The sequence below is a fragment of the Stenotrophomonas sp. CCNWLW57 genome, assembly GCF_037203925.1.
GTDB classification, from domain to species: Bacteria; Pseudomonadota; Gammaproteobacteria; order Xanthomonadales; family Xanthomonadaceae; genus Stenotrophomonas; species Stenotrophomonas rhizophila_A.
In genome coordinates, this window is record NZ_JBBCBJ010000009.1 from 56,708 (window position 1) to 112,291 (window position 55,584).

At 63.4% G+C, this 55,584-nt stretch carries 54 protein-coding genes (2 of these 54 only partly in view); 29 read left to right on the forward strand and 25 right to left on the reverse strand.

Going from position 1 to position 55,584, the window contains the following annotated elements; genetic code table 11:
- Positions 1-2,432, forward strand: partial view of a bifunctional [glutamate--ammonia ligase]-adenylyl-L-tyrosine phosphorylase/[glutamate--ammonia-ligase] adenylyltransferase gene (glnE, locus tag V9K91_RS18330; protein WP_336443498.1) — the 3' portion only. Its footprint begins 403 nt before the window's first position; 2,432 of the gene's 2,835 nt are visible here — the last part of the coding sequence; its start codon lies off the left edge, out of view; the stop codon is at positions 2,430-2,432.
- A 319-nt stretch (positions 2,433-2,751) separates the two neighbouring features.
- Here the strand turns inward: glnE and V9K91_RS18335 are convergent, their stop codons facing one another.
- Positions 2,752-3,306, reverse strand: coding sequence for a queuosine precursor transporter (locus tag V9K91_RS18335; protein WP_068848817.1), 555 nt, complete (start codon positions 3,304-3,306; stop codon positions 2,752-2,754).
- A 281-nt stretch (positions 3,307-3,587) separates the two neighbouring features.
- Between V9K91_RS18335 and V9K91_RS18340 the strand changes: the two genes are divergently transcribed.
- Together V9K91_RS18340 and V9K91_RS18345 are read left to right on the forward strand one after the other, a co-directional pair.
- The gene (locus tag V9K91_RS18340; RefSeq protein ID WP_093532997.1) at positions 3,588-4,499 is read left to right on the forward strand and encodes a hypothetical protein; all 912 of its coding nucleotides are present in this window, start codon (positions 3,588-3,590) and stop codon (positions 4,497-4,499) included.
- Positions 4,492-5,346, forward strand: a complete 855-nt coding sequence (locus V9K91_RS18345; RefSeq protein ID WP_093532998.1) for a nucleotidyl transferase AbiEii/AbiGii toxin family protein — start codon at positions 4,492-4,494, stop codon at positions 5,344-5,346. The genes V9K91_RS18340 and V9K91_RS18345 overlap by 8 nt, the downstream gene beginning before the upstream one ends.
- 13 nt (positions 5,347-5,359) lie before the next feature.
- Here V9K91_RS18345 and V9K91_RS18350 read toward each other — a convergent pair whose 3' ends face one another.
- The 3 genes from V9K91_RS18350 to V9K91_RS18360 all read right to left on the reverse strand — a co-directional run bounded on the left by V9K91_RS18350 (position 5,360) and on the right by V9K91_RS18360 (position 8,479).
- Positions 5,360-5,884, reverse strand: coding sequence for a hypothetical protein (locus V9K91_RS18350; protein WP_336443499.1), 525 nt, complete (start codon positions 5,882-5,884; stop codon positions 5,360-5,362).
- A 29-nt stretch (positions 5,885-5,913) separates the two neighbouring features.
- Positions 5,914-6,804, reverse strand: a complete 891-nt coding sequence (locus V9K91_RS18355) for a DUF2145 domain-containing protein (RefSeq protein ID WP_336443500.1) — start codon at positions 6,802-6,804, stop codon at positions 5,914-5,916.
- A 703-nt stretch (positions 6,805-7,507) separates the two neighbouring features.
- On the reverse strand, positions 7,508-8,479 hold the full coding sequence (locus tag V9K91_RS18360; protein WP_336443501.1) for a mitochondrial fission ELM1 family protein: 972 nt from the start codon (positions 8,477-8,479) through the stop codon (positions 7,508-7,510).
- A 142-nt stretch (positions 8,480-8,621) separates the two neighbouring features.
- On the opposite strand from V9K91_RS18360, the gene V9K91_RS18365 reads away from it, so the two are divergent.
- Entirely contained in the window at positions 8,622-9,212 is a 591-nt protein-coding gene (locus tag V9K91_RS18365; RefSeq protein WP_068848832.1) for a malonic semialdehyde reductase, read from the forward strand.
- Positions 9,213-9,298: 86 nt separating this feature from the next.
- Positions 9,299-10,006, forward strand: coding sequence for a YceI family protein (locus V9K91_RS18370; protein WP_336443502.1), 708 nt, complete (start codon positions 9,299-9,301; stop codon positions 10,004-10,006).
- A 259-nt stretch (positions 10,007-10,265) separates the two neighbouring features.
- Here the strand turns inward: V9K91_RS18370 and V9K91_RS18375 are convergent, their stop codons facing one another.
- From V9K91_RS18375 to V9K91_RS18385, 3 genes are all read right to left on the reverse strand, one after another.
- Complete coding sequence (locus V9K91_RS18375; RefSeq protein WP_068848834.1) at positions 10,266-10,682, reverse strand: hypothetical protein; 417 nt, start codon at positions 10,680-10,682, stop codon at positions 10,266-10,268.
- A gap of 187 nt (positions 10,683-10,869) precedes the next feature.
- The gene (locus tag V9K91_RS18380; protein ID WP_336443503.1) at positions 10,870-11,664 is read right to left on the reverse strand and encodes a siderophore-interacting protein; all 795 of its coding nucleotides are present in this window, start codon (positions 11,662-11,664) and stop codon (positions 10,870-10,872) included.
- 92 nt (positions 11,665-11,756) lie between these two features.
- Complete coding sequence (locus V9K91_RS18385; RefSeq protein ID WP_336443504.1) at positions 11,757-12,260, reverse strand: PadR family transcriptional regulator; 504 nt, start codon at positions 12,258-12,260, stop codon at positions 11,757-11,759.
- Between the two features lie 435 nt (positions 12,261-12,695).
- On the opposite strand from V9K91_RS18385, the gene aceE reads away from it, so the two are divergent.
- From aceE to V9K91_RS18405, 4 genes are all read left to right on the forward strand, one after another.
- Positions 12,696-15,383, forward strand: a complete 2,688-nt coding sequence (gene aceE, locus V9K91_RS18390) for a pyruvate dehydrogenase (acetyl-transferring), homodimeric type (RefSeq protein WP_095364437.1) — start codon at positions 12,696-12,698, stop codon at positions 15,381-15,383.
- Between the two features lie 92 nt (positions 15,384-15,475).
- Entirely contained in the window at positions 15,476-16,747 is a 1,272-nt protein-coding gene (locus V9K91_RS18395) for an ATP-binding protein (protein ID WP_336443505.1), read from the forward strand.
- Entirely contained in the window at positions 16,744-17,214 is a 471-nt protein-coding gene (locus V9K91_RS18400; RefSeq protein ID WP_336443506.1) for a hypothetical protein, read from the forward strand. Before V9K91_RS18395 ends, V9K91_RS18400 begins: the two co-directional genes overlap by 4 nt.
- Positions 17,215-17,757: 543 nt before the next feature.
- Positions 17,758-18,111 (forward strand): SymE family type I addiction module toxin, encoded by a 354-nt coding sequence (locus tag V9K91_RS18405; protein WP_336443507.1) that lies wholly within the window; start codon positions 17,758-17,760, stop codon positions 18,109-18,111.
- A 542-nt stretch (positions 18,112-18,653) separates the two neighbouring features.
- Here the strand turns inward: V9K91_RS18405 and V9K91_RS18410 are convergent.
- From V9K91_RS18410 to V9K91_RS18450, 9 genes are all read right to left on the reverse strand, one after another.
- Complete coding sequence (locus V9K91_RS18410) at positions 18,654-19,751, reverse strand: DUF3578 domain-containing protein (protein WP_336443508.1); 1,098 nt, start codon at positions 19,749-19,751, stop codon at positions 18,654-18,656.
- A gap of 99 nt (positions 19,752-19,850) precedes the next feature.
- Entirely contained in the window at positions 19,851-21,113 is a 1,263-nt protein-coding gene (locus V9K91_RS18415; RefSeq protein ID WP_336443509.1) for an HNH endonuclease, read from the reverse strand.
- A gap of 269 nt (positions 21,114-21,382) precedes the next feature.
- On the reverse strand, positions 21,383-22,696 hold the full coding sequence (locus tag V9K91_RS18420; RefSeq protein ID WP_336443510.1) for an XVIPCD domain-containing protein: 1,314 nt from the start codon (positions 22,694-22,696) through the stop codon (positions 21,383-21,385).
- A 27-nt stretch (positions 22,697-22,723) separates the two neighbouring features.
- Positions 22,724-23,479 carry a hypothetical protein gene (locus V9K91_RS18425; RefSeq protein ID WP_336443511.1) on the reverse strand — a complete coding sequence of 252 codons (756 nt, stop codon included), beginning with the start codon at positions 23,477-23,479 and terminating at the stop codon, positions 22,724-22,726.
- A 404-nt stretch (positions 23,480-23,883) separates the two neighbouring features.
- Complete coding sequence (locus V9K91_RS18430) at positions 23,884-24,639, reverse strand: hypothetical protein (protein ID WP_336443512.1); 756 nt, start codon at positions 24,637-24,639, stop codon at positions 23,884-23,886.
- 189 nt (positions 24,640-24,828) lie between these two features.
- Positions 24,829-25,653 carry an NYN domain-containing protein gene (locus tag V9K91_RS18435; protein WP_336443513.1) on the reverse strand — a complete coding sequence of 275 codons (825 nt, stop codon included), beginning with the start codon at positions 25,651-25,653 and terminating at the stop codon, positions 24,829-24,831.
- A gap of 103 nt (positions 25,654-25,756) precedes the next feature.
- On the reverse strand, positions 25,757-27,076 hold the full coding sequence (locus V9K91_RS18440) for an XVIPCD domain-containing protein (protein ID WP_336443514.1): 1,320 nt from the start codon (positions 27,074-27,076) through the stop codon (positions 25,757-25,759).
- Between the two features lie 24 nt (positions 27,077-27,100).
- Positions 27,101-27,964: a hypothetical protein gene (locus V9K91_RS18445; protein ID WP_336443515.1), complete on the reverse strand. Its 864-nt coding sequence runs from the start codon at positions 27,962-27,964 to the stop codon at positions 27,101-27,103.
- 35 nt (positions 27,965-27,999) lie between these two features.
- Positions 28,000-28,845 (reverse strand): hypothetical protein, encoded by an 846-nt coding sequence (locus tag V9K91_RS18450; protein WP_336443516.1) that lies wholly within the window; start codon positions 28,843-28,845, stop codon positions 28,000-28,002.
- A 167-nt stretch (positions 28,846-29,012) separates the two neighbouring features.
- Here V9K91_RS18450 and V9K91_RS18455 point away from each other — a divergent pair, with 167 nt between their 5' ends.
- From V9K91_RS18455 to V9K91_RS18490, 8 genes are all read left to right on the forward strand, one after another.
- Positions 29,013-29,864, forward strand: coding sequence for a hypothetical protein (locus V9K91_RS18455; RefSeq protein WP_336443517.1), 852 nt, complete (start codon positions 29,013-29,015; stop codon positions 29,862-29,864).
- A gap of 179 nt (positions 29,865-30,043) precedes the next feature.
- A complete protein-coding gene (locus V9K91_RS18460; protein ID WP_336443518.1) occupies positions 30,044-30,436 on the forward strand; it encodes a hypothetical protein in 393 nt (130 codons plus the stop codon).
- A 182-nt stretch (positions 30,437-30,618) separates the two neighbouring features.
- The gene (locus tag V9K91_RS18465; protein ID WP_249833670.1) at positions 30,619-30,945 is read left to right on the forward strand and encodes a hypothetical protein; all 327 of its coding nucleotides are present in this window, start codon (positions 30,619-30,621) and stop codon (positions 30,943-30,945) included.
- A gap of 286 nt (positions 30,946-31,231) precedes the next feature.
- Positions 31,232-31,441: a hypothetical protein gene (locus V9K91_RS18470; RefSeq protein ID WP_249833671.1), complete on the forward strand. Its 210-nt coding sequence runs from the start codon at positions 31,232-31,234 to the stop codon at positions 31,439-31,441.
- A gap of 96 nt (positions 31,442-31,537) precedes the next feature.
- Positions 31,538-32,041: a hypothetical protein gene (locus V9K91_RS18475; RefSeq protein ID WP_336443519.1), complete on the forward strand. Its 504-nt coding sequence runs from the start codon at positions 31,538-31,540 to the stop codon at positions 32,039-32,041.
- 197 nt (positions 32,042-32,238) lie between these two features.
- A complete protein-coding gene (locus V9K91_RS18480) occupies positions 32,239-32,664 on the forward strand; it encodes a hypothetical protein (RefSeq protein ID WP_249833673.1) in 426 nt (141 codons plus the stop codon).
- Between the two features lie 683 nt (positions 32,665-33,347).
- Positions 33,348-33,848: a hypothetical protein gene (locus tag V9K91_RS18485; RefSeq protein WP_093533017.1), complete on the forward strand. Its 501-nt coding sequence runs from the start codon at positions 33,348-33,350 to the stop codon at positions 33,846-33,848.
- A 10-nt stretch (positions 33,849-33,858) separates the two neighbouring features.
- Positions 33,859-37,704, forward strand: a complete 3,846-nt coding sequence (locus V9K91_RS18490; protein WP_336443520.1) for an XVIPCD domain-containing protein — start codon at positions 33,859-33,861, stop codon at positions 37,702-37,704.
- Between the two features lie 6 nt (positions 37,705-37,710).
- On the opposite strand, the gene V9K91_RS18495 is transcribed toward V9K91_RS18490, so the two are convergent.
- A complete protein-coding gene (locus V9K91_RS18495) occupies positions 37,711-37,926 on the reverse strand; it encodes a hypothetical protein (protein ID WP_083214053.1) in 216 nt (71 codons plus the stop codon).
- Between the two features lie 198 nt (positions 37,927-38,124).
- Between V9K91_RS18495 and V9K91_RS18500 the strand changes: the two genes are divergently transcribed.
- Complete coding sequence (locus V9K91_RS18500) at positions 38,125-39,267, forward strand: YncE family protein (protein WP_249833675.1); 1,143 nt, start codon at positions 38,125-38,127, stop codon at positions 39,265-39,267.
- A gap of 145 nt (positions 39,268-39,412) precedes the next feature.
- Complete coding sequence (locus tag V9K91_RS18505) at positions 39,413-40,072, forward strand: hypothetical protein (protein WP_336443521.1); 660 nt, start codon at positions 39,413-39,415, stop codon at positions 40,070-40,072.
- Between the two features lie 103 nt (positions 40,073-40,175).
- Here V9K91_RS18505 and V9K91_RS18510 read toward each other — a convergent pair whose 3' ends face one another.
- Entirely contained in the window at positions 40,176-41,165 is a 990-nt protein-coding gene (locus V9K91_RS18510) for an MDR family oxidoreductase (protein ID WP_336443522.1), read from the reverse strand.
- Between the two features lie 108 nt (positions 41,166-41,273).
- Between V9K91_RS18510 and V9K91_RS18515 the strand changes: the two genes are divergently transcribed.
- From V9K91_RS18515 to V9K91_RS18540, 6 genes are all read left to right on the forward strand, one after another.
- On the forward strand, positions 41,274-41,618 hold the full coding sequence (locus V9K91_RS18515) for a helix-turn-helix domain-containing protein (RefSeq protein WP_068848894.1): 345 nt from the start codon (positions 41,274-41,276) through the stop codon (positions 41,616-41,618).
- A 132-nt stretch (positions 41,619-41,750) separates the two neighbouring features.
- Positions 41,751-42,404, forward strand: coding sequence for a hypothetical protein (locus V9K91_RS18520; RefSeq protein ID WP_336443523.1), 654 nt, complete (start codon positions 41,751-41,753; stop codon positions 42,402-42,404).
- Between the two features lie 3 nt (positions 42,405-42,407).
- Positions 42,408-43,367: an XVIPCD domain-containing protein gene (locus V9K91_RS18525; protein WP_336443524.1), complete on the forward strand. Its 960-nt coding sequence runs from the start codon at positions 42,408-42,410 to the stop codon at positions 43,365-43,367.
- 380 nt (positions 43,368-43,747) lie between these two features.
- Positions 43,748-44,575, forward strand: coding sequence for an alpha/beta hydrolase (locus V9K91_RS18530; protein ID WP_336443525.1), 828 nt, complete (start codon positions 43,748-43,750; stop codon positions 44,573-44,575).
- 139 nt (positions 44,576-44,714) lie between these two features.
- Positions 44,715-45,527: an alpha/beta hydrolase gene (locus V9K91_RS18535; protein ID WP_336443526.1), complete on the forward strand. Its 813-nt coding sequence runs from the start codon at positions 44,715-44,717 to the stop codon at positions 45,525-45,527.
- Positions 45,528-45,553: 26 nt separating this feature from the next.
- The gene (locus V9K91_RS18540; RefSeq protein WP_336443527.1) at positions 45,554-45,727 is read left to right on the forward strand and encodes a hypothetical protein; all 174 of its coding nucleotides are present in this window, start codon (positions 45,554-45,556) and stop codon (positions 45,725-45,727) included.
- A 150-nt stretch (positions 45,728-45,877) separates the two neighbouring features.
- On the opposite strand, the gene V9K91_RS18545 is transcribed toward V9K91_RS18540, so the two are convergent.
- From V9K91_RS18545 to V9K91_RS18555, 3 genes are all read right to left on the reverse strand, one after another.
- Entirely contained in the window at positions 45,878-46,810 is a 933-nt protein-coding gene (locus V9K91_RS18545) for a GAF domain-containing protein (RefSeq protein ID WP_336443528.1), read from the reverse strand.
- Between the two features lie 117 nt (positions 46,811-46,927).
- Positions 46,928-47,770 (reverse strand): MnmC family methyltransferase, encoded by an 843-nt coding sequence (locus tag V9K91_RS18550; RefSeq protein ID WP_336443529.1) that lies wholly within the window; start codon positions 47,768-47,770, stop codon positions 46,928-46,930.
- Between the two features lie 86 nt (positions 47,771-47,856).
- Positions 47,857-48,210: a hypothetical protein gene (locus V9K91_RS18555; protein ID WP_095364570.1), complete on the reverse strand. Its 354-nt coding sequence runs from the start codon at positions 48,208-48,210 to the stop codon at positions 47,857-47,859.
- 151 nt (positions 48,211-48,361) lie between these two features.
- Here V9K91_RS18555 and V9K91_RS18560 point away from each other — a divergent pair, with 151 nt between their 5' ends.
- Together V9K91_RS18560 and V9K91_RS18565 are read left to right on the forward strand one after the other, a co-directional pair.
- On the forward strand, positions 48,362-49,177 hold the full coding sequence (locus V9K91_RS18560) for a hypothetical protein (protein WP_249833682.1): 816 nt from the start codon (positions 48,362-48,364) through the stop codon (positions 49,175-49,177).
- An 81-nt stretch (positions 49,178-49,258) separates the two neighbouring features.
- On the forward strand, positions 49,259-49,744 hold the full coding sequence (locus V9K91_RS18565; protein ID WP_095364568.1) for a transposase: 486 nt from the start codon (positions 49,259-49,261) through the stop codon (positions 49,742-49,744).
- 306 nt (positions 49,745-50,050) lie between these two features.
- On the opposite strand, the gene V9K91_RS18570 is transcribed toward V9K91_RS18565, so the two are convergent.
- Complete coding sequence (locus V9K91_RS18570; RefSeq protein WP_249833683.1) at positions 50,051-50,476, reverse strand: hypothetical protein; 426 nt, start codon at positions 50,474-50,476, stop codon at positions 50,051-50,053.
- A 111-nt stretch (positions 50,477-50,587) separates the two neighbouring features.
- Here V9K91_RS18570 and V9K91_RS18575 point away from each other — a divergent pair, with 111 nt between their 5' ends.
- Positions 50,588-50,923, forward strand: a complete 336-nt coding sequence (locus tag V9K91_RS18575) for a hypothetical protein (RefSeq protein WP_249833684.1) — start codon at positions 50,588-50,590, stop codon at positions 50,921-50,923.
- 31 nt (positions 50,924-50,954) lie between these two features.
- On the opposite strand, the gene V9K91_RS18580 is transcribed toward V9K91_RS18575, so the two are convergent.
- From V9K91_RS18580 to V9K91_RS18590, 3 genes are all read right to left on the reverse strand, one after another.
- A complete protein-coding gene (locus V9K91_RS18580; RefSeq protein ID WP_336443530.1) occupies positions 50,955-51,326 on the reverse strand; it encodes a MerC family mercury resistance protein in 372 nt (123 codons plus the stop codon).
- Between the two features lie 136 nt (positions 51,327-51,462).
- Positions 51,463-53,073: an ABC-F family ATP-binding cassette domain-containing protein gene (locus V9K91_RS18585; protein ID WP_249833686.1), complete on the reverse strand. Its 1,611-nt coding sequence runs from the start codon at positions 53,071-53,073 to the stop codon at positions 51,463-51,465.
- A gap of 166 nt (positions 53,074-53,239) precedes the next feature.
- A complete protein-coding gene (locus tag V9K91_RS18590; RefSeq protein ID WP_068848914.1) occupies positions 53,240-54,841 on the reverse strand; it encodes an EAL domain-containing protein in 1,602 nt (533 codons plus the stop codon).
- Between the two features lie 293 nt (positions 54,842-55,134).
- On the opposite strand from V9K91_RS18590, the gene V9K91_RS18595 reads away from it, so the two are divergent.
- Positions 55,135-55,584, forward strand: partial view of a lytic transglycosylase domain-containing protein gene (locus tag V9K91_RS18595; RefSeq protein WP_068848916.1) — the 5' portion only. It continues 324 nt past the right edge of the window; only the first 450 of its 774 coding nucleotides appear in the window; its start codon is at positions 55,135-55,137; its stop codon lies off the right edge, out of view.

Sequence of the window (55,584 nt, forward strand, 5' to 3'; positions counted from 1 at the left end):
CGCTGGAACAGGAATTCGCCACCCGCCACGGCGTGGTCCGCGCCGCCGATGGCAGCACCCAGCAGCTGGTGGTGTTCGGCCTGGGCAAGCTGGGCGGCGGCGAGCTCAATTTCAGTTCTGACGTGGACCTTGTCTACGCCTACCCGCAGGGCGGCGAATCCGACGGCCCGCGCCCGCTCGCCGCCGAGGAATACTTCGCCCGGCTCGGCCAGCGCCTGGCGCGCCTGCTCGACGAAACCACCGTGGACGGCTTCAGCCACCGCGTCGACCTGCGCCTGCGCCCGTTCGGTAGCGCAGGCCGCGTGGCGCTGTCTTTCACTGGCATGGACCAGTACTTCCAGCGCGAAGGCCGCGATTGGGAACGCTACGCCTGGCTCAAGGCGCGCGCCGTGGCGGGCGACATCGCCGCCGGTGAAGCCTGGCTGCAGACCCTGCGCCCGTTCGTCTACCGCCGCTACCTCGACTTCACCGCGCTCGATGGCCTGCGCGAAATGAAGGCGGCCATCACCGCCGAAGTCTCGCGCCGCGACATGTTCGACGACATCAAGCGCGGCCCCGGCGGCATCCGCGAAATCGAATTCCTGTCCCAGGCGCTGCAGCTCATCCGCGGCGGCCGCGAAGCCAGCCTGCGCGAGCGCCGCCTGCTGCATGCGCTGCCCGCCCTGGTCGCCTGCGGGCAGATGGCGCCGGAGGATGGCGCAGACCTGCTGCACGCCTACGGCTTCCTGCGCCGCCTGGAAAACCGCCTGCAGATGCTGCGCGACGCCCAGACCCACGCGCTGCCCACCGACCCCATCGACCGCCTGCGCATCGCCTGTGGCCTGGGCTACGCCGACTGGGACGCGCTGCTGGCCGCACTCGATGTGCAGCGCGACCGGGTCAGCACCGAGTTCGCCGCGCTGCTCGCCCCGCGCGCCGGCCAGGCCGCCCCCGATGCGCTGGCCAATTACTGGCGCGGCCTGCCCGACAGCGGCGATGCCGAGGTGCTGGCCAACGCCGGCTTCCACGACCCCAACGGCGCCGACCAGTCGCTGCGCGACTTCGCCCAATCACTCGGCGTGAAGTCGCTCAGCGACAACGCGCGCGCACGCCTCGACCGCGTACTGCCCGCGCTGCTGCACGCCGCCACCCGCTCGCCGCAGCCCGACGCCGCGCTCAAGCGCGTGCTGGGCCTGCTGCAGGCCATCCTGCGCCGCACCAGCTACCTCGCACTGCTCGACGAACAGCCCAGCGCACTGGCCAGGCTGGTGGACGTGCTCGCCCGCAGCGCGCTGCTGGCCGAGCGCATCGCCGCCTACCCGTTGTTGCTGGACGAACTGCTGGATGTACGCGTCTCCGGCCCGATGCCCGATGCCGCCGCCATGCAGGCCGAGTGCGATGCCGCGCTGGCCGTGGACGACCCCGAGGCCGCGCTGCGCCTGCTCAATGAAACCCGGCTCGCGCTGAGCTTCCGCATGGCCCTGGCCACGCTGGATGGCCGCCAGCGCGCCGTGGACAGTACCCGCCAGCTCGCCCAGCTCGCGCAGGCGGTGGTGGTCACCGCGTTGGCGATGGCCGATGCGGACATGCGCCGCGCGCACGGTGAAGTGCCGGGCGGCCGGTTCGCGATCATCGGCTACGGCAGCCTGGGCGGGTTGGAACTGGGCTTCGGCTCGGACCTGGACCTGGTGTTCCTGCACGACCACCCGGCCGACCAGGACAGCAGCAACGGCGCCCGCCCGCTCGACCCGGGCCGCTGGTACGCACGCCTGGCGCAGAAGGTGATGGCGCTGCTGGGCGCGGTCACCGCTGCCGGCCGCCTGTACGACATCGACGTGCGCCTGCGCCCGGATGGTGGCAAGGGCTCGCTGGTGTCCTCGCTGGCCAGCTACACCGAATACCAGCGCGAGCGTGCCTGGACCTGGGAACACCAGGCGCTGGTACGCGCGCGCGGCATTGCCGGTGACGCCAGCCTTCTGGCCGATTTCGAACGGATCCGTGCCACCACGCTGGCGCGCCCGCGCGAGCGCGAGGTGCTGTACGCCGACGTGGTGAAAATGCGCGGCCGCATGCGCACCGAACTGGACCGCAGCGATGCCGCGCGCTGGGATCTCAAGCAGGGCGCCGGTGGCATCGTGGACCTGGAGTTCCTGCTGCAGACCGGCGTGCTGGACAGTGCCGGCACGCACCCACAGGTGCTGGAGCCGCGCGACACCCCCAGCCTGATCGACCAGCTGGCCGGCATTGCCTGGCTGCCCGGCGGCACGCGCGAGGCGCTGCACGAAGCGCACGCCGCGCTGTTGGACGTAGGGTTGGCCTGCACCCTGGACAGAAGGCCGCGCCTGGCGGTCCTGACCCCCGCGTTGGAAGAAGCCCAACGCGTAATCACCGCCACCTGCGAAGCAGCAGAGCTACCCTTCGCCGATACCGGCGCAACGTCCGGTAACGCATGACCCCGTGCAAAAACAAATGCCGTCCCCGCCAATGTTCACGCCACAACCGAACGCGGGCAACGTAACGGCGGTCGATAGGGATGCGACCCTACCGCCGAATCGCGGGCAATTCGGCACGGGATACGTGCACTATCGCGGGCAATGCGGCATGGCCGGCTATCGGGATACATGCACTGGTAGGGTCGGTTCCCAAACGACTGCACGTATCGGTGCAACGTTCGGTAACGCATGACCCCGGGATAAAACAAATGCCGTCCCCGCCGATGTTCATGCCCAACCGTACGCGGGCAACCTAACGGCGGTCGATTGGGATGCGACCCTACGCCGTGCGCGGCGCCATCTTCCACAGCAACGCGCGGAACGGCGCCAGCAGGAACACACCAATCGCCAGCTTCACCGCCAGGTCGCCCGCGGCCCAGCTCACCCACGGCAGGCTCGAACCGGCGAACGCGATGCTCCAGAAAATCGTCGTATCCAACGTCGCACTGCACGTGGTCGCCACCATCGGTGCGCGCCACCAGTGTCCCCGGCGCAGCCGGTCGAACACGGTGATATCCAGCAGCTGCGCGGCAATGAACGCCAGACACGAGGCCACCGCAATGCGCGGGGTCGCAATCCAGATCGACAACAGCACCGCCAGCGCAAACCCTGCCCACGCCACCCGCCGTGCCGCCGCCGGGCCAAACCGGCGGTTGATCAGGTTGCTCACCAGGAACGCCACCGGGTAGCTGAAAGCGCCCCAGGTCAGCCAATCGTTGATCGGGTACTGCACCAGCACGTTCGAACCCAGCACCACCGCGCCCATGGCCAACACCGCCAGCAGCAGCGAGCGAAGGGTCAACGGGGCAAACACGATGGCAGGGCGGGCGGTCATGGCGGAGCAGCTGGAGGGGAGGGGGCGCATTATCGAGGCACTCTCCCGGCGTCGCCAGTTTCCCGGCCTTCGGTCGGCGCCTTGGCTGACGTACCATAAGCGTCCTAAGGACGCTTATGGTACGTCAGCGATAGTGTCCAGATGTTAACAATCGAGGAAACTGACCCTGGCTTTCACGGGTGTGACTTGAGGCTCAGCAACCATCGTGGTATACAATCAACGTCCTTAGGACGTTGATTGTATACCACGCCAACTGACGCCCAAGGAGGGTCCGCGTAGTCATGTCCTACCTCCCCGCCATCGCCTGGCGCGACGCCCTCGATCTCAAGATCCGCCAAGAGTTCACCCTGCCAGTCATCAGCAATCATGGGCTGGCGGTCATCCTGACTCAGCTGCTCGCGAAAGATGAATACGAGGGCAGGGCTATCCGCCCGCCGCGCACTGGCCTGAATCGAGACGCTTTCCTCTCAGGCCGCAAAGCTCTATTGGAGCGCGGAGCCCTTCTCCTGCCCGAACGGGGCCTGCCCCAATCCCTGATGCGAGTGCCCGGTCGGAAGGACGCCTCTCCAGGGGAAGTGATGTGCGCCATCGATCCATTCGGCCACATCGCGTTCCTGAGTGCGATGGAGTTCCACGGCCTCACCAACCGGCTGCCCAAACTCCTCTACTTCGTCACCTTCGACACGGCGTCGTGGCGAACGCTTGCCAAACAGAGAATGGAGCACGAGCTCGGCGGGCAGCTGGCCGCGTTTCAGGAGGCAGACCTGCCCCCGCTGCAGTACTCGGTCATCAAGCGCCTCAACGGCGTGGTCATCGAAACCCTGCGTACCAAGGAAGCTGGGCATTGGCGGTATGCCATGGACGGGGCGATTCGCGTCACGGGCATCGGCCGCACGTTCCTCGACATGATCAAGCGCCCAGACCTCTGCGGTGGCATCCGCCATGTCATTGAAGTGTTCGAAGAACATGCACGGATGTACCTCACGCCCATCCTTGCCGAGTTCAACACACACGGCGGAAAAATCGACCGCGTACGTGCTGGTTACATCCTCAATGAACGATGTGGGATAGAACGTCCAGAAATCGATGCGTGGGTTGCCGATACTGCACGCGGTGGCTCGCGGAAGCTCGACGCGCAGGCCGAATACGCATCAGAGTTTTCTGAAAAGTGGAGTCTTTCAATCAATGCCTAGCCTGCTGCATGACATCCCTGCATGGGTCCGCACCACGGATCCGCGTCAGGCGGTCATGCGCGAAGCGGTGCATTGTGTCCTGGAAGCGATTGCCCGCACACCGCGACTTCGCACGTTGCTGTGCATGAAGGGCGGCATCCTGATGGCGCTGCACTACGCGAGCCCGAGGTACACCACGGACATCGATTTCTCCACGCCCAAGCCGTTCACTGAAGCGGCCGAGCAGGAGACGCTCGCGTTGATGGCTGAAGTTTTGCCGGGAATGGGGGAGCTGCTCGGACACGACGTAGAATGCCGTCTTCAGGGGCACCGGGTAAAGCCGAACCGGCAGGGCACCCGGGTAAGTCTGACCATGAGCGTCGGCTACGCGCTGAAGGGCACCGCCGCCCACCGAAGGTTGGTTGCCGGCCAGTCGCCTTTCTCACTGTCACTCGACTTCAGCTTCCGCGAACGCATTCCTGCGTTCGAAGAGGTGGAGATCGGTGAAAGCGGTCATCTTTGCGTGTACGGGCTGACCACCCTCGTTGCCGAGAAGATGCGGGCGCTGCTGCAGCAACCCATCCGCAACCGGAATCGTCGGCAGGACGTCTTCGACCTCAATTACCTGCTCACCCAACGTGCTGAGCTTCATCTGTCCCAATGGCGGGCGGAGGTGCTGAGCGATCTTCGCATCAAGTGCGAAGACCGCGATGTGCCGCTCAGCGCAACCGCATTCGATGATCCGGACATCGCGACGCGCGCCGAGCAGGATTACGACACGCTGCGGTCGGAAATCGAAGGCGAGGTGCCTGAGTTTGCACCTGCCTTCGAAAGGGTTGCGGCCTACTTCCGCGCGCTGCCCTGGTAATGAGCGGGTTCGCCTACCAACGTTCGCTCAGGTTGCTGGCCGCCGCATCGGTGGTGGGCAGGAACGCCAGCTGCGTGCCCTTGGCATCGGCCACCATCCAGCCGGCACCGGCCTCGGTGGGCGTGAAGGCCAGCACATCGCCGGCTTTCAGCGCCTGCGCGGGGTTGTCGTCGCGCGCAGGCCACTGCACCACGGCCAGGTCGGCGGGGGCTTCGGGGTTCTTCAGCGCCACCTGGTAGGCGCCGTCAGCCTGGCGCTCCACCTTCTCCACAGTGAGCGGCGGCAACGGGCCGGCCTTGGCCCCGGCAGCGCCGGTGCCCTTGCCCTTGGCCGCACTGCGCCGCTCCGACCCCTTGGCCGAGCCCTTGAAGCCCGCCGCCGTCAGCCAGATCGGCGCGGTGACCACCGCGATGCTCACATACGCGCTGATCGCCGCGTAGCTCACCGACTGCTGGCTGGGGGTGAAGTTCTGCGCACTGGCCTGCGGTGCTGCAATGGCCACGCTCAGTGCCACCGCCAGAATCGAATAACGCTTCATGCCAACTCCTTCTGCAAAGGGAAAAATCATTACGGCTTCGGCGCCGCCATCCCGGCCACCGGCACATGCGCCACGCTCACCTCCTGCGCCAGCGCCTTGCGCTGCTGCAGGAAATCGAACACCGATTCCACCGTCACCACCGAATAGTCGCCGGAAATGCGCTCGCTGGCCGGGTGGTCGGTGGTGGCGGCATTGGCCGAGAAGAACCGCGCGCCCAAGCGCTTGCCCACGCCAATGTGCAGCGAGCTGGGCTGGTAGTGCTGTTCCTTCAGCCATGCCTGCACCTGCGCACGGCGCACCAGCAGCGCGCCGTCGCGCGATTGGGCCATTGCCGCCGCCAGCACTTCCAACACCCATTGGTTGGAGTTCTGGTATTCAACGCTGAAGGGGTAGGCCACCACGCTGTAGCGCGGCTCGTGCAGCGCCTTGGCCTGGATGCCCGGCGCGGTGAGCATCGTCTTCAACGCCGCGCGCACCGCAGGTGTGGGCACGCCCACGCGCAGATCGGTATGCGTGCCGGTTTCGCCGATGAAGTTGCTCAGCCCTTCATGGAACAGCGAAGACTCCGGCGACTTGCAGTGGTTCAACAGATGCACCGCGCGCCAGCTGCCATCGTCCTCGCGCACCGCGAAGGCGAGGTGGCTGTGGCGCAGGCCGTACCTGCTCAGGTCCTGGCCGCCGCGCGCGATGATCACCACATCCACGTCGTCGAGCGCTTCCAGTGTTTCATCGGCGCGCTGTGCCACATCGAACATCGACGCCAGCGCGGCCGGGGTAGGGTGGCGCTCCATGCATTCGGGCTGTTGGGATTGCGCCTGTGCCACAGGCGCGGCCAGCAGCAACGCCGCGCACAGCAGTGCAGGCAGCGCGAGGCGCTTCAACGGCGGGTGCTCAGGCAATCCGGGGCAGGGCAGATCCATTGCGTTTCAGTCTCCAGCGGTACGGGGCCGCGTCGGCATCATAGCGGCATCAGGCTGTGTGCCGACTAACAGTCGGCGCTACCGAGGTTCGCGAGCCGATGGTGGTTTGATTCGTATCCCGATGGGCCCGTCGCGGATTGATCCCGATCCCAATGGGCACGTCGCGGAACGATCCTGATGCCAATGGGCTCGTGGCGGATTGATCCTGATCCCAATGGGGTCGTGGCGGATTGATCCTGATGCCAATGGGTACGTAACAATTCGTAGCCCCGGCCGTTGGCCGGACACCGCGCGAAGCGCGGCCCAAGCATCCGGAGCCGCCCGCATGACGCGCGCGACCAATCTTCCGGCGTTTACACAAACCGAAGCCGCCTCCGCACCCCATCCACCTTCACAACGCCCGAACGCGCAATCACCGGCTCAACTCCCGCGCACAAGGCTCGCTAACCGGCGCAGGCTGATCCTCCGGCGGCCACCGCTCCTTCTTCTGCTCGTCCGTGCGCGGCGGCTGGTTGCGATACGCGGTGAGCTCCTTATGGCAGCTCCACGACACCGCATCCTGCCCAGCAGGCATGCTCGAACAGCCCGCCATCAACACAACCATCAACGCCACTAAAGCACTGCGCATACGCACGCTCCTTCCCTGGTGAACCCCGAATCTAACGGCATCGCCACCGCGTCGGTAGCCAAGCGCCCACCTCCGTTAAGCCGGGATACCCAAAGCCTGGCGCACCTGCGCGGCAATCCGCCCGGTCTCGCGCAGCGGTTCAATCGGCCCGGGATACCCCCAATCCAACCAGCGTTCCTGCAACCGCCCGCGCGCGCGCAGCGCCTGCTGGAACTGCACCATCCTTCCCTGCGCGTGCTGTTCCAGCGCCACCGCCACCGGCAACCGCGTCCCGCACGCCTCAGAAAGCAGGTTCACCGAATCGGGCGACACCACGATGCGGTCGGCCCAGCCCAGCAACCCCGCATACGGGTTCACCCCGTCACCACCATCGCCCCAGATCACCCCGGGCACATCGGCGAACGCGCTACGCAGCGCACCCACCAGCGAAGGCGGCGTACGCCGCGAGGTGGTGGCCAGCAGGCTGCCGCCCTCGGCGCGCAGCTGTTCGGCCAGCTGCTGGAACACCTTCACCATGTCCGGCTCGTGCCACGGTGCGTGCGCGGTCGGCCCACCCACCAGCAGCGCGGTACGCGGCCCGGGCAGGTCGCCGAAGGGGGCAAACGCCGCGCGGCCCACCGTGAGCCAGTCGTCGTCCACCGGGTTCAGGCTGCCCAACAGAGTAAGTACGTTGCTGCCGCGCAGGGCATCGTGTTCGGGCACCACCAGCAGGTCCCAATGGCGCGTGCCCAGCCGTGGGTCCAGGATCTGCACCACCTTGCTGCCGCGCCGGCGCAGTTCGCGCAGCGCCCCGGCCGCCTGGCGGCCACAGCCCACCGCCAGCTCGGGCGGTTGCGCAGTCAATGTCGCGAATGCCTCACCAAAGCCCTGTGCCATACCCGGCAGCCAGCGCGGCGCCACCCATTTCCAGGGCGCGCGCGGCAGCAGCACCAGCGGGCGATGCACCCCCAGCTTCAATGCCGTGGCCAGGGCCACTGCCTGCCGCACATTGCCGGCACGGCCGTCAGTGATCGTCCAGGGCGGACTCCATCGTTTCACGTATGGCATTAATTCGTTTCAGTCAGGCTGGGTGTTGCAACAGTCGCGACACTCTACACTGCCAGCCTTCGCCGACCGCGCAGTGCCCCGTAAAGGTAGCGCACGGCGTGCGGGATTCCTTCTTCGTCCAACGTGTTTTACCGGAGGCTTCATGTCCAACGTGCTCAACGATGCTGCGCTTGACCAGTTGTTCCGTACCGCCCGTACCCAGAACGCTTTCCTCGACAAGCCGGTCGAAGACAGCCAGCTGAAGGCGCTGTACGAACTGCTGAAGTGGGGCCCCACGGCCGCCAACGGCAGCCCGGCGCGTTTCGTGTTCGTGAAGTCGCCCGAAGCCAAGGCCAAGCTCGCCCCGGCGCTGTCCGAAGGCAACCACGACAAGACCCTGGCCGCCCCGGTTACCGTGATCGTCGCCTTCGACGAAGACTTCCACGAAAAGCTGCCGTACCTGTTCCCGCATACCGATGCCAAGGCATGGTTCGACGGCCCGCGTGAAGGCCGCCACGAATCGGCGTTCCGCAACGGCACCCTGCAGGGCGCCTACCTGATCCTGGCCGCACGCGCGCTGGGCCTGGATGCCGGCCCGATGAGCGGTTTCGACCCGGCCAAGGTGGACGAAGCCTTCTTCAAGGGCACCACCATCAAGTCGAATTTCCTGGTCAATCTGGGTTACGGTGATTCTTCGGGCCTGTTCCCGCGGCTGCCTCGCCTGGCCTTCGACGAAGCTGCCCGCATCGAATAAGCGTTTCCGCCGGACTGGCCCGTCCGTGCGGACGGGTTGTTTCCTTACTTTTCCCTTTTTCCCTACGAATTCGAGAGAGAACCGACATGACCGTGACCCGCAAACTGCTCCTGCCGCTGGCCCTGACCCTGGCCATCGCCGCCTGCTCCAAGCCGGCTGAAGAAACCGCTGCCCCGGCCGCCGATGCGACCCCGGCTGCCGCCACCACCCCGGCTGCCGAAGCCGCTGCCCCGGCTGCTGCCGCCCCGGCCGCAGAAGCCATCCAGATCGCCTCGGGCACCTACAAGCTCGACCCGAGCCACACCGACGTGCTGGCCCAGTGGAGCCACTTCGGCTTCTCGCACCCGACCGCCCACTTCGGCAGCGCCGAAGGCACCCTGGTGTACGACGCCGCCGACGTGACCAAGTCCACCGTGGAAGTGAAGCTGCCGCTGACCGGCCTCAACAGCTTCACCGCCAAGTTCGACGAACACCTGAAGAGCGGTGACTTCTTCGACGCCGCCAAGTTCCCGGCCGCCACCTTCAAGAGCACCAAGGTGGAAGCTGCTGGCACCAACAAGCTGACCGTGACCGGCGACCTGACCATCAAGGACATCACCAAGCCGGTGACCCTGAATGTGACCGTCAACGCCGGCGGCGAACACCCGATGGCCAAGGTTCCGGCCGCCGGCTTCGACGCCACCACCACCATCAAGCGCAGCGATTTCGGCGTCGGCGCGTACGCCCCGAACGTGAGCGATGAAGTGAACATCCGCATCACCACCGAAGCCACCGGCGAAAAGCCGGCTGCCTGAGCGGTAACGATGTAGAACGCAGAAATCCCGCCGAAAGGCGGGATTTTTGTTTGTGCGTAATGAACAACGGGGTGCTGCATTGGTAGGGTCGGTTCCCAAACGACTGCACGGAACGGTGCAACGTTCGGTTACGCATGACCTGCACCGAAGCAAAAGCCGTCCCCGCCGACGTTCATGCCCCAATCGAACGCGGGCAATTCCACGGCAGTCGATTGGGATGCGACCCTACCGCCGTGCGTACCGTAGGTTAACGACGCGGTTACGCCGTGGCGATCTTCGCCAACCAACCGGTGGCGAAGTCCGTTGGCAGCCGGCGGGCCGGGGCGGTCAACCCGCTTTCGCGCAGGAATGCGTGCGTGGCCTGGGCGAAATTCTGCCGGGCAATCAACGCCGTCTGCTTCACCGCGCCCTGCTGCTTGCGCAGCTGCACGATCTGCAGGCTCGGCTTACCCGGCATCGCGTACTTCTGGTAACGGCGCAGCTCGTCGGCCACCAGGGTGATATCGGCGTTGGCCTGCACCAGCGCCAGCTGGGCGCGGGCCAGCGGCAGCACCGCCTCGCGCATGGGCACGGTGGCCTGCGGGGCGATTTCAGCCAGGGTGGCGTCCAGCGTGGCATCGGCGCGCTCCAGGCGCGCGATCAGGTCGGCCAGTGCCGAAAGAGAAGCTGCTTGCATCGAAAGGCACCGGCCCAAAATGCGATTGTCGCATGGCGGGGGTCACCGAACGCCGCACCCGGTAGCGCCGGCCGTTGGCCGGCCCAAGCAGTGCATGATCCGGCCAAGGAACGCCGCAATCCGGTAGCGCCGGCCGTTGGCCGGCCCAAGCGGTACGTGGTCCGGCCAACGGCCGGGGCTACAGCACTCAGTCGCCTTCGTGCTCCGGATGCGCCTTCCAATACCCCTTCGAGCGGATCCAGTCCTTCGGCACGCCCAGGTGCCCCTCCACGTACTTGCGCATCATCCGCGCCCGGCGCGATTCGGTAGCAATCCAGTAGAACGTATCGCCCTCCGGCTCCTCGAAATCGGTGAGCACGTCTTCCAGCAGGGTGCTGGTGGCCGCATCAAACCCGTTGCGCTCCAGCCACGACACCCGGATGCGTTCATCCTCCGGCAGTTCCTGCCGGTCATCCGCTTCCGGAATCTCGATGTACACATCCGCCCGCGCGCCTTCGGGCAACGTCTCCAGCCAGCGGCCAATGGCCGGCAGCGCGGTCTCATCGCCAAACAGCACGTAGGTGTCGAAGTCATCGGCAGTGATGTGCGAGCCACGCGGCCCACCCACCGCAATCGCATCGCCGGCCATGGCATTGGCCGCCCAACGCGAGGCCACGCCATCGCCGTGCATCACGAAGTCGATGGCCAGCTCGTTGGCCTCCAGGTCCCACCAGCGCGGCGTGTAATCGCGGGCGGGCGAGGGTTCCTGGCCTTCCGGGTAGCGCGGGCCTTCCGGGGTCATGGTGGGCACCACGAACTGGCCTTCCGCATTCGGGAAGAACAGCTTCACGTGGTCATCCGGCGAGGGCGACTCAAAGCCCTCCAGCGCCTCACCGCCCACGATCACCCGGCGCATGCACGGGCTGATTTCCTCGGTGCGCAGCACCTGCAGCGGGCGGAACTTCACGGTGTGGCGCACCAACTTGTTTTCATGCAGAGCCATGGCGATGTACCTGTTTCAAAGCCGCCGCAGCGGCGTAGGGGAAAGACCTGGCTGGCGAAATGCGGGCGGGGTCGAATAAGGGGAAGAACGGTTCAGCGGCCCTGCGCGCGGATCTGCGCGGCGGCCTCGCGCAGCGCCTGGGCCACCGCCACCGCGTTGTCGTCCTGCCAACGCGCGTGGTGCAGGCCCAGCGCCTGCTTCAGCTCGCGCATCGCATCGCGCACCACCGGCGGCAGGTTGGCCTTGGCGATCGCGCGCGCGCTGTGGCGAACCCGGTGCAGCGCCGCGTCCACCTCCTCGCGCTGCGCAGTCAGCTCGGCCTGGCCCAGTGCGGTGAGCTGGTAGCGCTTGCGCCCGGCCTCTTCCAGCGCGCTCACCCAGCCGGCGGCCTCGAACTGCGCCAGCACCGGGTAGATCGAGCCCGCGCTGGGCGTGTACACCCGCACGAACATCTCACTGATGCACTGGATCAGCTCATAGCCATGGCGCGGCTGCGCCGCCAGCAGCGACAGCACCAGCAGGCGCAGGTCGCCACGGCTGAGCGGGCGGGAAGTCAGCGGACGGGCAGGCCCATCCAGATCACGGGGAGCGGTCATTTCGATATATCGAATGAAGTGCGATAACGATATATCGAAAAAGATCCCCGGTGTAGGGTCACGCCATGCGTGACTGCGCACGCGTTCAGCAACCATTGACCCCGAAAGGACCGCGACCAGCCAGGCGTGGCCTCGTTCCAACCGGTCCGCCGCCACCACAACGGTACGTCCCCCAGGTAGAACACTCCCCAGGTTCCACGCCCCCAATGACAGCGCTAGCCAACCGATCCCCCCAGAAAACCGCCCAAGCATCAACCTCAAGCCCCCGTGGAACCCCCGCAACACCACGCGCCACTGTCGCCTCATGTCCCCAAGACACAACCGCACCACTTCCATACGCACCCGTAGCGAAGTAAGCAAACCCATTGGTGCGCTACACTTTGCGGCTAGAAATCTAAAACAGTCGCGCGCGTGCGTGCGGTCATGGGAGCGCTAATGAACTGGTTGAACGAGGTGCTGAACAACGACCCGAATCCTGTGGAAACCCAGGAATGGATCGAGTCGCTGAAGGCCGTTATTGATGTCGAGGGCCCTGAGCGCGCGCATCAACTGTTGGAAGGCATGGTGGAACTGACCCGTCGTTCGGGTGCTTACCTGCCGTTCTCTCCCACCACCGAGTACGTGAACACCATCGCGCCGACCCTGGAGGCCAAGAGCCCGGGCAACGCCGAACTGGAATGGCGCATTCGTTCCATCATCCGTTGGAACGCCATGGCCACCGTGGTGCGCGCCAACCGCAAGCCGGGCGACCTGGGCGGCCACATCGCCAGCTTCGCTTCAGGTGCCACCCTGTACGACGTGGGCTTCAACCACTTCTGGCGCGCCCCCAGCGACAACCACCCCGGCGACCTGCTCTTCATCCAGGGCCACAGCGCCCCGGGCATCTATGCGCGTTCGTTCCTCGAAGGCCGCATCGACGAGCAGCAGCTGGACAAGTTCCGCATGGAAGTCGACGGCGGTGGCCTTTCCAGCTACCCGCACCCGTGGCTGATGCCCGATTACTGGCAGACCCCCACCGTGTCGATGGGCCTGGGCCCGCTGGCCGCCATCTACCAGGCGCAGTTCCTGCGTTACCTGGAAAACCGTGGCCTGATCGAAAAGAGCGACCGCAAAGTGTGGTGCTTCATCGGCGACGGCGAATCGGACGAACCGGAAACCCTGGGCGCCATCGCGCTGGCCGGCCGTGAAGGCCTGGACAACCTGATCTTCGTGGTGAACTGCAACCTGCAGCGCCTCGATGGCCCGGTGCGCGGCAACGGCAAGATCATCCAGGAACTGGAAGGCGTGTTCCGTGGCGGCGGCTGGAATGTCATCAAGCTGCTGTGGGGCGGTTACTGGGATGCCCTGCTGGCCAAGGACACCAACGGTGTGCTGCGCAAGCTGATGATGGAAACCGTCGACGGCGAATACCAGAACTGCAAGGCCTTCGGCGGCGCGTACACGCGCGAGCATTTCTTCGGCAAGTACCCGGAAACCGCCGCCATGGTGGCCGGTCTTTCCGACGACGACATCTGGCGCCTCAACCGTGGTGGCCACGACCCGCACAAGGTGTACGCCGCCTACCACGAGGCCGTGAACACCAAGGGCATGCCGACCGTGATCCTGGCCAAGACGGTCAAGGGCTACGGCATGGGCAGCGCCGGTGAAGCGCTCAACCCGACCCACCAGACCAAGAAGCTGGACGACGAAGCGGTCAAGCACTTCCGCGACCGCTTCAACATTCCGGTGACCGACGCGCAGCTGGCCGATGGCCAGGTGCCGTTCTACCACCCGGGCCCGGATTCGCCGGAAGTGAAGTACCTGCAGGAGCGTCGCGCCGCACTGGGCGGCTACCTGCCGCAGCGCCGCCGCAAGGCCACCAAGAGCTTCAACGCACCGAAGCTGGAAACCTACGAACGCCTGCTCAAGAGCAGCGGCGAGCGCAGCTACTCCACCACCATGGCCTTCGTGCAGAGCCTGAACATCACCCTGCGTGACAAGGAACTGGGCCCGCACATCGTGCCGATCGTGGCCGACGAAGCCCGTACCTTCGGCATGGAAGGCCTGTTCCGCCAGATCGGCATCTACGCCCCGTTCGGCCAGAAGTACAAGCCGGTCGACGCCGACCAGCTCATGTTCTACCGCGAAGACCAGAGCGGCCAGGTGCTGCAGCAGGGCATCAGCGAGCCGGGCGCCATCAGCTCCTGGATGGCTGCCGGTACCAGCTACTCGGTCTCCAACGTGCCGATGCTGCCGTTCTACATCTACTACAGCATGTTCGGCTTCCAGCGCGTGGGCGACATTGCCTGGCAGGCCGCCGACATGCGTACCCGCGGCTTCCTGCTCGGCGGCACCGCCGGCCGCACCACGCTCAACGGTGAAGGCCTGCAGCACGAAGATGGCCACAGCCACCTGGCCGCTGGCGGCATCCCGAACGTGCGCAGCTACGACCCCACCTTCGGCTTCGAAGTCACGGTCATCCTGCAGCACGGCACCAAGCGCATGATGGAAGACCAGGTAGACGAGTACTACTACCTGACCCTGATGAACGAAAACTACACCCACCCGGAAATGCCGGAAGGTGCGGCCGAAGGCATCGTCAAGGGCATGTACCTGCTCACCGACGCCGGCAAGCCTAAGAAGAACGAGCTGCGCGTGCAGCTGATGGGTTCGGGCACCATCCTGCGCGAAGCCATTGAAGCGGCCGCGCTGCTGGAGAAGGACTTCGGCGTTACCGCCGATATCTGGAGCTGCCCCAGCTACAACGAACTGCGCCGCGATGGTTTCGACGCCGAACGTTGGAACCGCCTGCACCCGGAAGAACCCCAGCGCAAGGCGTATGTGACCGAGCTGCTGGAAGACCGCCAGGGCCCGGTGATTGCCGCAACGGACTACGTGCGTGCGTATGCGGACCAGATCCGCGCGTTCGTGCCGGCCACCTTCACCGTGCTGGGCACCGATGGCTTCGGCCGTTCGGATACCCGTGCGAACCTGCGTCGCTTCTTCGAAGTAGACCGGTACTACATCGCGCATGCCGCGATTGCGGCACTGGCCAAGGACGGGAAGATGACCGGGAAGGATGTGGCCCGGGCTATCAAGCAGTACAAGATTGATCCTGAGAAGGCTAATCCTGTCGGGGTTTGATCTTCAGTCAAATTAGTACATTATTTGAGGCGGCCAATGGCCGCCTCTTTTTCGTGCAATGAATAACTTTAGGGATCTTTCAGGGGGCAGGGATGAGTACTAGAATTTTAGTCAACGATTTTTCATGCATATCGAATGCGGACCTAGAGATCTCGAGTCTCACGGTCTTGATCGGCCCTTCGGCAAGTGGCAAGAGTATTCTTTCGAAGCTGATCTTCTTCTTTAATGACTTGTTGAATGACCAATGGCAGGTGTTGGAGGACGGGAAGGGGATCGATACGTTCAAGGGATTTGTCAAAGACAAGTTCAAGGAGTGGTTCCCTGTTGAAGCTTGGGGTGAAGGGAAGTTCCAGATTGAGTTCTACTGTGGAGATTTTCAGGTCAGGGTCAGTAGGATTGAGTATAGGAAAAAGCTTGGCGATAACATGCGAGTTTGGTTGTCCCCGTTCTTCGAGGAACAATACGAGCGTGCATTGTCAGCCCTCAAGGAAGCTTCCCGCATAACTGATCAGAGCATGATGGATCATCGTTACATGCGGGCCAATTATTCACTTCAGGAAAAGCTGAGGAAGGTGAATAAGAGGAGGCTTGGCGACGATCACGTTGACATTCAAACATTCGTGCCGGCTGGTCGCTCCTTCTTTACAAGTATCGGCAAAAGCATTGCGGTGTTCGAGCACAGTCGAATACTGGATCCTCTCATTCTGAGATTCGGAAGATTCTATGCGGGCGTGCGTGAGAACAGGCTAATTTCCCACCACAAAATGCCTGCCGCCTTTAGTTCGCACTTGGACTCTTTGTTGAACGGCTCCGTTGTGTTTGAGCGCAACAAGGAGTACTTACGCACCAGTGACGGGCGAAGGGTGCCCTTCTCTGCAATGTCATCGGGTCAGCAGGAGTTGATGCCGCTGATTCTGGCGTTGAAAAGGCGCGCAATTATGCTCGAAGTATCTGATGTGCAGCAGATGCTGTTTATTGAAGAGCCCGAGGCTCATCTTTTCCCCGCTGCGCAGAGTGACTTGGTTGAGGCGTTTGTCCAGTTCCTTTCTATGTCACGAGGCAGGGCGAAAATGCTGGTTACTACGCACAGCCCATACGTTCTTGCAAAGCTAAATAACCTCATGAAAGCCAAAGAGGTGGCGGGTCGCAAAGGATCAAAGAAGAGTCAGTTGGTCCAGGATATCGTCAGGGAGGAGTACTGGCTGGCGGGAGAGGGACTGCGGGCCTACGCGATCAAAGACGGGAAGCTTGAGAGAATTCAGGATGAATCTGACAACCTGATTGAAGCCGATTATCTAGATGAAGTCTCTGGATCAATCTCAAATGAGTTCTCTAGGCTGCTTGGCGTGGAGTACTCAAAATGACTTGTGCAGCCGATCGCGTCGTTACGGATGTTTCCAGGGTAAAGGTTGAGGAGAACGGCCGTAGTGCAATATTTGTCAATGAAGAGAAGCGTACATTTCACCGTGTCAAAGTTGACGGTGGGCTTGTGAAAGATACGCTTTGCGCGGACTACGTCGTGTCAAAACAGGATGTTGGATCGGTCGTGATTGAGTTGAAGGGAACAGATATCGAGCATGCCGTCGATCAGATTGATGCAACGGTTACGATCATGAAGAGCTGCAAAGCTCCGAAGGCGAAAGGAAGGCGTGGGATTGCTCAACTTCCAATGGCAGGTCTTATCGTTTGTTCAAAGTACCCTCGCGCAGATACAACATTCCAGAAGAAGCAAAAGAAATTCGTAGCTAAGCACGGTAGTCCTCTTCATTGCGTGTCAGGCAAGGGCGAGTTCTTCATCGAGAAGGTGCTGAGTTTCAATGGGCCCAAGTAGATGCTGCAGTAAGCGGGGCGACGTCTCCGAGCCCGGTATCCGACCTTCGGTGCACGCGTGCATGTCCGTGTCCCAATGCTGGAGCATATGAGGTCGTTTGTGTCAGAACAGATGGTGGCCAGTTGTCCGCCATCTTTTTCCAGATGACCAGTTCAGGTGAGCGAGCCTTATGTGTGGCTATCAACAGTGTGTTGGGAGCAGCAGGATAGGCCAACTCTTTGTAAGCCATGTCGTGAAATCCTGTGCACTTCATTCCAGTTCAAGCGCCATGAACTGCTAGACACGTCAATTGGTAGTTCCTGTCCATCGAAGTTCCAAGTTCGAGAGAAACAAACGATTTCCCATCGCTTGCAATTTGCTGCATGGTCGACTCCGGAGCGTAGAAACTCCTCTAGCAGCAAAATGTTGGACGTCCCTTTGTCGGGAGGGTGGCTAATACAACACCCCCTGTGGAAATACGCCCGCCGAATGCTGCTAGACGGTTTCTAACCTCCCGACCCCCTCGCCATCCCGGCGAGGGGCGATCCTTACAGGAGGTCCAACATGCAAACGCACTGGGACGACACGTCCTTCGATGAACTGCCCTCACGTCGGCGCGCTCGCCAGGCGCATCTGGCCGGCACCGCGAAGCCTGCAGCGTGCTCACCGCCCCCGGAGTTCCAGGAGGAGCTGAAGGTGCCCTACCTGAAGATCCGCGGCCGCTGGCTGCGGCAGATGGGCTTCAACGTGGGCCGCAAGCTGCAGATCGAGGCCTGCGCAGGGGTGATCACCATCAAGCTGCTCGGCCCGCCAGCGGTGGAAGACCCACGGGTGCCCCGGTTCGCGGAGCGCACGATCTACCACGGCGAGATCAACTCCGAGTCGGGGCAGTTCGTCCCCGAGGACGTCATCCAATGAAGAAGCAGGTGTACATGAGGGTGAAGGTAGACCGCGATCTACGCCGCGCCTTTCAGCTTTCGGCGTGGCGTAGCGAGCGTTCGCCTACGAACGTGCTGCGGTCGTTGATCCAGGACTGCGTGAACCTGGATCGGAGCGCCCAAGGCGTTGACCTCTACGTTTGGGGGGATTCGTTCCCGGTGGGGAGCGAAGTACCGAAGGGGCAGGGCAGGCCCCGCTGAGGGTGTGCCGGGCCGGCCTGCGCCATCGGCCCTGATGGGAAATTCCGCGAAGCCATGTGCACGTGGCTTCCGGAGGGATGTTTTGCTCACCCCATTCGCATGCTGCGGGCTTCCAGCTCCTGCTCGCTCTGCTGCGTGCATAGCCAATGCCGGCCGTTCCTGCCTGCTTAATCCAACTCTTGCAGCGAGTGTTCCACCGGCGGTTGTACCGCTAGTTCAGTGGGCATGGCAGCAAGCTACCTGGCCGAATCAGCTGGCGCCAGCGGACTGCTGCACGAACAAGTTCGGTCGCATCTCAGGCGCTGACATCTCAGGCAGACCTCACTCCTGGACGATCGTGTAGCTGTAACAGATCGGTTCCAGTTGAAGGTCGTCGATCTTCCAAGGAAGCTGCGCGTTTAAGAGGCCTCCGCTGGCAACGGGATTCGCCTGAGTGTTGGACAAGGCAATCTGGGAAACCACGATGAGGCCGTTGGAGGGGAAGAACTTCTTATGGTGGGCAACCTCATTGCGGGTCAAGAGTATGCCGCCGAGGTTGCCAGTGGTGCCCTTAACCTCAACGAAGACTTCTTCGTCATCCTTTCGCGCAACAAGGTCATATGGCTTGTTTCGACTGGTGTCCTCTACCGAATACCCAAGCCTGCTCAGGTGGTCGATTGCCAGGGACATTGCTCTTAGTTCAACTGCACGTCGTTCCGGCTGGGATAGGCCGAATCCCTGCTTGGCCGATCGCTGCGGCGAGCTGATTTCCTCCAGAAGCTTAAGCGCACCCGCGACCTCTGGAGAAGGTTTGCCCGGCGACAAGCCAAGACGATCAAACTCGTAAAGTCTGGATAGCTGAGCTGCCATCTTCTGCATGTCAGTGAACAGCTGGTCGTCCGAAGGAAAGCCGCCGTTCGGGTAGAAGAGCGCGATTGCAGTGGTCTTCTCGTACCCCTTGGCGAGCGAGCCGAACCCAAGGTCCAGCTTGGTCGTCATGCGGGAATCCGCAGCAACATCTGCGGTGAGCCTCTGCCGCGCCCATTGAGTCAGGGCGGACGCTTCCTCCAGTGAGCGATCAATGAAGTTGCCGCCCACGTTAATTGTGGAAGCATGAGCAAGCGCAAGGTAAGCACCCGAGCCATCTTCCCGGAATAGCCACACGACGTACCAGCCGATAGTGGCTTTCGGCGAACGACCTTTAGACGCGAACCGCACCCAGGGTACTCGGGCCTTTCGGGTTATGCCGTCCTTGCCTTCCACCAGGAAGTCGGCTTCCTCCACGTGTGCGGCAGTGCGCAGTAGCGTGCCGAGCTCACGAATTTGGGAGGGGATGGTTGATCGAATCAGCAGCCCCCGCTCCTTCATCGCATCTGTTGGCGTCGAGTCGTACTCACTCTGCAGTTCAAGCACACGCTGTAGATCTTCCCTGATAGCCATTGCGATAGCTCAGCCCCATTTTCGATAGGCGGCATTTATGCATGGCACCTAGGAAAATGCAATGTGCATCACAGATTCGTCGTTTGGACGGTCGTTGAGCTACGACGGATAGATATTTGGTGGCGTTCCTCCCCGCATCGGTAAGCGCGCTTGGCACCGCTGTGCGTGCTCCGCCAGATGGGCCGGGTTCGGCCTATCAGCTGGGGAGGTAGGGAGGTTCAGGATTTGGCCTTGAAGAGCTGCGTAGTCGGTGGCTAGCAGGGAAGGAGCCACGGCCACCGTGTGCTCAGGGGTAATCCAGATAAGATGGCAATCAAACAAGGTATGCAGGTCCGCTCGGAGCAACAGGCCGTTATCTACTCTGTTGGTATGTTCGCCCCGGTAGGGCAGAAGATGTGCGGCTTCCAGGACCTCCACAGCGGTGCACCCAGAGATGGCGCATCGGCTACCGTAGGCGTCCAGCATGCGGGCGCGGAACAGTGGTTGACCCCGCCGCTGCGCCACGGTGCGCATTGCCCACACACGGGCATCATGCTCACTATCCAATGGCGGCGCAGCCATGAAGGCTGCAGCCTCACCCTCGGCCTGGGCGCGGGCCTGGTCGTCCGAAGCTAGGGGTACAACCACCCACTTGCCGTCAGCATTCTTCCTGAGATCCACATGTCCATGAACGGCAGGGGTGAAAGGAACATAGCGGGTTCGCTTGGGCGGTCCAGGATCTACTAGCTTGAATAGTCGATCCCGGGGATGACCACTGTCGCTGCGCCAGTTCGTCCTCCCATAGTCATAGTGGACGCGACTTGGGGCGTTGACAGTCAGGTGCTCCAAGTCAGCACGGGCGTTCCCGAGCGGCTCTTCGGGGTGACGTGCGGTATCCCATGCTTCAACCTCAGACAGCGTAGCGCCGCCAAGCGCGCAGATGGCATCCGCAACACGCCAGTACCTCGCGCCATTTGCATAGGCACTTGCGCTTGATCCCTGGTGCTCAAACACGAGCACGAAGTGATCCCCATCTAACCGATCCACTCGGCCCACAAGGTCCGGACGAGCCTCGAATATATTGCGAGCCGGCTTGTCGGGATCCACTAGGCGCTCGGCGCGATTGAGCTGTGTCGCAACTACGGCGCGTAACTGCAACCCCTCGCGCGCGGCGATACCAAGGTGCTCCATGAGCAGGTTCTTACCCGGGCCACGCCAACGCGCCAATGAGTCATCGTAAACCCAGCGACCGTTAGTCGTTTCAATGTTGTGCTGCCAAATGCTGACGACGAGCTCGCGCGGATCCTCAGTGAGCGAAGATACTGCCCATGCACGATTGACTAGCTTGGCGCCAAAGCGCCCAAACTCTCGTTCGATACCCATTATCGTCCCCCATGTTCAGCGCATTATCGTCCGACAAGCGAGGTGGCTGCCATACTGAGGAGCCCTTTGGGTGCCCAGGTCAGTGGAGCGCTCGGCCCACCAATGAGAGCCGAGATCACATGCGCGCAGAGAAATAGCGACGGGCGCGGGTAAGCCAGCTCGCATCCCTGAGGGAGCGCTTGAGGGCGTGCCGGGCCGGCCTGCGCCACCGGCCCTGATGGGTAATTCCGCGAAGCCATGTGCACGTGGCTTCCGGAGGGATGTTTGCCTCACCCCATTCGCATGCTGCGGGATTCCAGTTCCTGCTGGTTCTGCTGCGTGCGTTGTTCGGCTTGCATGGCCAAGGCCTGCCGTTCCTGGCCTGCTTCATCCAGCCGCTGCAGCGATTGCTCCACGGGCGTCTGCACGGCTATTTCAGTGGCCATGGCAGCGCGCTGCTGTGCCGGGTCATGCAGGTTGCCCTGCACCACGAACACGTTGCGGCCTGCAGCACCCTCTGCGGTGGCTTGGCTCAGTACCACGTGGTCAGCCCGGTCCAGCTTGTTCTCCACGGCCAGCGTGGTGAGGCTGGCGGTCAGCCGTTCGCTGGTTTCATCGAAGCTGCGCCCGTGTTTGGCGTCCAGTGCGGCCACGTGTTCGCGTATTTGCTGGTAGAGCAAGTAATGCGCATCGCCGGGGCGCAGTGCCGCCAGGCGGGTGCTCGGGTCCTGGCCGGGCAGGTCGTTGAGCACCACCTTCGGGGTTTCGATGCGTTGCCGGTACGGGTCGTCTGGGTGGAAGTGGGTTGCCTTCTCCTCGCGCTCCAGGCGGACCTCGCGGGTGTCGTTCAGGCCTTCCAGTACGCGTGGGTTGCGCTCCTGCACGGGGAAGCCGCTTTCTGTGTGGTGCGACCAGGTGCCGGCCTTCGGGTCATACTCGTGGTACGAGCTGCGTATGCCGATGACGTTGGGGTTGCTGGTGGGCAGCGACTGGTCGGCCATGCTCAGCTCATACACGCCCAGCTTGGCCACGTAGGCGGTGGCCTGGCCCCACGGCATGGCGTCGTAGGCATGGCCGGCGGTGTTCCATGCCCGCGCGGTGCCCCGGTAATCGTTGTTGAGCATTTCCTTCCAGACGTTCTCGGCAGCGTCTTCGCTCAGGTTCTTGCGGGTGGCTTCCAGCAGGATGCGGGGGGTCCAGCAGTTCGGGTCCAACCCGTGCTGGACGAATGCTTTGTCATGGGCAACCTGCACGTCGCGGCCGGGCAGGTTGAGCGCCAGGTCTGGCCTGCGTGCCCCCATCCAGTACTCGCGGCGCTCAAGGTCCCGGTCGAGCAGGGTCTGGCCGAAGTCCTCCCACTGGCGCTCTGTCAGCGTGCGGTTCTGCAGCCTGGGGTTGCGGTCGTGCTGGTCGCTGGCTTCGAGCTGGGCATAGGCGTTGGCGACCTGGCCGGGCAGGTTGTCGTTGCGCACCACGCCTAGTGCCAGCAGGCCATAGCCGTCGGAGCCTTCCTTCTGTGCCAGGTAGTTCCAGTACAGCTCCCGGTTCCCCTTGGAGGCGTACTGCTGCAGGATCTCGATGTCCTTCTGATTCAAGCCGCTCATGTGTTGTTCCTCCTGAACATTCCTGAGTTACCGGACCTTGTACTTGGCCAGTGCCGCGCGGGTAGCTTCTTCCATGGCCTTCCAGTCCTTCAGCAGCACGCGTGGGTAAAACAGGGTAACGCCCAGGTTGTCGTTGGAGTCCACGAAGTAGTGGGTGCAGCTTGAAACCTTGACTGACTCATCGGGCACCAGTCTGTCGCCCTGGATCGCCAGGCCCTCGTTCCCACCCTCAGGCTGATCGCACTTGATGAACGTGGCCAGCATCCCGTTGGCGGCCCGGGCGATGTACCACTCGTCTTCCTTCCGTGGGTTGCGGGTAACGGGCTCCCCAAACTGCTTCTGGTATTCGTTGCCGAACTGCGCCATGCGCTCCTCGTCAATGGCGTACGGAATGAGGCCGAACCGCTCCGTACCCGCCTTGCGCAGATCCAGCCGGCGGCGCGGGTCGTTTCGGTTGACCGAGCCTGCTTCAGTGGTGGCTTCGGTGTTGCTCAGCCGGGGCAGCAGCTCTGATGCGGGGACCGCATCGAGGTAGTCGATTGAAGCGGTGACCGTTCGGTAGTGGTCTTCCATGCTGCGCGTGGGACGGTCGCCGGGAGCGGCTGCCTGCAGCCCGGGCCAGATGAAGCTCAACGCAATGCCGCCGCCCACCGATGGGCCAATCTGGTCATCGTAGAAATTGGCCGGGAAGGCGTAGCGGTGCGGACCGAGCTGGGCCACTACCGGCGCGGTGGTGTAGGTGTAGCCATCCACCGTGCGGCTCTGGCTGGTGTCTTCAGACATGGCAGGTTCCTTGTTTCCCTTTTCCGTGGATGGGGCCTTGGCACAGGCGCTGGCGCTCAGGGCGACGGCGAGTGCAACTGCCAGGCACCGGCCGGATGACATCACGCTCATGGGCCATTCCATTGCATTGGGTGGGGTCAACTATAGGGAATGCTCTGTCAACGGGACAGGAACGGGGTGCGCGCGTGGCTACACGACCAGTGCCTTTGGGGCGGTCGACCCGTTTTTGGTCTTTGAGGCCAAGCTCACCGTCCAGTGGCCCTTGGAGTCCTGATGGGTTTTCAGCAAGGGGTACGTCTTGACCATGGTCACCAGCTTGACGTGACCGTAGGTACCCGGTTTGAAGGTCGGTAGAGTGAGCCGAATCAATCCGCTCACGCGTTGTTCCTCCTGAACATCCTGGGTCACTCAACCTTGTATGCGCTCAGCACGCCGCGCGCGGCGGCTTCGATGGCCTTCCAGTCCTTAAGGAACACCCGGGGATAGGAGAGGGTCACCGAAAGGTCGTTGTCGGCATCCACGAAATTATGGGTGCAGCCGGAGACCGGGACACTTTCGTCGATCTCAACCTGCTCGCCCTTCAGCGTGAGTGAGTCGCGCCCCTCCTGGAGCTTGTCGCACTTGATGAAGGTTGCCAGCTCGCCGCCCGGGGTGCGGGCGATGTACCAGTCGCTTTCCACGTTGGCGTTGCGCTTGGCCGGCATGCCGGTCTGCTTTTCGTACGCCTGGGCGAATTCGACCATCCGCGCTTCATCAATGGCATAGGGCGTCAGCCCGAACTGTTCGGTGCCGGGGGTGCGCATGTCGAGCCGGCGGCGCGGATCCTTGCGGTAGGCCGAGCCTTCCTCGCTGGTGGCATCGGTGCTGGTCATGCGGCCCAGCAGCTCCGTGATCGGCACGCCGTCGATGTAGTCCACCGACATGGACATCGCGCGGTGGTGGTCGGACATGGAGCGGGATGCGCGCGTGCCCGGCGCGGCTGCCTTGAGCTCGGGCCACATCAGCGTCAGGCCAACGCCGCCGCCAACGGCCGGGCCGATCTGGTCGTCGTAGAGGTTGGCCGGGATCGCGTAGCGGTGCGGACCGAGCTGGGCCACTACCGGCGCGGTGGTGTAGGTGTAGCCATCCACCGTGCGGCTCCGGCTGGTGTCTTCAGACATGGCAGGTTCCTTGTGTCCCTTTTCCGTGGGTGGGGCCTTGGCACAGGCGCTGGCGCTCAGGGCGACGGCGAGTGCAACTGTCAGGCACCGGCCGGATGACATCACGCTCATGGGCCATTCCATTGCATTGGTTGGGGTCAACTATAGGGAGTGCAGTGTCAGCGGGACAGGAACGGAGTGCGCGCGTGGCTACACGACCAGCGCTTTTTTGACGGTCGATCCGTTTGTGGTCTTTGGGGCCAAGCTAACCGTCCAGTGGCCCTTGGAGTCCTGATGGGTTTTCAGCAAGGGGTACGTCTTGACCATGGTCACCAGCTTGGCGTGACCGTAGGTACCCGGTTTGAAGGTCGGTTGAGTGAGCCGAATATGTTCCGATAGCGCGTTCAACGTCACCCGACCATTGGGGGAGGAAGTCACCAACTCCTCGACTGCCTTCATGACGAATGGAGGGCTCTGCTTGGGCGGGGGTGCGTTCGCAGCAGGCTTCTTCGGCGCCTGCTTCTTTACCTTCGCCACGGGCGCAACGATGGGCTTGGCCACGTCTGCCACCTTTGCCGCAGGCTTCGCTACGGGCTTCGCTGCCGGCGTCCACTCAAAGAACTGATCGCACGCTTTTCGCAGTGCTTCCGGGCTATTGGCGGCGCCCGCGATATAGACAATTGCGCCACGTTCCCTGAGCTTGCGGCACAGGTAGGCGAAGTCGCTGTCACCGGTGACCAGGCAGAAGGTCTGTGCACGCTTGTCCAGCAGCAGCTCAAGCGCGTCCAGCGACAAGGCAATGTCGGTGCTGTTCTTCCTGGGCGCGTAGGGGAACTGCAGGCAGCTGGTAAACGACTGCCGAACCAGAACCTGTTCCCACCCCTTGTTGATCGTGTTCGGGTTGCCATAGCCCCGGCGAACTGTCACCCGCCCTGCCTGTGCGGCTCGCTGCAGCGCGAATTCGGCGATCTCCGGCGGCACGTTGTCGCAATCAATCACGAGGGCGACGGACGCTTCCTGGGTGGGGAGGGCCATGGCAGTTCCTTGTGCTGGGCCGGGGTGCCGGTAGGGGAACTATAGGCAATTTGGTGGTGGGTGCGCGCGGGGTTTGGGGGCGGGGTGGCGCTGCCGCTGGGTGTTATCCCATGCGCATTGTTTGGTGGTGGTTGTGTTCCTGCTGCTGGGTCTGTGCCAGCGCCTGCTGCTGGCGCTCCTGGCCGACCTCCTCCAGCCGCTGCAGTGATTGCTCCACTGGCGTCTGCACGGCCACGTCCGTGGGCATGGAGGCGCGGCGGTGCGCCGGGTCGGCAGGGTCGCCCTGCACCACGAATACATTCCGCCCGGCGGGGCTGTCGGCGGTCTGGTGGCTCAGCAGCACGTGGTCGGCGCGCTCCAGCCCGTTCTGGCGGGCCAGTGCCACCACGCTGGCGGTGAGCCGTTCGCTGTTCTCATCCGGGGCGCGGCCCTGCCTGGCGTCGATGGCGGCCACGCCTTCGCGTACCTGCTGTACCAGGGCGTAGTCCGCATGGCCCGCGCCGATGTCGGCCAGCCGGGTGGGGGCTTGCTGCTTGTCCCCCGGCGCGCCGTCTATCGAGGCCGTGAACGGGCTGCGGGTGATGGTGCGGTACGGGTCATCCTCATGGAACTGGGTGGCCTTCTGCTGGCGCTCCAGGCGCACCTCGCGGGCGTCGTTGAGTTCGGCAATGCGGCTGGGGTTGGTCTCTTCCCGCATGGAAACGTGGCCGCCGCCGGTGCTGACGTTCGCCCACTTCCGTTCCGCCTCGAAATACATGGCGTAGTAGCTGTTGCCGCCAATGACATTGGGGTTGGTGGCCGAGCGGCCTTCCAGCAGCTGGGTAGCTTCGGTGGCGCCCAGCCTGGCCAGGTATTGGCCGCCTTCCACCACGCCCATCTGGGCGATGGCGTCATAGCCGGTCCTGCCTACGCGGGTTGCGCCCAGGTAGTTGTTGTCCAGCATGTTGGTCCAGATCTGCTCCATCTTCTCCGGGCCGCTTTCTTTGAGGGCGGCCTGGAGGAGTACGCGGGGTGTCCAGCAGTTGGGGTCCAGGCGGTGGCGAACGAACGCCTTGTCGTGAGCGAGCATGACGTCACTGCCCGGCAGGTTCAGCGCCAGCTCCGCGTTGCCATCACTCAGGTAGTGAGCGCGGCGCTCAAGGTCTTGATGAAGCAACGTCTGCCCGAACTTCTCCCACTGACGTTCTGAAAGCGTGGCATTTGCGAACTGCGAGCCCTCGTCGCGCTGGTGAGCAGCATGGTCCTGCGCGTAGCTGTTGGCAACCCGGCCCGGGAGACTGTCATTACGCACCACGCCAAGCGCCAACGTGCCGTAGCCGTCTGCACCCGGCAGCTGGGAGAGGTAGTTCCAATACAGTTCGCGATTGCCAGCGTCGGCATAGTGCCGCAGCACGCGCAGGTCACGTTCAGTCAATCCACTCATTGCAAACTCCTGTAAGCGCCGAAGTTACTTGACCTTGTAGCGGTTCAAGACATCCCGAACAGCCAGTTCCATGGCCCTCCAGTCCTTCAGGAACACACGGTTGTAGTTGAGGCTTATCGAGAGGCTGTTTTCAAGGTCCACGATGTAGTGCACGCAGCCGGCAACCGTGTCTCCTTGAGAGTCCACAAGCTCCTCGCCGTTCACCACAAGGCCGTCACCCGATTCCTTGGCGCTGTCGCACTTGATGAACGTGGCAAGCGCTCCATTCGAGCTACGCGCGATGTACCAATCGTCCTCAGATGCGGGGTTACGCGGATGTGGGCGGCCATACTTGGCTTCGTACACACGTGCGTATTCGGCCATCCGGGCTTCGTCGATGTCGTAGGGGATAAGCCCGAACCGCTCCGGCTGGGGAACGCGAAGGTCCAGGCGATCAGATGGGTCGCCGCGCTCCACCGAGCCTGCCTCTGTGATGGCCTCATTGGAGGCATGGCGCTCGAGCGAGGTCTCGATCGGAATCCGGTCAACGTAGTCAATAAGTACCCGGATTTCCTTGCGGAAGTCATTGGCTCGTGGGTTCGCTCGAGCACCCGGAGGGGTTGGCTTCATGTCCGGCCACTCGATGACCAGGCTCACGCCCTCGCCCGGCCACGGCGCAATCTGGCTGTCTAAGTAGTTGGCGGGAATGCGGAAGATATGCGGCCCCAGCTTCACTTCCACCGGGGCATTGGTGTAGGTATAGCCATCGACAGTGCGACCGGTTTCTGTAGCTTCCGACATGTTCGAAGTCCCTTTGTGTTCGGTGGGCGGCGTCCGTGCGCAGGCGCTGGCGCTCAGGACGACGGCGAGTGCAACTGTCAGGCACCGGCCGGATGACATCACGCTCATGGGCCATTCCATTGCAGTGGTTGGTTCTCAGTACTTTACAAGAGGCTTCGCACTGCGTCTTCCATGCGCTTCCAGTCTTTCAGGAAGGCTCGCTTGTAATCGAGGGTGATGGAGAGCTTGTTCTCCACGTCGGTGAAGTAGTGGATGCAGCCAGCGGCAACGGCGCCCTGCTCCTGGATGACCTGGTCACCCTTGAGTTGCACGCCGTCTTCGCGGAACGTGCTGCTGTCGCACTTGATGAACGTGGTGAGGTTGCCGCTGGGGTCGCGTGCCACGTACCAGTCATCCTCGAAACCGGGGTTGCGGGTATGCGGTTTGCCGTAGCGCGTCTGGTAGGCCTTGGAATAAGCCGCCATCTTTGCTTCGTCGATGGCATAGGGAATCAGCCCCATCGTCTCTGGCTGGGCCACACGCAGATCCAGCCGATCCTTGGGGTTGTCCCGCTCGACCGAGCCTTCCGCGGTCACCGCGGTGTTGGACGACAGCCGTTCCAGCGAGGTCTCAATGGGCGCGGTATCGATGTAGTCGATGGACACGGCGATCTCCTTGCGGAAATCATTGGTGCGCGGGTCCACACGCGCGCCGGGGGCGGTGGGATTCATGTCCGGCCACTCGATGACGAGGCTGACGCCGTCGCCGGGCCACGGCGCGATCTGGCTGTCCAGGTAGTTGGCGGGAATGCGGAAGGTATTCGGCCCCAGCTTCACGTCCACCGGTGCATCGGTGTAGGTGTGGCCGTTGAGGGTGCGACCGGTTTCAGTTGCTTCCGACATGTTCGAAGTCCCTTTGTGTTCGGTGGGCGGCGTCCGTGCGCAGGCGCTGGCGCTAAGGGCGACGGCGAGTGCAACTGTCAGGCACCGGCCGGATGACATCACGCTCATGGGCCATTCCATTGCAGTGGTTGGGGTCAACTATAGGGAATGAGGTGTCAACGGGACAGGAATGGGTGCTTGCTGCTGCCCTTCCATGGTATTCAACGGCTGTAGCCGCGATGGCAAAGGGAGTTGGCGCTGTGGTTGGGAGAACCGGAGGTTGGCTGGCGGTTGGCATGGTCGCCGCAGTGGTGGGCGTTGCGCTGTGGTGGAATGCGCCAGCGACGCAGAGTGGCGCGCCGGGCGGGAAAGCCCAGTTGGCGCAGTCGGCCGTTGCGGCCACGGTGCGCGCCAATGCAACGGAAAGCCGCACCAGCCGAGGCGGGCCTGCTGAAGTAGACCGGGTAAAGACCTTCGAAGACCTGAAACAGAGGGCCAAGGCGGGCGATGCCGTGGCCCAGCGCCTGTTGGCCGACACCTATGAAGGCTGCTACTTCGTCAACATTGACCGCGAGCACTTCATGGACAGTCTCGATTTCTATAGGCAGATGATCAGGGCGCCTGCCCAGCTCTCTGTGCTGGAGCAGGTGGCGGCCGAACGTTTCGCACAATGCGGGGCAGTGGACGGTGGCGCCATCGTGCCGATGCAGCTGGTCACCGGCTGGTACGCGCAGGCCGCCGAAAACGGTGACTTGGCCGCCCGTTTGATGGACAACGCGTTCAAGCGGAAGAGGCTGGATACCGCTGAAGCCGCCGAGCAGCTTGAAGAAGTATTGGGCTCCAATGATCCAGCGGCCGTGTTTGCCTTGGGCAGCACGTTGCACAGCAACTACCCCGCCAGCGCAGGCGGCCCAGCGGCGGGCTTGATGACCGGGGAGCACGCCGGCGAGGCATGGATGGTGGCTGGCTGCCGCATGGGGTACGACTGCGGGCCTTCCGGCAAACTGATGGGAACGCTGTGCCTGGTGCAGAACGCTTGTACGGGTGAGGACTTCGAGGCCTACCTCAAGCGGGCGATGATGAACGAAGCGGAGCGAAGGGACTTGGAGCGTAGGGTGACGGAGATATTGCGGTTGATTGAGGGGTAGCCCTCCCTCCGCTGTCTACACCATTCCCGCAGGAGCAAGCGAGCCAACGAAACGCCGAGCAAGCGGTAGGAATTCTCCGATGGCCCACCAGCCCGCTGGCATGGCACTCTTTACCCGATGGACCCACCTGAACGCCGATGTTTGGGTCCAACCCGGGTCGATGAACGGAAACACTTAAAATGAACCTTACGCCGCCACCCGTTCCAAACAAACTCCGCGAACTTCTGGGCGCATATCCCGAACATATCGAGCGGCTGCAGTTGGCCATCGACAAGGCAGCCTCCGAATCTGGTGCCAGTACACCTCGGATTGAGCACATTGTTTGGGCGTTGGAAGACTGTCTTGAAGGTTTCGTGGCGTCGGCTCGTGTCGAACTTGATGCTGCTAAGGCCAAAGGCAGTGCCGATGGCATTCGCCACGCCGAAGCAAAGGAAATGCTGATGCTTCGTGCGGCATTGAAGCAGCAATGGATCGGCGATAGGGGTCTCCTTGATTTCTTGGAGCGGGATGAGGCCAAGTTGAAGCCACTGGCGATGCTTGAAGACGTCGCTTGTGCGGGCGTGAAGGTATAAGGGTTTTACTATGGTTTCATCGCCAGTCGTTATGGCATCCTGAGATCCGGGACCGTACAGCGTCCGCCAGCTCGTCGGGCACGCGGCTACCCTCCGCGCGCGCTTCCAACAACGTGATGTCAGCGCTTTGGGAGCCGCAGCCTGATTGGAATGACAGTCACTAGACACAATGGATGCTGCAAATGACCGCTTCGCTGCCTCCAATTCCTCAGAGACTTTGCGAGATGCTGAAGGAATACCCGGGTCACTTGGTCAGAATCCATGACGCATTGGCTTCCGTGGCGAAAGAGCCTGAGGTGGCGCCACGCTTCGAGCTGGTCATCTGGGTAATGGAAGATTTGGTGGGCGCTTTCTTCGAGGAAGCACGGCAACAGCTTGCTGTGGCAAAGAGGCAAGGTGACTCCGAGCTCGCCTCTAAACTTGAAGCGGAGGAGGCGCTCATGGCGACGCTTGTCCTTCAGAAGCCTTGGTTTGGTGACAAGGACTTCACACTCTTTTTCGGGAAGTAGGGTGGGTGTCGAATCAGCGCTGCGAGTGACCACCAGAGTAGCGAAGAGCATGCGCGGATACTGATGGACAAGATATTTCCCGCAAGCCATCTCGAATCGCTTCAGTCTCATGTTCGGCCAACGGCGATCATCGTGGCTGGCCAAGCCGGTGCCGGTGAAGGCGGATTGAGCTAAGTCGCGAGGGATGAACTGTTGCACGCCGCCGCCGTCCTCGCCGCGGCCCCGCTGATTCGTAGCGAAGGAAGGGCAGAGCGACGCCTGAACCGGAACAGACTAAGGAAGAGTGATGTCGATCCACTTCAAGCCCATCGAAAATACCTCATTTGATGAGGGTAGTGGCGTCACAATCTCGCATCCTCGAATTCTTCTAGATGCGCCGCTGCATGGTGTTGCCAGCGGCGAGTACCAGTACACGTTCCGCCGAGGCGGTCAGCGGGTGGGTGCCATGGGGTTTTTCGGAACCGAAGTCGCTGCCGAGTTGAAGGTTTGCGGTTGATCTGATTCGTGACTGGGTCCTTAAGACCGCACATGCTTGTACTTGGCGCTAAGAGCGAGATATCAGTACGCCGTATATCCGACTAAACATCCAGAGATGACCATGCCTCTTAGCTTCCAGCCTCGCTCGCACTCCTCTTACGATCCGACTAGCGATGTTTCAATTCCGCGCCCTCGGATTTTGCCAACCACGCTGGCTAGCGGTGAGGGCGGCACGGAGTACCATTACTCGTTCTTCCGCGGCGAAGATCGGATAGGTGCGCTGGGCTTCGACGGTCCCGACGTGGTCGTTGAGACCGACGGGTACCGGGAGCGGGTATTCACCTTCGATCTAACCCGGGAGCAGACCATCCAGTCCATGCTCAGATCTAAAGCAGATTTCGGCAGCACGGACGAAGATCTCACGTTCCTGCGAGGTCTCGCACAGGGTCTGGTCCTGGCATATGCCGGGCAAATGGACAACGAGGACAATCTTCGCTATATCGCCGTGACTTCGGTTGAGGCCCTGGATCAGGCTGGTGTTCCTATTGCAGGGTCAATTCCTGTACTTCCTGATAAGAAAGTTGTATTGGGTGAAGCTGCTGTGCCATCACACGTATAGCCTGGGTTGAAAGGTACTAGTCCTGACGAAGTATGCTCGCTCCCTTTATGAAAAATATCTTGGAAAGTGGCTATGCTTATTGATTCAAGCCGAAGGGGGCATTCTCCCCGCAAGGAACTATGATTCCTCTCCAATTCATACCACGGGAACGATCTGCGATTGACCTTGTCAGTGGCGTCTCGATTCCGAGACCGCGAATGCTGCCCAGCTCTGACGCAGGCGGAGGCAGGACGATCGAGTTTCAGTACGCCTTTCTGCGTAATGGCGAACGCATCGGTGGAATGGGAGTCTTCGGGTCTGAAACGGTTGCTGAGAGGGCAGAGGGCCGGGAGTGGGCATGCACCTTGGACCTCACACCAGTCTGGGTTCTGGAGGACATGCTCCGGTTCAAGAAGACCTTGGGTCACACCGACGATGACATCACGTTCGTAGCGGGGCTTGCGCAGGGATTGCTGAATGCCTTCGCCGGGCAAGCGGACAACAAAGATGCTCGTAGTTACGTAGCAGTTACATCAGTTGCGTCGCTGGATCAGGCCGGAGTTCCCGTCATGGGTGCTGTTCCCGTTCTAGTTGACGGTACAGTGGTCCTAGCTGAGTTTGCTATCCCGAACGGCGGTGTCTGATGATGTCGCAAGCGGCACAGAAGCACCTTTGGCACACGGGTGGTGCCTTCTGGAAATACTTTTACCTGAAGTCGTCTGGAACTGGTCCTGACGCGCATCGGGCCGTCACATAGTTAAGGAGTAATCACCGCTGAAGCTGCCGAGCAGCTTGAAGAAGTATTGGGCTCCAATGATCCTGCGGCCGTGTTTGCCATGGGCAGCTCGTTGCACAGCAACTACCCCGCCAGCGCAGGCGGCCCGGCGGCAGGCTTGATGACCGGGGAACACGCCGGCGAGGCATGGATGGTGGCTGGCTGCCGCATGGGGTACGACTGAGGGCCCACCGGAAAACTGATGGGAACGCTGTGCCTGATTCAGAACGCTTGTACGGGTGAGGACTTTGAGGCCTACCTCAAGCGGGAGATGATGAACGAAGCGCAGCGAAGGGATCTGGACCGCCGGGTGACGGAGATACTTCGGTTGGTTGAGGGGTAGCCCCCGCGCAGCTGTTCACACCAATCCCGCAGGAGCCAGCGGGACAACGACACTCCAGGCAACAGGTAGGAATTCTCCGATGGCCACCCAGCCCGTTGGCGTGGCACTCTTCCTCCATTCAATGGGTGGGCCTGCCTGGAAGGAGCTGCTTAGGCTCACTCCAGATCGAGCAGGCTGCCGTGCAGCCGATCTACATCCAGAGATGACTCATGCCTCTCCACTTCCAAGCTAAATCGGATTCTTCATTTGACCCCATTAGCGGTGTCACCATACCGGAGCCTCGCATCCTTCCTGGAAAGCTCCCGGACGGCAGCGCAGTCACGGAGTATCAGTACGCGTTCTATCGGGGCGATGCACGCATCGGCGGCTTGGGCTTCAATGGTCCCGATATGTCTGTTGAAGTCGACGGGATGGCGGAGAGGGTGTTTATCTTCGATCTTGGCCACGATTGGTTGATCAAGTCCATGCTGGAGTTCAAGGAAATCATCGAGAACAAGGATGATGACTTCACCTTTCTGAGTGGACTCGCGCAAGGGTTGGTGTTGGCGTACGCGGGCCAAACTGACAATGAAGAGAATCTGCGATACATCGCTACTACAACCCCGGCTGCACTGGTTGGAGCGGGTGTACCTGCTTCGGTGGAAACGGCGATGAAGCCGCAGGGCCCCATCGTCCTCGCCGAAGTACGCATTGCCAAACACGCTGGTTGAGGATGGCCCCGTGGCGAGCTTCGTCTTCGATGATTTCGCCCGGACGACCTTGGGCGGTGCCCGCAACAAGGTTGATGGCAGCCCGCTGTCCGCAGCCCAGATCGATGATGTAATTGCCTATCTGAAGTCGCCAGGATCGGGTCCCGATGCGTCTACCAGCTACGCAGATTACGTCGCTTCAAAGCTGAAGCAGTTTCCTCCCGAACTACCTCCTGGCGTGGACTACGTCGGGTTCTCAGGCATCGATTCGGCAGGCGCAGAGAACTATCAGAATGCGCTTCAGTACGGAAGGGACCTCAAGGGCAAGGCGGGCATCATAGGCGACACGCCATGGGGGACGTTCATCGAAGATGTTCGAAAGAATCCGGCGCTGCATCCTGAGTTTCAGGTTATGGAAAGCGGCCTGAAAAATTTCATGAGCGCGCAGGGTACTGAGCCCTTCAACAATAGGCACAAGGCTGCGCTCCAAGACATGATGTGGAACGCCGGCAGCCCCGCATTCCTGGAGAATGCGATTGCTACCGGGAAGCCGCTGGTTGCCTTCGTCGAGGGCGCGCCCGGCAATCGGGGCTTCAGCAACTTTGAGCTCACCACCGCGCTCGAACATCCCGACGTAAGGATCAACGGGTATCCAGTAAGCGCTTTTGGGCCAGAACCCCTGGCGTTTGTGAGCAATTCCGCCGCTGAGTATCAAGCGCTGGAGCGGTCGCTGGCCGAGGCGGCTAGTGTCAACAGCGGTCAACCGGTTACCGTCGCAGAGGTCCGTCTTAAGCTCAAGCCCATCGATGGCTATGACGCTGTGGATCAGGTTCTCTTCGATCGACCACTCCACGAATTTAAGTCCTTCAATCTCACCGAGATGGCGGCCACCCGTGCGGATTGGCATGCAGCCCGCGCCAGCCTTGGCACGAGTCCCAGGCTCCATGCTGAGGTACCCGGACATACACCGCACGCGGCGACCCCGCGCGGTGGGGCACGTGCCCCGCCCCCTAGCGGTGCGGCAGGCATCGCGGAGGTGGCAGCAGAGTCCGCGCCCCACGGCGTACACGCCGGTATGAGCCCCGGCATGAAGGTCGCCGGCGTTGCCGGCCTGGCGCTGCTGGCGCAGGACTTCGCCACTTCCGGCCACAAGTGGGTGGAGCTGAGTTCCCAAGGCAACGCAGCGGGCGCTGATTCAACGGCAGCGCACTTCGTCGGGCGCAATGTCGGGGGCGCATTGGGCGGCTTTGTCGCCGGCGCCAGTGTGGGTCTTACTACGGGCTCCTGGACCGGACCGGGTGCGCTGGTCATCGGCGTAGGCGGCGGTGTTCTGGGCGCCCACCTCGGCGAGGAGTGGGCAAACCAGAAGGACATGAAAGCCATCTACGTCCAGGTGGACCCCATGGGCCGCACCTGGACCCGAAGCCCTACCGACGAGGACGGGCGGTGGCTACGTGCCGCGCACCAGCAGCAGGTGCAGTCCGCTGAGCTCGGCACAGGCGTTGAACTGCGGCCAGTTCAGACCGCGCAGGGGGAAGATGTCACCTTCCGCGCCGATTACGTGGCGACTGGCACACTGGAGCGGCAGTTGAACTGGCAGGCCGCCAAGGCGTCGTACGAGCTGGGCTTGGCCCATCTTCCTCCGCCGCAGGATCCGTATCGCCTGAATGCTCGTGCTGAGCAGGGAACCCCGCCGGCGCCGTTCGAAACCGGGAGGGCATTCGTGCGCGACCCGACCTCCCGTCAATGGGAGCTGCAGATCACGCAGATGCTGGATGGGCGTGCGCCGGTCACACGCCACGAACCGGTTTCAGCGGAGCAGGCGCAAGCCCTGGATGCGCAGTCGCGGGCCGTGATCGCCCAGAACGCTGCCAATACGCCAGCCGCCGTCGCGGCGCGCTATATGGTGGCGCACGCGGAAGGGCGCTGGAGCGACTTTGGCGATGCAAACAATCCTTCAGTTCCCGCCGCCATCCAGGACGCACAGGGCAGATCAGGCACGCTGCAGGCAAGCAACGGCCACACGTACACCCGCCAGGACGATGGCCAGTGGCGCGACGACGGGCTGGTCTTCAGTGGCACGGCTGACGGCAACCTCAGCGATGAGCTGGATGTTACGTGGCAGAGCCAGCAGATTGGCGTGGCCGGTCTGGGCAACATGGCCGAGCAGGTCAAGGCCACGGTGCAACTGGCACCGGAAGGCGTGCGTGGGCAGGTGGAAGCACTTTACGCACGGCACGGTATCGAACGCAGTGAAGCGCAGTTGGCGGCTACAGCGGCAGCGGTGGAGCAGGGCCTTGCGGACAATGGAAGGCAAGGTGACCTGGTACTTGAACTCATACCAGACCCGCGCACCCACGCGCCAAGCGTTGACAGCGCCATTGCTGCATTCGGGGATGCGGGTGGCAACCGCATGGTCCTCACGGCGACCACCACGATGGAGGACGTTGCTAGGGTTCAGGCGTCACTGCAGCATACGGCTGCGCTGCAGGGCAACGTGGCAGACGAGGTGCCAATCCAGAACGCGCCGGAGCTGCGCATTGAGGCACTGTCGCCCGACGCGTGGGACGCCCATCAGCAGGCGCTAAGGGAGGCCAACCGGCAAGGCGCTTCCGCGGGGGAGGCCGCACAGCTGGCTGCATTGGCGGCGATGCGGGCGGATGGCAGGGACGTCGCTGAAGCGCACGTGCCGGAGCTGGTTGAGAACGAGCCAAGCACTAACAATGAGCCACCTCCCTCGCAGCTATCCCCTCATCGGGCTACAGCAGCGATTGCGGCTTCTGTCGAGCGCTCCGCGGTCGAGGAGCAGTCCACGGCCCAGCGAGAGCCCCAGACAGCTCAGGGGGCTGAGCAGGGCGCACGTGAGCACGTCGAAGAGCAGCGTACCCAGGAGGCGTTCGCTCGTACTGCCGAGGAAGAGGAGGCGCGGCGCGAAGCGTCCGTGGCCGAGCCACAAGCTCACACGGCGCCTACTTCACCTGACATCGCCTCGACGCCGGTACAGCCAGTGCCTGAGGCCGAACCTGTCGTACGGCCACCGGTGGAAGTCCCCGACCTCGCTGCGACCGTCGCTGCATCAGAAGCGAAGGTAGAGCAGCAGGTAACCCACGAAGCGGTGCCAGAGACTGTCATCCGCGTGGACGCCGACCCGCCTGAGGTCGCGGTGCAGGCTGAGAAGTCCGAGCGACCGGGCATGGATGATGCAGCGTCAACACAGCACCCACTGCGGGATGAAGTTTCGCTCGACGAGCCTGTTACAGAGGCACCGCCGAGAGACGTGGTTGAGCAGGTGGTGGTGGCCGAGGAACTGGATGCCGTTCCGTTGAAAGATCCCGCGAACGACTTCATCGCGAGTCAGGCTGTGCCGGAGCAACAGCCGGAGCCAGAACCAGAGCCTGCCATGGCGCGGGTGGCGCAGCCCGCTGATGGGCAGGAACCTTGGACACCCCTCAACCCCGAGCACCCCGACCACGCCCTCTACCAGCAGATCCGCGAGGGCGTAGAGAAGCTGGATGAGGCCCACGGCCGCAGCTACGACCAGACCAGCGAGCGCCTCACCGGCAGCCTGATGGTGCTGGCCAAGAGCAACGGCCTGGACAGCGTGGACCACGTAGTGCTTAGTCAACCCACTGCGGACCAACCCGGCGGACAGAACGTCTTCGTGGTCCAGGGCGAGTTGGACAACCCCGGCCACCAACGCGCCGGCATGCCAACGGCGCAGGCAGTGAAGACCCCGTTCGAGGAGTCTCTTGAGCAGTTTGACGTTGCGGCGTTCGAGCAGGAACAGCGCGCCGCGCAATTGGCCACGCAGCAGCAGGAAGAAGATCAGCGCGTGCAGCAGGAGATGCAGGTTGCGGCGGCAAGCATGGGGTACTGACTGCGCTCAACTGTTCAGCGCCAGGCCCATCGGCGGCCACAGCGGATTCATCCGGTCCAGGTCGTAGTCGTTGCCAAACGCCAGCGCCGCCTCACGCGGCTCCAGGTCGTAGTAGCTCACCAGCAGCTGCTCATCCATCCCGGCGTCGCTGTGGTTGATGGCATACAGCCCGAGCATGGCCTGGTCGAACTCTTCCAGCCAATCAAGGTCGATCTTGTTCATGTTGATCCTCCGAAGCGGTTCGCAGGATCGCGCAGGGGCGTCTCACAGCGTGGGACGGAGGAATCCAGCCGCCGGCCACCCCTGTTAAGATGTCCGGGCCAGCCAGCCTTCCCACGTCATTCGACCGTGTGGTTGGCCGCTCCTCCCAGCGGCCACGCGAGCCAGGATCCTTCCTCTGCCTCTCACAAGGACGCTCGCATGCACCCTCGTTCCCTGTTCCGTTCGGCCGCCCTGGCGCTGGCCGTCAGCCTGACCCTTGGCGCTCCGTCTGCCTTTGCCGCCGAAAAGGCTGCCACCACTGCCGCCGCTTCCTCCGTGCAGCGCGCCGCCGTTGCCCAGGGCCTGTACGAGCTGGCCTTCAGCCCCACCCAGAACGCGCTGTTTGTGGCCTCTTCGGGCGGTTTCGGCGATACCGCCGGCCCGGCCCAGGTGCTGCGCCTGAATCCTGATTCGCTGGCCGTTGAAGCCAAGATCCCGCTGGAGCGCAAAGCCTTCGGCGTGGTGCTCGATGACGCCCATAACCGCCTGTACGTGGGCAACACCGTGGACACCTCGGTGACCGTGGTGGATACCGCCTCCAACAAGGCGGTGGGCATCGTGCAGCTGATGGAGAAGAAGGTCGGCAAGGATGGTAAGGCCGGCTACACCCACGACCTGCGCGAGCTGGTGGTGGATTCCCCGAACAACCGCCTGTACGTGACCGGCCACTCCGGCGAAGGCAGCGTGCTGTTCGTGGTGGATACCCAGTCGCTGAAGCTCATCAACACCATTCCGGGCCTGGGCAACGCCAAGGCGCCGGGCCTCACCCTGGATGCGGCCAACAAGCGCGTGCTCACCTCGAACCTGCTGGGCGAAGTGGTCACCGTGGGCACCGACACCGGCAAGGTGGAGCAGCGCTTCAAGGTCAGTGCCGAGCAGCCGATGAACCTGGCGCTGGACCCGAGCGGCAAGCGCCTGTTCGTGACCGACCAGGGCCTGGAGATGATCCGCAAGTACCAGGGCAGCAGCATTCCGGGCTTCGTCTCCAAGCACCCGGGCCAGCGCGTGCTGGTGCTGGACCCGACCACTGGCAAGGAACTGGCCAGCATCGCCACCGACGCCGGCCCGCTGGGCCTGCTGCTGGATGCACCGCGCAAGCGCCTGTACGTGACCAACCGCGAAGCGGGCACGGTGACCGCGTATGACAGCGAGAGCTACAAGCAGGTAGGCACCTATGACGTGCCGACCCACCCGAACAGCCTGGCGCTGGATGCGAAGAAGAACGTCCTGTACGTGACCATCAAGAATGGCGACAAGGACGAGAAGGGAAGTGAGGAGTCTGTGGCGCGGATTGCGCTGTAAGGGCTGATTTCAAAGACGATTCCCGGTATCCCAGCTGGGATACCGGGCAGGCGCTCTATGGGAGGCCGCCATCCGATGCATGGCCCCTTGCAGAGGGTTAGGGTTGCGCCCATAAACTGCGGGAACCCAATGTGAGGCGGTTCCGATGCTCGAACAGCTACTGCTCCGGTCTGATTTATTGATGCAGAACATCCAGGAGGTTCTTCATCATCCTCTCTACGACCAAAGCGCTCGCATAGGACTGTCCGCTGAGTACGTGATGCTCAGTTTGGAGCATGCGGCGGCGGTAAGGTGTCTTTTGGAGGCGGGAATCATGTCCAGTGCGCCGGTTCTACTTAGGTGCCAATTCGAATCGCTGCTGCGTGCAATGTGGGTGTTCTACCGCTCGTCGGACGAGACCTTGGAGAAGCTCGAGACCTCATTGCTCACAGGGCCTGATCAAGCTAATGCTTCCATGCCAACTGCGTCAGGAATGCTGAATGAGCTGGATGCAGTGCCACTAGTTGCAGCCGCAGTAGTGAGCCTCCGCGAGTTCCAGACGTACTCGTGGAAGCCTCTGAACTCCTATGTCCATTCAGGCGATCACCCCCTCTGGAGACAGGTCACTGGCTATCCGCCAGAGCTCTCCTGCCAGCTTCTACAACAAAGCAACGGGCTGGCGTTCATGGCTGCAATGCAACTCGCCATTCTGACCGGCGTGAACGGACTCCAGAAGGAACTTCTGAAACTCAATGATCGCTTCAGAGAATGCCTGCCTATGCAACCAGAGGCCAACCCGAGCGACACGCCTACGAGCGTTCCGTAACACTGATATGAACCGTAACATTGCCTGAAGTTACGGTTCATTCTCATGTTACGGAGGCTAAAGAGTCATTGCACTCTCAGCGGCTGGCACCGAAACGATGTGGTCAGGCGTTTACATCCACCACCAACCGCCCACGCACCTTGCCTTCCAGGAATGCCGGGAAGATATCCAGCACGTCCTTCAGGCCAATCACCTCCACGGTGCTGGCGAGCTTACCCAGGTCCAGATCGGTCGCCAGGCGCTTCCACGCTTCAGTACGCACGGCGTGCGGCGCCTGCACCGAGTCGATACCGGCGAGGGTGACATTGCGCAGGATGAAGGGCAGCACCGAGGTAGGCAGGTCGGTACCCTGCGCCAGCCCGGCGGCCGCCACCACGCCCCGGTATTTCGTCTGCGCCAGTGCGTTGGCCAGCGTGTGGCTGCCGGCGACATCCACCACGCCGGCCCAGCGCTCGGCATCCAGCGGGCGGGTGCGCGGCTCGGCCAGCGTGGCCCGGTCGATGATCTCGTCGGCGCCCAGGTCCTTGAGGTACTGCGCATGTTCGGGTCGGCCGGTGGACGCCACCGTGCGGTAGCCCAGCTTGGAGAGGATGGCCAAGGCGATGGAGCCTACGCCGCCGTTGGCACCCGTCACCAGGATGTCGCCGTGCTCGGGCTTCACCCCGCCGTGTTCCAGCGCCAGCACGCACAGCATGGCGGTGTAGCCGGCCGTGCCGATCGCCATGGCGTCTTTGCTGCTGATGCTGTCCGGCAGCTTCACCAGCCACTCGCCGGGAACGCGCGCGCGCTGCGCCAGCCCGCCGTGGTGGGTCTGGCTGAGGCCGTAACCGTTGAGCACGACGCGGTCGCCCTGGCGGAAGCCGGCATTGCCCGATTCCAGCACGGTGCCGGCCAGGTCGATGCCGGGAATGAGCGGGAACGTACGGATCACCGGCGAGGCGTTGGTCATCGCCAGCGAGTCTTTGTAGTTCAGGGTGGAGTAGTCCACCTGCACGAGCACATCGCCTTCGTGCAGGTCGGCTTCGTCAAAGGCCACCAGCTGGGTGGAGACCTGGCCGTCTTCTTTCGTGGCCAGCAGGGCATTGAATTTCATGGGCATCGATCACCTCCGGGGACATGACCTGCATGCTATGGTCGCACCGTGGTTGCCACAAGAACTATGCTTTTCCATAGGTACTATGGTTTTCAGGAGTATCCCGTAATGGCGCGGCGCGTATATGGCAAAACCGGCTGCAGCGTGGAAGCCACGCTGTCGGTCATCGGCGGCACGTGGAAGCCGGTGATCCTGTTCTACCTGGTGTCACGCACCCGGCGATTCATGGAGCTGACCCGGCTCATCCCCAACGCCACCCAATCGATGTTGACCAGCCAGCTCCGCGAGCTGGAGGCCGATGGCGTGGTGGTGCGGCATGTGTACCCGGAGGTGCCGCCGAAGGTGGAATACCGGCTTTCGGAGCTGGGCCGGACGCTGGTGCCGGTTTTGTTGGCGATGCGGGATTGGGGGGATTCGTACAAGAAGACCCAGGAGACCGCTGAAGAGGCGTGAAGGGCGCTCGTTGAGGGCTTTTCGCGCCGCTTCTGTGACGCCGGTCAAGCTGTAAGTAGGTTTTTTCCTATTCTTCCCCGTGTCCGCGTACCCCAGACTACGCAGGCGAGTACGGCCGTACCAGGAAGAGAATTGACCATGAAGCTTTGGGCAACAAGATCGATGCTGATGGGCGCCGGGACGCTGTTCGTCATTGCCGGCCTCGCCGCGTGCGGGCGGGAAGCGGAAACCGCCAAGCCCAGCGTGGAAGCAAACAAGGAGAACGCTGCAATGCGAACTGAGGTTCCTCTTACCCGGCCCATTGCCTTGGACAAGGCGGGCGAGGTAGCAAATGTGGAGTTTGAGCTTCCAGCGCCCGGACCCAACGCCTCACCCGAGTTGATGCTGGGTGTGCGGTTGGTGAGGCCGGACGCAGAATCCGGCACCTCGCTTTCCATCAGGCTCGTCGAAGCAGGGATCGCTGCCAGAGTCAGCTTGATTCGCATGGAGGAAGGTGCAATCAAGACAGTGCCCCTGACGAGGGATGCGGCGAATCTTCGCGAACGGATACCGGTCCCCATTGACGGAACCGTACCTGGCTTGACCATGTCGGGAGTTGAACCGTCACTGCTCGAGAGCGCCGGCCTTGTTGATGCCGCGCTCTACTATGACGTTCTTCAGTTTGCGTATGCAGAGAACATCAAGCCTGGACATTATCGCCTCACCATTGAGCTGACGGGCGAGCATCCGGAGTTCCGCGACGATACCGCTGAGCTGCTTGTCGCTTATTTCAAGAAGGCAAAGTGACAGATGAGCAAGGACGCACCCTATACCGTTACCGTTTACGTTGCCGCGCCCGGGACGCCGTTGGACGGGGGAGGGACATCAGCCGCAGGACACATGTATCTGTCGGTTGAGCACGGCGATTGGTCACGCAGTTATGGTTTCGCACCGATCGAGCATGGCGCTACCAGCGGCCCGGGTGCGATCACCTACCGCGATAGCCAGAATTACCAGAATCCCTACTACGCGCGGACAATGGAGATCACCAAGCAACAGTTCGATCGTATCGTTGAGTACGGTAAAGATCCTGCCAAACATGGGTTCAGCATGGAGTACGGCGGCCTGTCCAACAGCTGCATCGACTTTACCTGGGGTGCACTCAATCACGCGGGCCTGCACCGTCAAACAAGATCGGGGCAGGATCAAGGTTTCGAGGGGGCGGTCAAACCACTCAACAACAAGCGTGAAATCGAGAGCATTCCGGATCCCGTTCCGGGCAGCAAGCTCAACACCGAAATCCACAATGACCTTCCAAAGCGGTCGCTGCTGCAGCGCCTGATCTCCGAGAATGATTCCTACGAAGGCATCAGGGGCGACCCCATGCTGTCGCAGATCCGGGAGAAGGTGGCAGAACTGGACGCCGCCAATGGCCGAACCTTCGACCCCACCAGTGAGCGGGTCAGCGCAAGCCTGTATGTGCTCGCCAAGGAAAATGGGCTATCGCGCGTGGACCACGTGATGCTCAGTGAGCGCACCCCAAACGCGACGGCAGCTGAAAACATCTTCGTCGTGCAGGGCGAGCGCAACGACCCAGCGCATCTGCGCGCTTCCATGCCCACCGCGCAGGCCGCCCAGACCCCGGTTGAAGCTTCGCTGGAGCGTGGCGAGCAGTTGGCCAACGCCAACCAGCAGACCCAGCAGCTGGCGGCGCATGCCGAACAGACCCAATCGCAGGAGCGTGAGGCCGCCGTGCGGCGAATGGGGTGATGCCCTGCCGGTTACGTTCGCTTCCTCACATGCCGCGCCCGCCCTTCGCCATGCACCACGCTCAGCGCGTTCACGTGCCCGCGCGCATTCAGATAGAACTCCACCTGCAGCCTATCGATATCCGGTGAAACGTACCGGTTCGGGCTTAGCAGCTGCACCTGGCCGTAGTGCGGGATCGGGCCACGCCCACCCGCACTTCGCCATTGGCGACCGAGTACTTCACGAGATCCTTAGAAACCCCGTCGTACGCTTGCTGCAGGCCTCACACCGTGAGGCGGCCGGTGCGCTCGCGCTGGACGGGGAACAGGTTGTAAGGAAGGCAACTTCACGCGTGGCCAGCGGTCATGCGTAGTCAGCCGTCCTCCATTCTGGAGCCTGTCATGAATGATGTTCTTGCCAAACACAAGCGCGTGAACCTGCATGTTGAAGACACCGGCGGCGATGGTCGCCCGGTGGTGCTCGTGCACGATTGGCCACTTACCCTGGACCAGTGGAAGCTGCAGGTGCCCTCACTGCGCAGCGCCGGCTACCGCGTCATTTCCTATGACCGGCGAGGTTTCGGGCGATCGGAGAAGCCGAGCGAGGGCTACAGCTACGATGAAACAGCCGCTGACCTGGCCGCGTTGATCGTGGACATGCAGCTCACCAACGTCAGCCTCGTTGGCTTCGGCATGGGAGCGGCCGAAGCAGCGCGGGCCGAGGTGCTATTAGGCGGGGAAGGCATCAGACGCCTGATGCTGGTTTCGACCGTGACGCCATTCATGCTCAGATCCGATACGAACCCGAACGGGTGGCTGCAATCTTCGGAATACGTGCGCATGTTGCAGGCGCTCGGCGACGATCGCAGCGCGTTCTTTACTTCATTGATGGAGGACCATCACAGCGTCCACGGCGAATTGAAGATCACCTTGGACCAGCTTGAAGAGCTCGTCCGAATGTGCGAGACGTCCGACCAAACTGCCGCCATGAGATGCCTGGAATCGGTCTGTACGACCGACCACCGGTCCGAACTTGCCGTAGTCGGAGCATCTGCAACGATCCTGCACGGCACGGCAGATGAATTCGCGCCAGTTCAGAACGCAGCGCTTGGAACGCGGTGGGCCATGAATAGCGGCTTGGTTGCCCTTATCACAGGTGCGCCGCATGGCCTGAACATCAGCAATGCAGATGAGTTCAATGAAGCATTGTTGCGGCTTCTTCCGGAGTAGCGGAGCCAACGGTCAAGGCAAGGTCATAAAACGCGTGCACTTTGTGCACAATGTGTAAGTTCAAAGCAAAGATATGCTCACGTCATGTCCGCATCAGCCGATTAGCATGGGCCATCCATTGGCGAATCTGGAGCTATCCATGACTGCAACACGCGTACGTCTACACGTTGAAGACACCGGCGGCACCGGTCGCCCGGTTGTGCTGATTCACGGCTGGCCGCTGTCGGCCGAATCATGGCGTGCCCAGGTGCCTGTACTCAAGGCCGCGGGCTACCGCGTGGTGGCCTATGACCGCCGTGGCTTCGGCCGTTCGGAAAAGCCGGCCGATGGCTATGTGTACGACACGCTGGCCGACGACCTTGCCGGGGTGCTGGAACAGCTGGACCTGCAGGACGCGACGCTGGTGGGCTTCTCGATGGGCGGCGGCGAAGTGGCGCGCTACATCGCCCGTCATGGCGAACAGCGCCTTCGCAGCGTGGTATTCGCTGCGGCGGTGCCGCCGTACATGCTCAAGACCGCCGACAACCCGGACGGCCCGCTGACCGAGGAAAAAGCCGAGCAGATGCGGATGGGGCTGGAGAACCACCGTGACGAGTTCTTCGACGGGTTCACCAAGGATTTCTTCAGCGCCAAGGGCGAGTTGAAGGTCACTGAAAAGCAGCGTCAGGAAGCGATCGAGCTGTGCAAGCAGTCTGATCAGACGGCAGCGCTCGGTTGCATGAAGGCGTTTGGCACCACCGATTTCCGCCAGGACCTGAAGAAGGTTACGGTGCCCACGCTGGTGCTGCATGGTGACAGCGACGGCACCGTGCCGTATGAAGGCTCGGGCCGCCGTACGCATGAGGCGATTCGCGGCAGCGAGGTGGTGCTGCTGAAGGATGCGCCACATGGGTGTAATGCCAGCCATGCCGAGCAGTTCAATGCGGCGTTGGTTGCGTTCCTGGCGCGGTGAGGTAGGCCGGGCAAAGGGGTGATTGAATGCAGAAGACCGTTACACCGCCTTGGGATAAGCCCAATCCCAAGGCGAAGAAGGGGCAGCCGCTGTCGCCGTCGCAGAAGGCGGCCGCGCGGCAGCGGGCTGAAGAGAACGGGCGGGCGTACCCCAATCTGGTCGACAACATGTGGGCAAAGAAGCTCCCACGCGGCGAGTAAAACACGTCACTGGAGGACTAAAATTCGGCCCCGGGGACTAAACCACGTCGTGCGAGGACGAAACCGCGTAGTGACACGCCATGCGGGTCAGCTTTCCGTTCCGGCACCGCAAAGCCAGGCAGGGCCTGGCTCTACGGCGGTGGTCTTTCCTTAGGCGCGTAGCGCGTCTTTCGCGGCGCTCAATGCCTGGTCGGCCCGAAGAAAAACAGCGGTAGTAGGTTCGCCAGTGCTGGTGGACGCGGCGCCAAGCAGCAGCGGGGTGCCAAGGCTCTGGCTCGTTTCACGAGCCACCTGCTGCAGTTTCTCAACGGTATCGTCCACGTGGTCGCTGCCGAGCACAGCAATGAACTCACCGCTGCCGGTCACGCGGTTGATGCTGTCCCCACGGTCTGGCTGCAGGCAGTGCTCCAGCGCCTGGTCCAACTGCTGCAGCTGGCGGTCCAGGGTGCGCTCGCCGAGGCGCTGAGCCAGCTCCGACAGGTCCTGCAGCTCCAGAATCACCACGGTGTAGCTGCCAGCAGCGTCGGGGGCAACGGCGGTTTCTTCGGCCACGCCATGGTCCAGGATGGCTGCCACCTGCTGCTCGCGTTCGCGGCTGCGACCTTCCATCAGGTTCATGGTCAGGCGGGCCAGGGCCTGCAACGCTTCGCGTTGGGTCTGGTTGAGTTCGCGCGGGTTGAGGTCCAGCACGCACACGGCGCCCACCGCAGCGCCGTCGTCGGTGACCAGCGGCATGCCCGCGTAGAAGCGGGCGCCGATGTCCTTCAGCAACGGGTTCTGTGCGAAGCGTGTATCGGACGAAAGGTCGCCTACTTCCATCAGTTCCTTCGGCTGGCGGATGGCATGGTCGCAGACGGCCATGTTGCGCTCGGTCTGCACACCCTCCAGGCCGGTGCGTGCCTTGAACCATTGGCGGTCGCGGTCGATCAGGGTCACCAGCGCCATCGGGGTGCCGCAGACCGCGGCGGCAACCTTCACGATGTCATCGTAGGCCGGTTCGGGCAGGCTGCCGACGATGTGCAGCGCATCGAGCGCGCGCTGGCGTTCGGCTTCATTGGCGGCGGGCGCAATGCTTTGGGTCATGCAGATTCCTGATGTTCGGAAGGCCACGCCTTAGCCTAGGGCAACCGCCAGCGCGTCAGGTTAAGCCCGGGTAGAGGCCGGGCAGGTGGTTCACCTCCCCGTGTATTTCGACCGCGATCAGCGCTTGACCGCCACCACGCCATCCAGCGCCAGCTCCGCCTTGAAGCCGGCCTTCTCCAGCCGCCTGGCCACTTCACGCGGCACGTCGCGGCCACTGGTGAGCTTGTTGGGCGCGCCGGTGTAGTGGAACATGCGTCCGCCCTTGCGGATCACCCGCGCTAGCTGATCATAGAACACCTGCGAGTACAGCTCGCCGGCGATGCCGAAGCGCGGTGGGTCATGCAGGATGGCGTCCACCGAGCTGCTTTCCAGCGCTTCAATCGCCTGCGATACATCGCCCTGGGTCAGCGAGAGCCGGCCACCGCTGCTGGGCGCATCCGGGTCGGGCGACCACGGGTTGAGCGTGCGCAGCCACAGCACATCGGGGTTCTTCTCGAACGACTGGATGCGGGTAACCCCGGCTTCAAGGCAGCAGGCAGCGAAGTAGCCCAGCCCGCCGCAGGTATCGAGCACGGTCTTGCCTGCCGGGGCCACCAGCGCCACCTTGCGGCGCGCATCCTCGTAGGGCGAAACCTGCGCGCTGGGCAGCATCTTGATGCCGTCGATCTCGAAGGTGGGCGCGTCCCACTCGGTGGGCACCAGCTTGATCAGCGCCGAGCCGAACCGGGATACCGCCAGGAATTCCTCGCCATCCCAGTAGTACAGGGTGCGGTCCTTGGTCTTGCCCGGGTAGGCATAGGTCTCGCCCTTCCACTGCCAGCTTTCCGCGCCCAGCGTTGCCGTGCCGCTGGAGCGTGCCAGATCGAGCGAGCCGGTCCACTCGGTCGCACCGGCATCGCGGGCGCGGACCAGGGCTTCGGCGAGGGGGCGGGTGAGCAGGGGGCCGGTGTAGTGCGTCACGGGATCAGGGCGGACCGTGCTGCAGCGCAGCCGGCCGACGGGCAGGAAGGGGTGGGCATCGTAACCGAGATGGCCACCGGGCTGGTTCACGCAGGCGGCGCCGGTGGATGTTCCGTGCTGCGGCCGCAGCTCCAGCCGCCGTAGGTGCCGGGGCCGCTGGAGGTTGAGTCTTCGGGGTACATCTGCTGGAACCAGCAGTAAGTGGCGTGGTACATCCGCGTGGCGCGGGACTGGCGCGCGTACTGGTAGGTGAAGGAGCCGTCCTCGTTGGGAATGAGGACCTGCTCTACTGGGGCCTTGCCGCCGTTGAAGTCGTCCCACAGGGCGGTACGGATGATGACGTGGGTACCGTCGTCGGAGAATCCGGGGCGGTCGTGGTAGCCGGGCGGGAACGGCTCGGAACGGGTGCTGGCAAGCAGGAACAGAAGCACGGAGAACATGGGAGGGGCTGCGCGTTGGGCCGAGGTGAGGCCACTGTGTCCCGGTCGATCGGACCGTCGCCGTGTACTGCGTCGCAGAGCCGGAACTGGAGCGATTGACAGGTTCAATACTGTGCGGCGCGTCGCCTGCGGACGGGTCTAGAATGACAGCATGCCAATCTTCAACCGCGTCGTTCTGCGCTTCCTTGGGTGCACGCCTGCCGTGCTGCTGGTGGCGTGCACGGTACCGGGCAGCGGGCCGCCGCCGGCTGCGATAGACAACGTGCGCTCGGTGGAGATCCAGTACCAGTACAGCGGCTGGAGCCGTGCGGACGAAGTACACCGGCTGCAGCGCAGCGGTGGCCAACGTGCGTTTACCCGTACCTCGAAGGTGGAAACGGCCGAGGGAGTGGAAACCACGCAGGCCACGGTGCCGGCGCAGCGGGTGGGCGAGCTGGTGTGGGCGCTGTCGGCGCCACCCTGGCCGCGCGAACGGGGAATGCAGGTGATGGCGCGTCGGGTGCGCCCGCTCGGGATGCTGGAACGCTCTGCGCCCGGCGCGAGCCGCAACATACCTGCGTGTACCGCCGAAAACATCCGCAATCGGATGTTCGACCTCATGAAGGGGAGCGCGTTGCGAGCGCAGCTGGATACGTACTACACGCAGATGGAATGGACCGACGACTACCCCATGATGCGCGTGGTCATCCGTTTCCGCGACGCGCCCGATCAGGTCATTTCGTCGCGATCGCAGAAGCTGCAGATGCTGCCGTGGACCTTGGGTGACCTGCCGGAAGTGGATGTCCCCTCCACGCCGCGCAGTTGGTCGGTGCCGGTCAGCGATGCCCTGCGGCGTCTGCTGCCGCCTGCTTCGCTGGCGGCGAAGCGCTTGGGCGAAGAGAACGCCCTGATGCTGGGCGAGCAGATCAGGCACGCAGCTCAACAGGCATGTGAAAGCGAACTGGAACCGCCACGCGCCGCATCCTGACCGCGGGCCGGGCGGCGCACTGACGCCTGCGTGCGGCCTGCCCCGATCGATCGCGCTCGCGCAGATTTGCACACTGCGCGCATGGCTACTGAAAACCCCTCCTGGCAACCCGGCAGCGCGTACTTCTTCAGCGCGCATCTTCGTGATCGCTACAGCCGCCTGCTGGTGGAGCACGCGCAGTTACTGCGACTGGCATTCCGGATAGCGCAGCAGGCGCGGCCGTTCCGGATCAATGCAATCGTGGTGCTGCCCGATCATCTGCACGGCGTGTGGACGCTGCCGGATGGGGACGAAGAGGGCCACCGGCGATGGCTGCAGATCCAGGCCGTGTTCGACCGCCAGCTGCCGGGTCATCCACCGCGTGCGATGGTGCGCCGTGACCGCACAGTGCGGCCGCTATGGCACTCCGACTTCCGTGAACGACGGTTGGTCGACGCCGATGACGTGCAGCGCCACATCGCCTACGTGCACAGCTATCCCGTGCAGCACGGGTTCGTGCGGGAGGCCTGCGAGTGGCCCTACAGTTCCATCCACCGCCGTTGTGCCAGGGAGGGCGGGCCATGCTGAAGTACGGGCGGACCGTGCCGCGCGGCGTGCGCTGGATGGTGGGCGGGCGACTCGGATGGCTGGCGCGTCCCGTGCGCAGGGACGCGCGCCGCCGTACGCCACTACCGGGGGTGGCCGTGCAACGGGGTCGTACGTGGCGTTGGGCGGGTCGGCCGTACAGGGGAGCGGGAGCACGGCGGCACATGCGCCGCTATGTGCGGAAGTCACCCCGGGGTTTGGTGCGGTGGGGATCCGCACCGACGAGGAAACCCCGGCGGCAACTGCACATCCGCGGTTCGCCGCAGGGCGGCGCCTTGGGTGAGGCGCTCAAGGGCAGGTCACCTGGAACACCGGGCCGGCACCGATCAGCACCAGCGCCATGTAGTCGCTGTCCTTGTCCTTGCCCTTGAGGGTGGCGCCGGGATTGAAGTGAAAGATGCCGAAGCCGCCCGTCGGACGCACTAGCGCCTTGTCGATCTGGTCGGCATCATCCTTGAAGAAGCGGGCGATATCGGCACGCGAGGAGAGCTGCAGCGGTGTGGCGTCACGCTGCCATTGCTCGTCGCGGTTGAAGGAAACGAAGTATTGCCCCTGCTGCTGCTCGATGCGGAACTCCGCCGGCTTGCGGGGGTGGGTGGCAAAGCAGCCCAGCAGCGGGTCGGAAGAGAACATCCCGGCGGCATTGTCGCGGTCGCCGCAGGCTGAGAGCAGCAGCAGGCCGGGCAGCAGAAGCATGAACGGTAATGTGCGCATGGCGGATCCCCCCCAGGGACAGGTTTGCGGGCATCGTGAACTTTTACCTGCGCAGGCGGTGTGTACGCGTTGCGTTGGGTGTACGGTTGGAGAGACCTACGGAGCACGTACATGCCGCAACCGACTTCCCAGCCGCTGCACACCCGTGTCGATTCCCGCGCCGCTGGCCAGCGCTGGCCGCTGCTCGGCACCGCCAGTTGGCTGGTAGCCCCGGTGATCCTGACGGCGGCCTACGCAGTGGCGCAGGCATCACCTGAAATGGGGCGCCTACTGGTCGGAAGTGCCGGAGTAGCGGTGGGCGTACTGGCGTCGTCGGTACTGGGCCTGCTGCTGACCATCGGCTCGCGCGTACGCCGCGAGCGCTGGCCATGGGTGGGCATTGTGGGCGCGATCATCAGCGCCTTGCCGCTGCTGCTGTTCCTCGCAGGAATGTTGCTCCGCCTGTAACGCCAAGCATGCGGCGTAGAGCCATGCGGGTTCAATGACGGTGGCGGCGCCAGGCGTTCCAGATGTGGGTGCTGGCGAGGAGCAGGCTGCCGGTTACCGTCATCGGCGTCTCCGCTTCGTGGCTCGGCCACCCGGCTGCGCCCGCCAGCAGCAAAAGCAGACCGGCGGTTGCACTGACGATCGCCGCGGCCGGCAGCGGTTGCTTGCGGTGGGCGCGCCATAGCGCGAAGCCGGTGGTCGGGGCGGCGATGGCCACGAACACGATGTGCACCCACTCCGCTTCGGCCCACACCCCCAGCAGCGGCAGGGCGGCGGCAAGCAGCGGCAGGGCCAGGCAGTGCAGCAGGCACAGGCTGGAAAGGGCGATGGCGCCGGCGTCGAGCAGGGTGTTGGTGGTCTTCATGGCGGAAAGGTCTGGAACGATTGATGTTATATAGTAACATTGCAATCCAACTTCAAGCTTTCGCCACCATGACTGCCTCTGCCATCCCTTTCGACTCCCGCCTGCGGGTCACTTGGGCGCGTGCTGATGTTCGCGACTACAGCAGCTTCAACTGCCACCCCTCCTCGCCGGCATCCAGATGATGGGTCAGCTGCATGGCATCCAGCAGGGCCTGGTCGTGCGAGACGATCACCACGCTGCCGCGGTACTGGTTGAGCATCTGCTCCAGCGCGGCCAGCGAGGCCAGGTCCAAGTGGTTGCCCGGCTCGTCGAGCAGCAGCAGTTGCGGAGGCACTTCCGCATAGAGCACCGCAGCCAGCGCGGCCTTGACCCGTTCGCCACCGCTCAGGCTGGCCAACGGGCGTAGGCTGCGCTCGGCATCCAGGCCGAGCAGGGCCAGCTGGGTGCGCAGGATGCCCTCGCTGGCCTTCGGGTTCGCGCGCTGCAACAGCTGCAGCGCGGAATCCTGCGCCGGGAGCGAGGACAACGTCTGGTCAAGCAGGGCGATGCTGGCCGCGCGCTTGACCTCGCCACCGTGCGGCGTCACCTCACCGGCCAGCACCCGCAGCAGGGTGGACTTGCCACTGCCGTTGCGGCCACGCACGCCGATGCGGTCGCCGCGCTGGAGATGCAGGGTGACGTGCTGCCAAGGCGCCTCCACCCATGGCAGGTGCACGTTGGTGAGCGTGGCGACCTGTTGCGGACCGGGCGCGGCCAGGTTGGGCCCGAGCATCGCAATCCGGGCCGCCTCATCCACACCCGCTGCCGCCTCCCGTACCCGGCTGTCGGCCGCTGCGCGCCGTTCAAGCTGCTGCGCCTGCAGCCGGCCGGCGCTGTTCTCGGCGCGGTTCTTCATGCCGCCCAGCAGGATCGGTGCCTGGTTGGCGGTGCGGGCATCGCGCTGGGCGCGTGATTGGCGGTGTTCCTGCCGCTCGCGCTGTTCGCGTAGTGCGGCCTGCTCCTGCCGGCGCTCGCGCTTGTGCAGGGCAAGCTCGGCTTCGGCGCTGGCCTGTTCGGCCTGCTTCTGCGCGGCATACAGGTCGTAGTTGCCGCCGTAGCTGCGCAACCCGCTGGGCGTGAGTTCGACAATGCGGTGCATCTCCCGCAGCAATGCGCGGTCGTGGCTGATGACGATCAGGCCGCCACGCCACTGCGCCAGCGCCTCGATCAGCCGGGTGCGATGTGCGCTGTCGAGGTGGTTGCTGGGCTCGTCCAGCACCAGTGCATCCGCGTCTGAGAGCAGGGCACCGGCCAACGCCACCTGCATGGCCTGGCCGCCGCTGAGCGTGGCGGCCGGTTGCGCGGGATCCAGTTCGGGCAGGCCAAGCCGCTGCCATTGCGCCTGCAACTGCTCGCGCACGGTCCAGCGTTCGCCCACCAAAGCAAAGTCGTGCGGGTCCAAGCTGCCGGCTTCGATCCGGTCCAGTGCATCCAACTGCGGGGCGACGCCCGCCAGGTCGGCAATGCGGCCGGGCAGCACGCCACTGTGCTGGGCAAGCAGGTGCACGTGGCCTTGCCGTTGGATGTGCCCACTGCTGGGCTGGAGCTGCCCGGCCAGCAGACGGCCGAGCACGCTCTTGCCCACGCCGTTGCGGCCGACCAGGCCGGTGGGGGTGGTATCGAACGAGGCAGAAAGTTCAGGGAACAGCACCCGGCCATCGGGCAGGGTGAATGTCACGCGGTCGAGCGTGAGGGTGAATGCGGTCATGCGACCTCCAACAATGCCAAGGACTCCCCCTGCGAACAGGGCGGGAAGGAGACTGGCCGTCCAACGACGGCGGCATTACTGGCGCATGCAGGCACACCTCATGACGGGGGCGGCTGGATGCCGCGTGCCCATTATAGGGCTGCATTCCAACCGGCCGATGAACCCGCTACTCGGTGATCGAGTTGGGGTTCTGCATGTCCTCCGGCGCCTTCCCATACTGCATGCGCCGCTGCTCATGGAAAGCCACGAACTCGGGGGCCGGCAGCGGCCGCGAGAACAGCCAGCCCTGGCCGAACTCCACTTGGCGCGACTGCAGGTAGGCGAGCTGGGCGGAGGTTTCGATGCCCTCGGCCACGGTGAACAGGCCCAGCGTCTTGGCCATGTCGATGATGTGCGAGGTGACCGGGCTGGTCACGCTGTGGGTGCCGATGGAATCAATGAACGACTTGTCGATCTTCAACGCATCCAGCGGCAGCTGCTGCAGGTACTGCAGGCTGGAGTAGCCGACGCCGAAGTCGTCGATGGCCACGCAGTGCCCGGCACGCCGCGCGGCGGCAAGCGACGTGCGCGCGCCCTGGATATCGAGGAAGCCACGTTCGGTGGCTTCCAGCCAGATCTGCTGCGGGTGGATGCCGCTGCCGACCAGCTTGCCGGACAGCACCTTCAATGCCCGCCCGCTGCTGACATCGCCGGCAGACAGGTTGATGGCGATATGCGCGCTGCGATCATGGATGAGCAGCTCACGCATGTCGCTGATCACCAGGTCCATCACGTGGTCGGTGAGCGCTTCGATCAGGCCGGTTTCTTCGGCGACAGGAATGAACAGATCCGGCCGCACCTGGGTGCCGTCGGCGCGCGACCAGCGCACCAGCGCTTCGGCGCCCACGCAGATGCCGGTGTCCAGTTCGATGATGGGCTGGTAGTCCATGCGGAACTCACGGCGGCGCACCGCGCTGGCCAGTTCGTTGCGCAGCGACAGGCGGCGGCGCGAGAGCCAGATGCCGGCGACGGTGGCCAGCACCGCGCCCACCACGCCCAGCGGCACCAGCTGCCAGAGCTGCTGCTGGAAGGCGGCCACCAGCCCGACCCGTGGGGCGATGGCGATGGCCAGCCATTCCTGGTCCTGCGCGCTGGCAAACAGCGTGCGCGGGGTATGCCCGTTGTGCGGTTCGCGCAGCAGCCGCTGCAGCAGTTCCGGGTCGGCCATGGGCTGCTGGGCGATCAGGCGGCCATCGGGGGTGGCCACCGCCAGCCGCACGTTGGGTTCGGCGATGACATCCACGAACCGGGAGGGGTCCATCAGGATGTCGTGGCGGCCCAGCTGCAGGGAGAGCAGCGAGGCGGCACCATCGCCGGCCACCGGCCGCACGCCAAGGGTGATGGAGGCGCCGTCGGCGGTGATGTGGTCTGGGGTGGGTTCGGGCACCAGGTCCTCGACCATGCCCCAGGAGGTGCAGCGCAGCCGGCCTTCCTCGAAATACCCCACCTGTTCGGCGGAGGTGGTGCTCAGCGTGAGGCTGCGCATCAGCTTGAGGTGCTCGGGCGAGCAGCCGGGCAGTTGCGCCTGGTTGAGCTTGCGCAGCGCCAGCAGGCCGGCCTCGTAGGCGCGGTGGGCACGTTGAAGGGTACGTTCGGCGGTGCGCTCGAGGCGGTCGGTCTCGGCGACCTGGGCGCGGCTCCAGCTGATGTAGACCAGCGCGGCCACAGGCAGGATGGCCCCCAGAAGGGCGGCAAGCGCGATGGCGGCGATGGTGCTGGCGCGCTTCAAGCGGACCTCTCTGCCCGGCGGGCGTGGAATGAGCCCTATATGACCATCTGGAACGTCGGTTTGGAACAGGGCTTCACGTAGATTCCTGTCGGTATTTCCCCAGTGTCGGCATCAGGTCGCATGGGGGAGGTGAAGCCGTCACCCCGGCAGCCATGGCTGGTGCTTGCTTCACCCCGTCGGCCAACAGCGGCATTTTCTCCACCAGCCGCACAGGGCTTCACCTGCGGTTCGCACTGCCCGCCGGATGATCGCGCCACCCCTCGATCTGGCCGACCCCCGGCGGCCCCGGAGCCATGAAGCCCCTGCTGCCTGCCGTGCTGGCCCTGTTGCCGTTGCTGTTGCCCGGCACTGCGTCCGCGCGCACGGTGTATCGCTGCGTACAGAACAACACCGTCAGCCTGGCCACGGCGCCGGAGCCGGGTTCGAAGTGCAAGGCGCAGCAGATCGACGACAACGCGGTGCAGGCGCCCAACCTGTGGGGCAACATGGGGGTGTTCAGCGGCACCTTGTATGAGCGCGAACAGGACGGGCAGTTGGTGTACTCCACCCGCAACCTTCCCGGTTCGCGGGTATTCCTGAAATTCACTGTGGCCACCCCACCAGGCGAACCCGCGCACGAAGGGCTGGGCAAGGTCGGCGCGCCGCAGCTCAACCGCCATGCGAAACAGTTCAAGGCGGCGGCGCGTGCCACGGGCGTGGACGATGCCTGGCTGCGCGCGATCGCCCATGCCGAAAGCGGCTTC

What these genes read in the sequence shown, in the direction of transcription:
- V9K91_RS18340 (WP_093532997.1), top strand. Translation starts at nt 3,588, where the DNA reads ATGTCCTACCTCCCCGCCATCGCCTGGCGCGACGCCCTCGATCTCAAG.
- V9K91_RS18545 (WP_336443528.1), bottom strand. Translation starts at nt 46,810, where the DNA reads ATGACCCAAAGCATTGCGCCCGCCGCCAATGAAGCCGAACGCCAGCGC.
- V9K91_RS18465 (WP_249833670.1), top strand. Translation starts at nt 30,619, where the DNA reads ATGACCGCTTCGCTGCCTCCAATTCCTCAGAGACTTTGCGAGATGCTG.
- V9K91_RS18540 (WP_336443527.1), top strand. Translation starts at nt 45,554, where the DNA reads ATGCAGAAGACCGTTACACCGCCTTGGGATAAGCCCAATCCCAAGGCG.
- V9K91_RS18335 (WP_068848817.1), bottom strand. Translation starts at nt 3,306, where the DNA reads ATGACCGCCCGCCCTGCCATCGTGTTTGCCCCGTTGACCCTTCGCTCG.
- V9K91_RS18415 (WP_336443509.1), bottom strand. Translation starts at nt 21,113, where the DNA reads ATGGGTATCGAACGAGAGTTTGGGCGCTTTGGCGCCAAGCTAGTCAAT.
- V9K91_RS18560 (WP_249833682.1), top strand. Translation starts at nt 48,362, where the DNA reads ATGCCAATCTTCAACCGCGTCGTTCTGCGCTTCCTTGGGTGCACGCCT.
- V9K91_RS18380 (WP_336443503.1), bottom strand. Translation starts at nt 11,664, where the DNA reads ATGGCTCTGCATGAAAACAAGTTGGTGCGCCACACCGTGAAGTTCCGC.
- aceE (WP_095364437.1), top strand. Translation starts at nt 12,696, where the DNA reads ATGAACTGGTTGAACGAGGTGCTGAACAACGACCCGAATCCTGTGGAA.
- V9K91_RS18440 (WP_336443514.1), bottom strand. Translation starts at nt 27,076, where the DNA reads ATGAGTGGATTGACTGAACGTGACCTGCGCGTGCTGCGGCACTATGCC.
- V9K91_RS18410 (WP_336443508.1), bottom strand. Translation starts at nt 19,751, where the DNA reads ATGGCTATCAGGGAAGATCTACAGCGTGTGCTTGAACTGCAGAGTGAG.
- V9K91_RS18430 (WP_336443512.1), bottom strand. Translation starts at nt 24,639, where the DNA reads ATGTCTGAAGACACCAGCCGGAGCCGCACGGTGGATGGCTACACCTAC.
- V9K91_RS18500 (WP_249833675.1), top strand. Translation starts at nt 38,125, where the DNA reads ATGCACCCTCGTTCCCTGTTCCGTTCGGCCGCCCTGGCGCTGGCCGTC.
- V9K91_RS18570 (WP_249833683.1), bottom strand. Translation starts at nt 50,476, where the DNA reads ATGCGCACATTACCGTTCATGCTTCTGCTGCCCGGCCTGCTGCTGCTC.
- V9K91_RS18370 (WP_336443502.1), top strand. Translation starts at nt 9,299, where the DNA reads ATGACCGTGACCCGCAAACTGCTCCTGCCGCTGGCCCTGACCCTGGCC.
- V9K91_RS18495 (WP_083214053.1), bottom strand. Translation starts at nt 37,926, where the DNA reads ATGAACAAGATCGACCTTGATTGGCTGGAAGAGTTCGACCAGGCCATG.
- V9K91_RS18385 (WP_336443504.1), bottom strand. Translation starts at nt 12,260, where the DNA reads ATGACCGCTCCCCGTGATCTGGATGGGCCTGCCCGTCCGCTGACTTCC.
- V9K91_RS18565 (WP_095364568.1), top strand. Translation starts at nt 49,259, where the DNA reads ATGGCTACTGAAAACCCCTCCTGGCAACCCGGCAGCGCGTACTTCTTC.
- V9K91_RS18375 (WP_068848834.1), bottom strand. Translation starts at nt 10,682, where the DNA reads ATGCAAGCAGCTTCTCTTTCGGCACTGGCCGACCTGATCGCGCGCCTG.
- V9K91_RS18350 (WP_336443499.1), bottom strand. Translation starts at nt 5,884, where the DNA reads ATGAAGCGTTATTCGATTCTGGCGGTGGCACTGAGCGTGGCCATTGCA.
- V9K91_RS18515 (WP_068848894.1), top strand. Translation starts at nt 41,274, where the DNA reads ATGGCGCGGCGCGTATATGGCAAAACCGGCTGCAGCGTGGAAGCCACG.
- V9K91_RS18355 (WP_336443500.1), bottom strand. Translation starts at nt 6,804, where the DNA reads ATGGATCTGCCCTGCCCCGGATTGCCTGAGCACCCGCCGTTGAAGCGC.
- V9K91_RS18445 (WP_336443515.1), bottom strand. Translation starts at nt 27,964, where the DNA reads ATGAGCGTGATGTCATCCGGCCGGTGCCTGACAGTTGCACTCGCCGTC.
- V9K91_RS18555 (WP_095364570.1), bottom strand. Translation starts at nt 48,210, where the DNA reads ATGTTCTCCGTGCTTCTGTTCCTGCTTGCCAGCACCCGTTCCGAGCCG.
- V9K91_RS18405 (WP_336443507.1), top strand. Translation starts at nt 17,758, where the DNA reads ATGCAAACGCACTGGGACGACACGTCCTTCGATGAACTGCCCTCACGT.
- V9K91_RS18535 (WP_336443526.1), top strand. Translation starts at nt 44,715, where the DNA reads ATGACTGCAACACGCGTACGTCTACACGTTGAAGACACCGGCGGCACC.
- V9K91_RS18480 (WP_249833673.1), top strand. Translation starts at nt 32,239, where the DNA reads ATGCTGCCCAGCTCTGACGCAGGCGGAGGCAGGACGATCGAGTTTCAG.
- V9K91_RS18360 (WP_336443501.1), bottom strand. Translation starts at nt 8,479, where the DNA reads ATGCCATACGTGAAACGATGGAGTCCGCCCTGGACGATCACTGACGGC.
- V9K91_RS18470 (WP_249833671.1), top strand. Translation starts at nt 31,232, where the DNA reads ATGTCGATCCACTTCAAGCCCATCGAAAATACCTCATTTGATGAGGGT.
- V9K91_RS18425 (WP_336443511.1), bottom strand. Translation starts at nt 23,479, where the DNA reads ATGTCTGAAGACACCAGCCAGAGCCGCACGGTGGATGGCTACACCTAC.
- V9K91_RS18450 (WP_336443516.1), bottom strand. Translation starts at nt 28,845, where the DNA reads ATGAGCGTGATGTCATCCGGCCGGTGCCTGACAGTTGCACTCGCCGTC.
- V9K91_RS18395 (WP_336443505.1), top strand. Translation starts at nt 15,476, where the DNA reads ATGAGTACTAGAATTTTAGTCAACGATTTTTCATGCATATCGAATGCG.
- V9K91_RS18575 (WP_249833684.1), top strand. Translation starts at nt 50,588, where the DNA reads ATGCCGCAACCGACTTCCCAGCCGCTGCACACCCGTGTCGATTCCCGC.
- V9K91_RS18400 (WP_336443506.1), top strand. Translation starts at nt 16,744, where the DNA reads ATGACTTGTGCAGCCGATCGCGTCGTTACGGATGTTTCCAGGGTAAAG.
- V9K91_RS18510 (WP_336443522.1), bottom strand. Translation starts at nt 41,165, where the DNA reads ATGAAATTCAATGCCCTGCTGGCCACGAAAGAAGACGGCCAGGTCTCC.
- V9K91_RS18505 (WP_336443521.1), top strand. Translation starts at nt 39,413, where the DNA reads ATGCTCGAACAGCTACTGCTCCGGTCTGATTTATTGATGCAGAACATC.
- V9K91_RS18585 (WP_249833686.1), bottom strand. Translation starts at nt 53,073, where the DNA reads ATGACCGCATTCACCCTCACGCTCGACCGCGTGACATTCACCCTGCCC.
- V9K91_RS18345 (WP_093532998.1), top strand. Translation starts at nt 4,492, where the DNA reads ATGCCTAGCCTGCTGCATGACATCCCTGCATGGGTCCGCACCACGGAT.
- V9K91_RS18485 (WP_093533017.1), top strand. Translation starts at nt 33,348, where the DNA reads ATGCCTCTCCACTTCCAAGCTAAATCGGATTCTTCATTTGACCCCATT.
- V9K91_RS18525 (WP_336443524.1), top strand. Translation starts at nt 42,408, where the DNA reads ATGAGCAAGGACGCACCCTATACCGTTACCGTTTACGTTGCCGCGCCC.
- V9K91_RS18365 (WP_068848832.1), top strand. Translation starts at nt 8,622, where the DNA reads ATGTCCAACGTGCTCAACGATGCTGCGCTTGACCAGTTGTTCCGTACC.
- V9K91_RS18435 (WP_336443513.1), bottom strand. Translation starts at nt 25,653, where the DNA reads ATGGCCCTCCCCACCCAGGAAGCGTCCGTCGCCCTCGTGATTGATTGC.
- V9K91_RS18530 (WP_336443525.1), top strand. Translation starts at nt 43,748, where the DNA reads ATGAATGATGTTCTTGCCAAACACAAGCGCGTGAACCTGCATGTTGAA.
- V9K91_RS18420 (WP_336443510.1), bottom strand. Translation starts at nt 22,696, where the DNA reads ATGAGCGGCTTGAATCAGAAGGACATCGAGATCCTGCAGCAGTACGCC.
- V9K91_RS18475 (WP_336443519.1), top strand. Translation starts at nt 31,538, where the DNA reads ATGACCATGCCTCTTAGCTTCCAGCCTCGCTCGCACTCCTCTTACGAT.
- V9K91_RS18455 (WP_336443517.1), top strand. Translation starts at nt 29,013, where the DNA reads ATGGTCGCCGCAGTGGTGGGCGTTGCGCTGTGGTGGAATGCGCCAGCG.
- V9K91_RS18460 (WP_336443518.1), top strand. Translation starts at nt 30,044, where the DNA reads ATGAACCTTACGCCGCCACCCGTTCCAAACAAACTCCGCGAACTTCTG.
- V9K91_RS18580 (WP_336443530.1), bottom strand. Translation starts at nt 51,326, where the DNA reads ATGAAGACCACCAACACCCTGCTCGACGCCGGCGCCATCGCCCTTTCC.